The organism is Streptomyces sp. CAI-85 (assembly GCF_013363615.1).
In the GTDB taxonomy this organism is placed as follows: Bacteria; Actinomycetota; Actinomycetes; order Streptomycetales; family Streptomycetaceae; genus Streptomyces; species Streptomyces antibioticus_B.
Map to the genome: position 1 here is coordinate 57,317 of NZ_JAANNX010000020.1, position 56,682 is coordinate 113,998.

The following is a 56,682-nucleotide window of genomic DNA, read 5'->3' on the forward strand; positions in this document are numbered from 1 at the left end:
TGTTCTCGACCTGGGTGGGGCGGCCCTCGGCGCCCAGCATGCGCGGCACGCTGTGGCCGTAGATGTCGGCGTCGACCACACCGACCTTGAGGCCGTCGGCGGCCATCGCCGCCGCCAGGTTGACCGTCACCGAGGACTTGCCGACGCCGCCCTTGCCGGAGGCGACCGCGTAGACCCGGGTGAGGCTGCCGGGCTTGGCGAAGGGGACCTCGCGCTCGGTCTGGCCGCCGCGCAGGGCGCTCGCCAGCTCCTTGCGCTGCTCGTCGCTCATCACGTCCAGCGTGACGTCGACCCGGGTGACGCCCTCGACCGCCGTGACCGCGTCGGTCACCCGCTGCGTGATCGTCTCGCGCATCGGGCAGCCGGAGACCGTCAGGTACACGGTGACCGCGACCGCTCCGTCCGCCCCGATCTCCACCGACTTGACCATCCCGAGTTCGGTGATCGGTCGGTTGATCTCGGGGTCGTTCACCGTCGCCAGTGCCTCGCGCACCGCGTCTTCGCTAGCCATAAGGACGATGGTACGGCGCCCACGGGGGCAACCGGCCAGCCCCTCAGCGGTCGTCTGTGTCACGTCCCGGCGACCGATCTGCCGGGAATACCCCGGGACCGCCGTGACCACCGTGACCGCTGTGACTTCCGTGACCGTCGCGCCGGTCCTCCAGCTCCTTGAGCACGTCCTGGAGCTCGGAGCGGATCCAGTCGCGGGTGGCGACCTCGCCCAGGCCCATGCGCAGGGCGGCGATCTCCCGGGTGAGGTACTCGGTGTCCGCGATCGACCGCTCGTTCTGCTTGCGGTCCTGTTCGAGGTTGACGCGGTCCCGGTCGTCCTGCCGGTTCTGCGCGAGCAGGATCAGGGGGGCCGCGTAGGACGCCTGGAGGGACAGCATCAGGGTCAGGAAGATGAAGGGGTAGTTGTCGAAGCGCAGGTCGGAGGGGGCGGAGACGTTCCACACGACCCACAGGATGATGACGATCGTCATCCAGACGATGAACCGCCCGGTGCCCAGGAACCGCGCGATGCGCTCCGACAGCCGGCCGAACGCCTCCGGGTCCCACTCCGGCAGCAGCCGGCGGCGCGGCGCGCGCGGCTGGTCGAGCCGGGCCCGGGTGCGGGTGGAGGCGGTCGCGCCGGAGGGCGTCCGCTCGCGGGTGGCGTCACGCTCAGGAACCATGCGGGGCCACCCCCTCGTCCTCGTCGGCCGGCTCCGCCGTCTCGTCGTCCAGGTGGAACTCCGTCTCCCGCCAGTCCTCGGGCAGCATGTGGTCGAGGACGTCGTCCACGGTGACCGCGCCGAGCAGCGACCCGGCCTCGTCGACCACGGGCGCCGCGACCATGTCGTAGGTGGCGAAGAACCCGGCGACGACCGGCAGCTCGGCCTCCGGGTCGAGCGCCTGGAGGTCGTCGTCGAGGACCGCGCTGACCAGCGTGTACGGCGGTTCGCGCAGCAGCCGCTGGAAGTGCACGGTGCCCAGGTACTTCCCGGTGGGTGTCTCGTCGGGCGGGCGGCAGACGTAGACCTGGGCGGCGAGCGCGGGGGACAGATCGGGGTTGCGCACGCGCGCGAGGGCGTCGGCGACGGTGGCGTCCGGGCGCAGCACGATCGGTTCGGTCGTCATCAGACCGCCGGCCGTGTGCTCCTCGTAGGACATCAGGCGCCGCATGTCGGCCGCGTCGGCGGGCTCCATCAGGCTCAGCAGCCGTTCCTGGTCGGCCGTGGGCAGTTCGGCGAGCAGGTCGGCCGCGTCGTCGGGGTCCATGGCCTCCAGGACGTCCGCGGCGCGCTCCTCCTTCAGCTTGCCGAGGATCTCGATCTGGTCGTCCTCGGGCAGCTCCTCCAGGACGTCGGCCAGCCGGTCGTCGTCGAGGGCGGCGGCGACCTCGGCCCGGCGTTTCGCCGAGAGATGGTGCAGCACGTTGGCGAGGTCGGCCGGGCGCAGTTGCTCGAAGGTGGCGAGCAGGCTCTCGGCGCCCTGTCCGTGCTCCTCCAGGGAGAACCCGGTGACCGCCGACCACTCGACGGTCAGCGTCTCGCCCTTGGCCCGGCGGAAGGCGCCGCCCTTCTTCCCCTTGCGCACGAAGACCCGGTCGATCTCCCAGTCCCGGCGGGCCGGCAACTGCTGCACCGACACGTCGAGCACGGTGACCTCCTCGCCGGTCTCGCCGAGCGTGACCCGCCGGTCGAGGAGTTCGCCGAAGACCAGCCGCTCGGTGGGCCGCTGCTCGAAGCGCCGGACGTTGAGCACCCCGGTGGTGATGACCTGTCCCGACTCGATGCTCGTCACCCGGGTCATGGGCAGGAAGATGCGGCGGCGCGTGGCGAGTTCGACCACGAGGCCGAGCAGCCGGGGCGGCCGGCGGCCGACGCGCAGCATGACGATCAGGTCCCGCACCCGGCCCACCTGGTCGCCGTTCGGATCGAAGACGGGGACGCCGGAGAGGTGCGAGACGAAGATCCGGGGGACACCGGCTGCCATGGCTGTGGTTCCCTGCTTCCTTTTGCTTACGGCGGTACCGCTGGGTTCCTTATCCGGATTGCCCGCTCCTGCGGGCTTCAGGCTAGCCCGTCCCGATCCAATACGCCCTGGTGAGCGGTCCGGACGGACTGGCTCCGTTCGCGCTCCGGGACCCCGGTACGCTGCCGTACGCCGCTCAGCACATCCCCGCAGAAAGGCAGCCTTCTCTGTGACTGCGATTCCCCAGAGCCGTACCCGCCGGGCCGCGCTGGTGAGCGCCGTGTGCGCACTGGCCGTGGGTCTGGGAGCGACGGGATGCAGCGAGGATCCGGACGCGGGCACGAACGGCGTCGGCAAGCTGCCCGCGAAGGAGATCCAGGCCCGCACCCAGAAGGCCGCCGGGTCCGTGGACACGGTCCGGCTGTCGGGGACCGTGGTCACCAGCGGGAAGACGTACAAGCTCGACATGCGGCTGAAGGCCGACGGCGGCAGCGGCTCGGTGACCGCCGAGGGCAGCACCTTCCATCTGCTGAAGGTCGACGACCAGCTCTTCCTGAAGGCCGACGCCGCGTTCTGGAAGCACGAGGACGGCAAGCCCGGCGCCGCGGACAAGGCGGCCGCCGACAAGCTCGACGGCAAGTACGTGAAGGTGCCGACGGGGGACCCCTCGTACAAGAAGTTCAGCGGCTTCACGGACAAGGACCTCCTCCTGGACGGTCTGCTGACCCTGCACGGTGCGGTGCGCACGGACGGGCACCACGAGCAGTCCGGGGTGCGCACCATCCGCATCACCGGCGACGGCGGCGACGGCGGCACCCTGGACGTCTCGCTGGAGGGCGAGCCCTATCCGTTGCGCCTGGTGCGCGGCGGCGGTGCCGGCACCCTGAGCTTCTCCTCCTGGGGCGAGGACTTCGCCCTGCGCGAGCCGGCGGAGGACGACACGGTCGACTACGGCAAGCAGTTGCCGTCGTCCTGACGGGCCCCCGCCTACCGGGGCCGCCGTTTCCGCAGCAGCAGCTTCGGCAGTCCCGCGGGCATCTCCTGACGGGTCGTGGCCGGTGACGGCACGGGGCGGGCCGCCAGATCGCCGTCGGGCGGCGGCAGCAGCCGCCCGGTGGGCTCCAGGCGCAGCACCCGGCACTCGCGCGCCCACCGCCCGGTCATCGCCTCGCCGTCGGGCGCGTTGAGCCGCTTGCCCTTCAGCTCGGCGACGGCCGCCTCCCACCCGGGGGAGCCGGGTTCGAGCGCGACGACCCGGGCGGTCCAGGAGACCAGCCGGCCGCCCTTGTCCTTGCTGCGCACGGTGACCTCGGCCGAGCCGCCGTCCGCCAGACCGGTCAGCGGCTGCTCGCCGGGGCCGTCGCCGACGACACAGGCCGCGCCCTCGTGCCACACGTGCCACAGCGCACGCGCCGCCGGGGAGCCTGCGCCCCGCACCCAGACGAGGCCGGACTTCTTGGTGGCCTCCTCGACGAGCGCCTGGTCGAGGAGGGCCGGGTCGAGCGGCTCGCTTGTCATGGCGTCCAGCCTATCCACGGCCCTCAGAGCCAGCCGTTGCGCTTGAGCGTGCGGTGGATGCCCACACACAGGCCCACCATCACCGACATCACCACGGGGTAGCCGAACTTCCAGTGCAGCTCGGGCATGTAGTCGAAGTTCATGCCGTACACCCCGCACACCATCGTCGGTACGGCGATGATGGCCGCCCAGGAGGTGATCTTGCGCATGTCCTCGTTCTGCGCGACGGACGCCTGCGCGAGGTTGGCCTGGAGGATCGAGTTGAGCAGCTCGTCGAAGCCGATGACCTGCTCCTGGACACGCGCGACATGGTCGGCGACGTCCCGGAAGTACTTCTGGATGTCGGGGTCGATCAGCCGCATCGGCCGCTCGCTCAGCAGTTGCATGGGGCGCAGCAGCGGGGAGACGGCCCGCTTGAACTCCAGCACCTCACGCTTGAGCTGGTAGATCCGGCCGGCGTCGGTACCGCGCGGGGTGCCCTTGCGGCCGGGCGAGAACACCTCGGTCTCGACCTCGTCGATGTCGTCCTGCACGGCGTCGGCGACCGCGAGATAGCCGTCGACGACATGGTCGGCGATGGCGTGCAGCACGGCCGAGGGACCCTTGGCGAGCAGCTCGGGGTCGTCCTGGAGGCGGTGGCGCAGGGCGCGCAGCGAGCCCTGGCCGCCGTGCCGGACGGTGATGAAGAAGTCCTTGCCGGTGAAGCACATGACCTCACCGGTCTCCACGACCTCGCTGTTGGCGGTGAGCCGGTCGTGCTCGACGTAGTGGATCGTCTTGAACACGGTGAACAACGAGTCGTCGTAGCGCTCCAGCTTGGGGCGCTGATGGGCCTGGACCGCGTCCTCCACGGCCAGCGGGTGCAGCCCGAACTCGCCCGCGATGCCCGAGAACTCACTCTCCGTCGGCTCGTGCAGCCCGATCCATACGAAGCCGCCGTCGCGCCGCACCTGGCGCATGGCCTCCTGCGGGGTGAGCGGCTGCGCGGACGCCACGCGCGCGCCGTGCCGGTAGACGGCGCAGTCGACGACGGCCGACGGCGTCGCGGGATCGCGCGTGCTGTCGTACGGGCCGCTGTCCACGCGGACACCGCCCGCGGACGGGCGGGCGGGACGGACCACGGCTCGCAGGTCGCGGATCATCGACATGGCAGGGTCCTTCGCTTCGGGCAACGAAAGGCCGCTGTGACGGGTGGAACCACCCGGAATGAGGACGTTCTGACCGCAGGTGTTTGGCACGTCCACAAAGCGGGGAGCACCGCTTCGTCGCGGTGGCGGACTTCGCTGCTGATTCAGATCAGACAGATCAGGCAAAACGAGACGAAGTGCTCTTCCGCGTCCGACGCGTCCGAAGGAAGACGTGCGCGAGAGGTGGCGACCAGCCGGAGAGATACCGGGGTGTCAGCGGCGGGAAGAGCGAGTGGTACTGCCCGGGTGACTTCGATCCATGACAGCCCCACCTCCTCCAGCCGGTCCCTCGTAAGGGAGTCCCATCGGCGCCGGGGCGAGATCACCGCGCCGTGTTCCGCGCTGCCCCGAACGACCGGGCAAGAGTATCAGCCGACTGAAGTGTCAAGGCGCTGCTTTGCCCGGTGCTGACGAGTTCTATGCTCGCCGCATGGCTGATGTTCTTCCTCTCGTCGAGGCCCGGCTGCGTACCGCGCTGGGTGAGCCGAACGCCCGCGCCGCGGTCACCTTCCTGGGCACGGACCGCATCGAGGTGCTCCGCTTCCAGGAGGGCGACATCGTCCGCTACGCCACGCTCGGCATGTCCGCGCAGCCCATGGCGGACCCCACCGCGATGCTCGCCGACCCCGAACGCGGGCCGCGCGCGGAGCTGGTGCTCTCCGTCCGCGGCGGCCGTGCCGAGACCGGCAAGGTGCTCCGCCCGCTCGCCGTGCTCGCCGCGTCCCCGCAGGTCGAGGGGGTGGTGGTGGCCCCCGGCGCCTCCCTCGACGTCGGTGAACCCCTGTGGCCCGGCGCCCCGTTCAGCTCGGTGCTGGTCGCCGAGCCGGGCGGTCTGGTGGAGGACCTGGAGCTGGACGCCCCGCTCGACCCGGTCCGCTTCCTGCCGCTGCTCCCCATGACCCCGAACGAGGCCGCCTGGAAGCGGGTGCACGGCGCCCAGGCGCTCCAGGAGCGGTGGCTGACGCGCGGGACGGATCTGCGCGACCCGTCCCGCAAGTCCGTCCCGCTGGACTGACGTCCCGGCGTCCGTGGAGTGACTGACGTCACCAACTCGCCCTCGGCGGGCGTCAGTCGGCGAAGACCGCCACCCCGTCCTCGGCCGCGTGCCGCGGCTCCAGCTCCTGAACCTCGTGCACAAGTGCCCCGCGCCGTACGGCGACCACGGCCGCGCCGGCGACCGCGGTGACCGCCGCGACGGCGAACGGCACGTGCACATCGGTCCATTCCTCGATCCGCGGCGCGAAGAAGGGTGCGGCGGCCGCGGCGAACCAGCGCACGAAGTTGTAGCCGGCGCTGGCCACCGGACGCGGGGCGTCGGACACGCCGAGCGCCAACTCGGTGTAGACGGTGTTGTTCACGCCGATGAACGCGCCGGACAGGATCGTGCAGACGACCGCCGTGCCGCGGTCGCCGTAGCCGAGGACCAGGACGTCGGCCGCGAGCAGCAGCAGTGAGCCGCCGAGCACCTTCAGCGAGCCGAACCTCCGCTGGAGACGCGGTGCCACGACCACCGAGAACACCGCGAGCAGCACACCCCAGGCGAAGAACACGGCGCCCGACCGGTAGGGGGTCATGTCCAGCACGAACGGCGTGAAGGCCAGCACGGTGAAGAACGTGTAGTTGTAGAAGAACGCCGAGGCCGCGACCGAGGCGAGCCCGCCGTGGCCGAGCGCCTTGAGCGGGTCGAGCAGCGAGGTCCTGCGGGCCGGCCGCGGCTGTTCCTTGAGGAACGCCGTGATGCACAGGAAGCCGACCGCCATCAGGGCCGCGGTGCCGAAGAACGGATAGCGCCAGCTCGCGTCGCCGAGCAGCGCGCCCAGCAGGGGTCCGCACGCCATGCCGAGGCCGAGGGCGGACTCGTAGAGCAGGATGGCGGCCGCGCTGCCGCCGGCCGCCGCGCCGACGATGACGGCGAGCGCGGTCGACACGAACAGGGCGTTGCCGAGGCCCCAGCCCGCGCGGAAGCCGACGAGTTCGGCGACGGAGTCCGAGGTGCCCGACAGGCCCGCGAAGACCACCACCAGGGCGAGGCCGAGCAGCAGGGTGCGGCGGCCGCCGATGCGGCTGGAGACCCAGCCGGTCACCAGCATGGCGAACGCGGTGATCAGGAAGTACGAGGTGAAGAGCAGGGAGACCTGGCCGGGTGTGGCGCTGAGTCCCCGCGCGATCGACGGCAGGATCGGGTCGACCAGTCCGATGCCCATGAAGGCGACGACGGAGGCTCCGGCCGTCGCCCACACCGCCTTGGGCTGCCGCAGCAGGCTGCCCGCTCCGGTGTCGAGGGGGTCCGTGCGTTGCATGCGTACTCCGGTCCTCGAGAGAAGGTTGGTATATACACACGATAAGTTAGATCGGCTAATTAATGCAAGCTACATCTAAATCGGTGGGGTGGCCGGAAGGGAACCTCTTCCGTCCGGACGGGTGATCGTCCTTGACGTGAGCGGGCTCGGGTAGGACCGTGGGGCTCTATGAGGGGCGAACCCAGTTGCCCGAAGTGTGGTGGCCGGGTCAGGGCTCCCGGACTCTTCTCCGACTCCTGGCAGTGCGATGTGCACGGGACGGTGCATCCACTCCAGCCCGTGATCCCGCCCAGCGTCGAGGCCCTCAGCGTCGTGGTGCACCGCACCCAGGTGCCCGTGTGGATGCCCTGGCCGCTGCCGGTGGGCTGGCTCTTCACGGGCGTCACCTATGCCGGTGACGACCGCAGCGGCGGCCGCGCCACCGCCGTGGCCTGTTCCGGACCCGGACCGCTCGGCGGCATGGGCGAGCTGATCCTCGTCGCCGAGGAACTGGGCGTCGGCCTCGGCGCCTGGTACGCGGGCGTCGACGGCCCGGACCCGGGTCCCTACATGAGCGTCGAGAAACCGCCGCAGGCCAAGGTGCTCGCCGCCGGCCGGCCCACCCCGCTGTGGCACGTCTCCGCGACACCGGACGACCGCGCCGTCTTCGCCGGCGAGGCCCGCGGGCTGTGGCTGTGGGCGGTGGTCTGGCCCGAGCAGTCCGGACTGCTGATGTACGACGAGCTGGTGCTCACCGATCTGCGGGACGCGGGCGCGGAGGTCGACCTGGTGCCCTGCGGGGCGCTGTCGCCCCGGCTGCTCAAGCCGTAGCGGACCGCTGCGCGGGGCGGGCGTGTGTAGGGGGTGACCCCGGGTTTCGGGTGTGACATCCGGCGTCCGGATTGCCGTTATGCTGAATCGTCCCCCCGTCCCGTCCCCGCTGGGAGCCCGCGTGCGCATCGATCTGCACTGCCACTCCACGGCCTCCGACGGCACGGACACCCCGGCCGAGCTGGTGCGTCACGCGTCCGCCGCCGGACTCGACGTGGTGGCGCTGACCGATCACGACACCACCCGCGGGTACGCGCAGGCGATCGCCGCGCTCCCCGCCGGACTGACCCTGGTCACCGGGGCCGAGCTGTCCTGCCGGATCGACGGCGTCTCGATGCACATGCTGGCCTACCTCTTCGACCCCGAGGAGCCCGCGCTGCTCGCCGAGCGGGAGCTGGTGCGCGACGACCGGGTGCCGCGCGCCCAGGGCATGGTCGCCCGGCTCCAGGAGCTGGGCGTGCCGGTCACCTGGGAGCAGGTGGCGCGGATCGCGGGGGAGGGGTCCGTCGGGCGGCCGCACGTCGCCACCGCGCTGGTCGAGCTGGGTGTGGTGCCGACCGTGAGCGACGCGTTCACCGAGCACTGGCTCGCCGACGGCGGCCGGGCCTATGTGCCCAAGCACGAGACCGACCCGTTCGAGGCGATCCGGCTGGTCAAGGGCGCGGGCGGGGTCACCGTCTTCGCGCACCCGGGCGCGAGCAAGCGCGGCCGCACGGTGCCCGAGCCGGCGATCGCCGAGCTGGCCGCCGCCGGGCTCGACGGCATCGAGGTCGACCACATGGACCACGACGACGCCACGCGCGCCCGGCTGCGGGGGCTGGCCGCCGATCTGGGGCTGCTGGTCACCGGCTCCTCGGACTACCACGGCAGCCGCAAGACCTGTGTGCTCGGCGAGTACACCACCGACCCCGAGGTGTACGGGGAGATCACCCGGCGCGCGACCGGGGCGTTCCCGGTGCCCGGGACCGGCGGAGCCTGAGCCTCACCACCTCGGCGTCCCCCTTCACCCTCTTTCCGCAAGGCTCTAGTACTGATGTTCGACGTCGCCGTCTTCGGCTCCCTCTTCCTGACCCTCTTCGTCATCATGGATCCCCCCGGGATCACCCCGATCTTCCTCGCGCTGACCTCCGGGCGCCCCGTCAAGGTGCAGAAGCGGATGGCCTTCCAGGCCGTGTGCGTGGCCGGCGGTGTCATCGCCGTCTTCGGGCTCCTGGGCCACCAGATCCTGGACTATCTGCATGTCTCCGTGCCCGCGCTGATGATCGCGGGCGGGCTGCTGCTCCTGCTGATCGCGCTCGATCTGCTCACCGGCAAGACCGACGAGCCGAAGCAGACCAAGGACGTGAACGTGGCGCTCGTCCCGCTGGGCATGCCCCTGCTGGCCGGTCCCGGTGCGATCGTGTCCGTCATCCTGGCCGTGCAGAAGGCCGACAGCGTCGCCGCGCAGGTGTCGGTGTGGGCGGCGATCCTCGCCATCCATGTCGTGCTGTGGCTGGTGATGCGCTACTCGCTGCTGATCATCCGCGTCATCAAGGACGGCGGCGTGGTCCTGGTGACCCGGCTCGCGGGCATGATGCTCTCCGCGATCGCCGTGCAGCAGATCATCAACGGCGTCACGCAGGTGATCCAGGGGAGCTGACCGGCGGCCCCGGCATGCGCAGAGCCCCGCACGGCGACGGTCGCCGTGCGGGGCTCTGAAGTGTGATGTGCCGACGGGCCCGTGACTACGAGACCGTGGAGTCGGCCGGACGGATCCACAGCCGCTGCCCGACGGCGGCGGCCTGCTGAACGATCCGGTTGACGGAGGCGGCGTCCACGACAGTGCTGTCCACGGGCGTGCCGTCGACATCGTCGAGTCGCATGATCTCGAAGCGCATATGGCTTCTCCCTTCGTCTGGTCATCCTCCCCGGAGGATTACTCGCTGCATACGTTGCTACAAGGGAGTCAACGGGGTGCGTGTTACAAACATTCCCTACGCTAAAGAAATTTTTCGAACGACTAATTACTGACCAGTAAGGGATGACATCCGGAGACTGAATGGGATCGGTTGTGTTCATTGCGTGACCGCCGAGACAATGGACGCGATGAACGACGACCACGCAGCCCTCGCCGCGCGCATCGACCGCACGAACGAACTCCTCCAGCGCATGCTCGCCGAGGTGGCCAAGACGCCCTCGACGCACGCGATCTTCGTCGACGCGGGATACCTCTACGCGGCCGCCGGGCGGCTGATCGCCGGCACCGAGGACCGCAGGGCGTTCGACCTCGACGCCGAGGGGCTCATCGAGGCGCTCATCGACCGCGCCCGCACGATCTTCGCGGACAGCAGACTGCTGCGCGTCTACTGGTACGACGGCGCCCGCCGCCGCATCCACACCGCCGAGCAGCAGTCCATCGCCGAACTGCCCGACGTGAAGGTCCGGTTGGGCAATCTCAACGCCAACAACCAGCAGAAGGGCGTCGATTCGCTGATCCGCACCGACCTGGAGTCCCTCGCCCGGCACCGCGCCATCAGCGACGCGGCGCTCCTCGGCGGCGACGAGGACCTCGTCTCGGCCGTGGAGGCCGCCCAGGGGTACGGGGCCCGCGTCCACCTCTGGGGCATCGAGGCCCCCGAGGGCCGCAACCAGGCCGAACCCCTGCTCTGGGAGGTCGACAGCCAGCGCACCCTCGACCTCGACTTCTTCAAGCCGTACGTCTCCCGCCGCACCGCCCAGCCCTACGACTCCGGCGGCGGCACCCGGCCCAGCCGCGAGGACGTCCGGTTCGTCGGCGCGCAGATCGCCGCGAAGTGGCTCGCGGCGCGCGGCCGTGAGGCCCTCGTCGAACTGCTGCCGGGCCACCCCTATCTGCCCGGCTCCGTCGACCAGGACCTCCTGGTGGAGGCCGAGGGGCTGCTCCAGTACTCCCTGCGCGGCCAGGCCGACCTGCGCCGCGCCCTGAGGGACGGCTTCTGGGAGCACGTGCAGACGCAGTACTAGGGCGTGTTCCCGGGCAGGCGGTCCCAGAAGTCGGCGAGGGCGGACGCCGTCGGCTCGGGGCGGTCCAGGTTCGGCGAGTGCTCGGCACCCGGGATCACACTGCGGTGCGCGCCCAGCCGTACGGCCATCTCGTCCAGCACGGTCACCGGCCAGGTGTCGTCGCTGGCACCCGACAGCACATGGAACGGCAGCGGTACGGCGGCCAGTTCCGCCACCCGGTCCGGCTCCGCGCACAACTCGCGTCCGGTGGCGAGCAGTTGGGCGGGCTTGTGGTTCAGCCAGCGCAGCCGCATCTGCTCCAGGCTGCCGAAGCCGCGGGCCGGGCCGCCGACCTCCTCGGGCGGGCCCATCGCCAGGATCGCCTCCCACACCTGCGGCATCGACATCCCCGCGAGCGCGTCGTGCAGCAGCTTCACGCGCAGCTTCTGGGACTCGGAGATCTCGGCCGGGCCCGAGGCGAGGAGCGTGAACGACACGAAGGGGGAGTGGTCGAGCAGGACCGCGGCCCGCGCGATCTGACCGCCGAGCGAATGCCCGACCAGATGCAGCGGGGTGCCGAGGGCGGCCGCCTGGGCGAGCACGTCCCGCGCCAACTCCGCGCGGGCGTACGGGGACTGGTCCTCGGCCGGACCGTCGCTCTCGTTCTGCCCGCGCCCGTCCACGGCGACGACCCGGTAGCCGCGCGCGGCCAGCGGCCCGTGCAGGAGGTGGAAGTCCTCCTTGCTGCCGGTGAACCCGGGCAGCAGCAGCGCGACCCCCCGCGGCTCGACACCGGCGGCCGCGGGCGAGTCCACGACGGCGAACGCGCCCCGCGCGGTCGACAGCGCGTACGCGCGGGCACCGGGGGGCGGCGGGAACGGGGAGGAGGCGGCGGAGGTGCTGGTCGGCCTGGTCACGTGCCGAGGCTACCGGGCGCCGGGGCGGAGGTGGGGTGCGGGTGCGGTGCGTGTGGGTGCGGACGCCGAAGGCCCGGCTCCTCCGGGGGGAGGGGCCGGGCCTTCGGCGGTACTGCGGGCCGGTCAGCCGTCCGTGGGCTCCGCGGCGGCCGTCGCCTTACGGGTGCGGCGCACCCTCGGCTTGGGCTCCGCCGCGGCCTCGGTCGCCTCGGCCGGCGCCGTGGCGGCGGCCTTGCGGGTGCGGCGCGGCTTGGGCTCCGCCTCCGCCTCCTGCGTGGCCTGGGCCGGGATCTCGGCGGTGGCCGTGGCCGTGGTGGCGGCCGCGGTCTTGCGGGTCCGGCGGGGCTTGGCCACCGGCTCCGTGCCGTCCGCGGCCTCGACGGCGGCAGCCGTCTTGCGGGTGCGGCGCGGCTTGGCCGCGGGCTCCGCGCCCTCGGCGGTGTCGACCGCGGCCGTGGCCGCCGTCTTGCGCGTCCGACGCGGCTTGGCCTCGGTCGCCTCGACGGTGTCGACGACGGCCTCGGCGGCAGCGGGAGCGGCCGCGGTCTTGCGGGTGCGCCGGGGCTTGGCCTCGGTCACCTCGGCGGGGGCCTCCGCGGGGGCGGCGGCCGCCTTGCGGGTGCGGCGCGGCTTGGGCTCCGCCTCCGCGTCCTGCGTGCTCTGCGCCGGGATCTCCGCCGTCTCCGGGGCCGCGGCGGCCTTACGGGTGGTGCGGCGGCGCGGCTTGGCCTCGGTGGCCTCGACGGTGTCGAGAACCGCCTCGGCCGGCGCCGTGGCGGCGGCCTTACGGGTGCGACGCGGCTTGGGCTCCGCGGTGGCCTCGACGGTCTCGGCGGCCTGCGGGGCCTCCACGACCGTCGCGGCCTCGGCCGGAGCCGTCGCCTTGCGGGTGCGGCGGCGCGGCGCGGCCGTGACGGCCTCCGGCGCGGCGACCGTGTCGACGGCCGTCTCGGCGGCGGTCGGCTCGGTGACGACCGTTTCGGTGACGACGGCCTCGGTGGTGACCGGCTCGGTGGTGCCCGGCTGCTCCGCCGGTGCGCTGTCCGCGCTCCTGCGGGTGCGGCGGCGACGCGGCTTCGCCGGTGCCTCGGCGGTCTGCGGGGCGGCCTCCGGGGTGTCGAGGGCGGGGCCCTCCGCCGTCGCCACGGCGGCTTCGGCGGCCTCGGGCGCGGCCGTCACCGCGACGGCGGCCTCGGAGCCCGCTCCGCCCCGGGTACGGCGCCGGCGGCGCGGGGTGCGCGGACCGGCCTCCTCCGCCACGGGTGCCGGATCGGCGGCGGGCGCCGGGGAGTTGACCTGCTCCGGCGTGCCGTCCAGGACCGCTCCGCCGCGCGTACGACGACGCCGTCGCGGGGTGTGGGCCGGGCGCTCACGGTCCTCGGAGCGCTCGGCGGGACGGGACTCGCCCCGGCCGCCGCGCTCGCTCCGGCCACCGCGGCCGCCGCGCGCACCGCGTCCGCCCGGCTCGCCGAGGTCCTCCAGCTCCTCCGCGTCGAGCCCGGCGCGTGTGCGCTCCGAGCGCGGCAGGACACCCTTGGTGCCCGCGGGGATGTTCATCTCCGCGTAGAAGTGCGGAGAGGTGGAGTACGTCTCCGGCGGGTCGTTGAAGGACAGTTCCAGCGCCTTGTTGATGAGCTGCCAGCGCGGGATGTCGTCCCAGTCGACCAGGGTGATCGCGATGCCCTTCGCACCCGCGCGGCCGGTACGGCCGATGCGGTGCAGGTACGTCTTCTCGTCCTCGGGCGTCTGGTAGTTGACGACGTGGGTGACACCCTCGACGTCGATACCGCGCGCGGCGACGTCGGTGCAGACGAGGACGTCCACCTTGCCGTTGCGGAAGGCGCGCAGGGCCTGCTCGCGGGCGCCCTGGCCGAGGTCGCCGTGGACCGCGCCGGAGGCGAAGCCGCGCTGCTTGAGCTGGTCGGCGAGGTCGGCCGCGGTGCGCTTGGTGCGGCAGAAGATCATGGCGAGGCCACGGCCCTCCGACTGGAGGATGCGCGCGACCATCTCGGGCTTGTCCATGTTGTGCGCGCGGTACACGTGCTGCGAGGTGTTCGCGACGGTCGCGCCCTCGTCGTCCGGCGCGGTGGCGCGGATGTGCGTGGGCTGCGACATGTAGCGGCGGGCGAGACCGATGACGGCGCCCGGCATGGTCGCCGAGAACAGCATGGTCTGGCGGCGGGCCGGCAGCAGGTTGATGATCTTCTCGACGTCGGGCAGGAAGCCCAGGTCGAGCATCTCGTCGGCCTCGTCGAGGACGAGCGAGCGGATGTGCTTGAGGTCGAGCTTCTTCTGGCCCGCGAGGTCCAGCAGCCGGCCGGGGGTGCCGACGACGACGTCGACGCCCTTCTTCAGGGCCTCGACCTGGGGCTCGTAGGCGCGGCCGCCGTAGATGGCCAGCACGCGTACGTTACGGACCTTGCCGGCGGTCAGCAGGTCGTTGGTGACCTGGGTGCACAGCTCGCGCGTGGGGACGACGACGAGCGCCTGCGGGGCGTCGGTGAGGTCCTCGGGCTTCGCGCGGCCGGCCTCGACGTCGGCGGGGACGGTCACCCGCTCCAGGAGCGGCAGGCCGAAGCCGAGCGTCTTGCCGGTGCCGGTCTTGGCCTGGCCGATGACGTCCGTGCCCGACAGGGCCACGGGGAGCGTCATCTCCTGGATGGGGAAGGGGGTGGTGATGCCGACGGCCTCCAGGGCCTCGGCGGTCTCGGGAAGGATTCCGAGCTCTCGGAACGTCGTAGTCAGGGTGCTGCCTCTTCTGTGTACGCGGTGCGAGGCGAGCGCGGGGGTCGTGTGACGGACCGTGCCGGGGACGTCGGCCGCCGTACGGGCGTGCCGTGAGGGCAAGCCGTATGGACACGGGACCACTGCCGACGCTCTAGCTCTCGTACCGCTGAGGGGTTCCCTCCGGTGGTCGTACGCGATGTGCCGTACGGTCGGGGAGGGCTGTCGGGTCGGAGCCGATCGGGCCACCGACCGGGCATCCTCATACGTGCGGCCCGTCGAATATTCGGCAGGCGCATTACCACCATACCCCGGATTCGCGCACACGCGATGGCCGATTCGGTCACGTTGTGGTTGTCACAGTGTCGGGACCGGTCGGTCGCGTCGTCCTGGCCACGCGGATTGACCAGGGACTTCCGCTGTGCGACGGGCGGGCTATTGTGCGCTTCATGACGACCCCTGACAAGCCTGACCACGTGTCCGACGAGCCCGCCGCGCCCACGGGCATCGCCGCCCAGGACTGGGCGCGGGCGTCCGCCGACCCGCAGTACCGGGCCGCGGTCGTGGATCTGCTCGGCGCCCTCGCGTACGGCGAGCTGGCGGCGTTCGAGCGGCTCGCGGAGGACGCCAAGCTGGCGCCCACGCTGGAGGACAAGGCCGAGCTGGCGAAGATGGCGTCGGCCGAGTTCCACCACTTCGAGCGGCTGCGCGACCGGCTCACCGAGATCGGCGAGCAGCCGACCCTCGCGATGGAGCCGTTCGTGGCCGCGCTCGACGGCTTCCACAAGCAGACGGCCCCCTCGGACTGGCTGGAGGGCCTGGTCAAGGCGTACGTCGGCGACTCGATCGCCAGCGACTTCTACCGTGAGGTCGCGGTGCGTCTGGACACCGACAGCCGCGCCCTGGTCCTCGCCGTGCTCGACGACACCGGGCACGCGGGCTTCGCCGTGGACCGGGTGCGTGCCGCGATCGACGCCGACCCGCGGGTGGGCGGCCGGCTCGCGCTGTGGGCGCGGCGGCTGATGGGCGAGGCGCTGTCGCAGTCGCAGCGCGTGGTCGCGGACCGGGACGCGCTGTCGACGATGCTCGTGGGCGGTGTCGCGGACGGCTTCGACCTCGCCGAGGTCGGCCGGATGTTCTCGCGGATCACCGACGCGCACACCAAGCGGATGGCGGCGCTGGGGCTGGCGGCCTGAGCGGTTCCGGGCCGGTCCGTCCGCGGCTCTGCGGCCCGCCGGGGGCGTCAGACCCGCGCGGGGGCTGATCGCCGGCGGAAGTGTCCGGCCGGGCGCACCAGCAGGGACAGGGACGCGGCGGAGACGACCGCCGCTCCCACCAGGCTCACGAGGACGGTGCCGGGGCCCAGCGCGCTGTGGGTGACGAAGTCACCGAACAGGGCTCCGGCGACGCCCGTGGCTAGGACGAGGGCGCGCAGCGGCAGTCGGTGCGACAGGCGGTGCAGCGCCGCCCAGGCGAGGGCGAGACCGAGCACAGCGGAGCCGAGCGCTTCCAAGATCATGTGGGGGTCCCTCCAGGACAGCGGGGCCGTGCACCAAGGTCGTAGCCCGTCATACCCGTGACCTGCGGAATGCAATCCTCCCCGGTGGAGAACCTGTGCGCCGTGTGTGGTCCATCGGTGTTCCGGTTGTGATCCTGGTGTGAACACGACGGAGGGGCCCGGTGGTCGTCGCGACCACCGGGCCCCTCCGCGCGCGAGATGCGCGACACGTGTGTCTACAGCGCGCCGAAGCCCACCTTGCGGGGGGCGGGCTCGCCCAGCTCGACGTAGGCCAGACGGTCGGCCGGCACCAGGACCTTGCGGCCGTGCTGGTCCACGAGGCTGAGGAGCTGCGACTTGCCGGCCAGTGCCTCGGCCACCACGCGCTCGACCTCCTCGGGAGTCTGACCGCTCTCCAGAACGATCTCGCGGGGCGCGTGCTGCACGCCGATCTTGACCTCCACGGCTATGTCCCTCCGACGGTCACTGAGTGCGCGGGCGTCCGCGCCGTACGCTGCACACATTAGCCCGGTGAGGGGACGGATACCGTGCGGCCGTCCACGCCAGGAGCGAACAGCGGACGGGAACGGACCGCCGCGGTCAGTGCTGTTCGATGCCGTGCAGCGGGAATCCGGCGATGCCCCGCCAGGCCAGCGAGGCGAGGAGCTGCACCGCCTGGTCGCGCGGGACACTGCGGTCGCTGTGCAGCCAGGAGCGGGCCACGACCTGCGCCAGACCGCCCAGACCCGAGGCGAGCAGCATCGACTCCGCGCGCGAGAGGCCGGTGTCCTCGGCGATCACGTCACAGATCGCCTCGGCGCACTCGTTGGTGACCTTGTCGACGCGCTCGCGCACCGCGGGCTCGTTGGTGAGGTCCGACTCGAACACCAGCCGGAAGGCGCCGCCGTCGTCCTCGACGTACGCGAAGTAGGCGTCCATGGTCGCGCGGACGCGCTGCTTGTTGTCCGTCGTCGAGGCGAGCGCCCCGCGCACGGCCTGGATGAGTGACTCGCAGTGCTGGTCCAGCAGGGCCAGATAGAGGTCGAGCTTGCCCGGGAAGTGCTGGTACAGCACGGGCTTGCTGACCCCGGCCCGCTCGGCGATGTCGTCCATGGCGGCGGAGTGGTAGCCCTGAGCCACGAAGACCTCCTGGGCGGCGCCCAGAAGCTGGTTCCGTCGGGCACGGCGCGGCAGGCGCGTGCCTCGCGGGCGTGCCGCCTCGGTCTGCTCGATGGCTGTCACGCCGCCTCCCAAAGTCGTCCTCTTGCGGTGTGCACCGCGTGCGGTGTGCGCCGCGCGGCCATCGTACTTTTCGGTAACCCTGGTGTGCGCGGTGCGAGCGCAGAATTTCACGGACCGGACGATCGCAAAAGTGGTGCACAAGGTTTGATTCAGGTCGGTCCGGGCAAAATACGGCCCCACTCCTGTTCGACGCGCCGCTCCTGTGTTCGATCGATGTGGCGGCGCGGTGGCGCGGTGGCGCGTCGCCGTGCTCGGCCGCGGTGACCGGTCAGCGGTAGTCGTCCTCGTCGAGCGAGACGACGCGCGCCTGCTCGGCGAGATCGGCCTCGTTCGCCCGCGCGGGGTCCACATCCTCCAAGGGGTCGTCACGCTCTGGGGTGACATCCGCGTACTGCTCCGCGGCGTCGTTCTCCGGCGCCTCGACGTCGATCTCCCCGAAGTCGTCGTCTTCCTCGAACGTCCCGGGGTCGGTGGGGTCGACGGTCATGCTGGGCTCCCTTCCTACGAACGTCCCTGGACCATGCAGGGGCCACAAGCGGGTGCCCTCGCTACGAGCCTAGGAGACACCCGTTTCGGACGCTATGCGATGTGCGCCTGAATCGCGCCGGTACCTCGCTCCGGCCGCCGCACACATGTGACGCCGAACACACAAGACCGCGCGTGATCGTCTCGTAACATTGCCCGCATGTCTTCGACCGAGCTGCCCTCCGTGCCGCCGACCAGTGTGCTGCCGAAGGCCGCCGCCGTCCGGGTCGCCGAGGGCGAGCGGCTGCGGTCGGTCGGGCTGCCCGGCGTCACGCTGACGATCCGCTCCCGGCCGCCCGCGCGCGAGGGGCTCCCGCCCGCGCTGTTCGTGCACGGCCTCGGCGGTTCCTCGCAGAACTGGTCCGCGCTCATGGCGCTGCTCGACGGCGCGGTGGCGAGCGAGGCCGTCGACCTGCCCGGCTTCGGCGACTCCCCGCCACCGGACGACGGCAACTACTCCATCACGGCACACGCGCGTGCCGTGATCCGCTACCTCGACGCCACCGGACACGGTCCCGTCCATCTCTTCGGGAACTCGCTCGGCGGCGCCGTCTCGACCCGGGTCGCCGCCGTACGGCCCGACCTGGTGCGGACCCTGACGCTCGTCTCGCCCGCGCTGCCCGAACTGCGCGTCCAGCGCACCGCGGTGCCCACCGGCCTGGTCGGCCTGCCCGGCGTGGCCGCGCTCTTCAGCCGGCTCACCCGCGAATGGACGGCCGAACAGCGCGTCCGCGGCGTCCTCGGGCTCTGCTACGGCGATCCCGGCCGGGTCAGCCCGGAGGCGTTCCGGTACGCGGTGGAGGAACTGGAGCGGCGCCTGACGCTGCCGTACTTCTGGGACGCGCTCTCGCGCTCCACGCGCGGGCTGCTCAGTGCCTACACGCTCGGCGGACAGCACAGCCTGTGGCGCCAGGCCGAACGGGTCCTCGCCCCGACCCTCCTCGTCTACGGCGGCCGTGACCAGCTCGTCGGCTTCCGGATGGCCCAGCGCTCCGCCCGCGCCTTCCGGGACTCCCGGCTGCTGACCCTGCCCGACGCCGGGCACGTGGCGATGATGGAGTATCCCGACACGGTCGCCCTGGCCTTCCGCGACCTGCTCGCCGATACCGCGTCCGCGACGCCGGAAGGCTGAGGCAGCGGTGGGACGCCACAGTCGACGCGGGCCGGCGCCCAAGGGTGCGTCGAAGAAGGGTTCCGACGGGGTCGGTGGGCCTGGTTCCGGTTCCGGCGGTGCCGCTGGTGACGCCGGTGCTGCTTCCCGGGGCCGGCCCGCGGGCGCGCCGCCCGGCCCGTACGACGGCACGCCCGCGCGCGGTGTGCCCCGTCTGCCCGACGGAACCCCCGCCCACGGGGTGCCCCGGTACCCGGACGGCACCCCGGCCCACGGCGTCCCGCGTGTGCGCGGCGGGCATCCCGAGCAGCGTGAGGCCGGGGGCGGCTGGGGCGAGTTGAGGGGCGGGCCGGGCGGGGGTGCCGGGCAGCCGGTGATACCGCGTCAGCGGCCCGCACCGCCGCAGTCGCCGGGGCCCACGCCGTCGCAGGGGCCGCGCCAGGACTATCTCGACGCCTTCGACGACGCCGCCGACGACGACGTCTTCACGCGCGCGGGACGGCCGTACGCGGCGATGCGCGCGGGTGACGGCTACGGGCGTGCGGGCGACGGGTACGGGGGTGACGCGTACGGCTCACCGCGCGGTACGGCTCCCCGTGGCTTCGGAAGCGTGGCGGGGCCGTACACCCCCGCCCCCGGTGCCGGCAGCGCCGGCGGTATCGGAGGTGTCGGCACCGGCCTGGACGAGTACGCGGACCCGGTCGCCCCCGGGGGCCCCGGTGGGCCGGGTGACGGCGCGTCGTCCGGCGGGGAGCCCGCGCCCGAGAAGGGCGCCAAGAGCCGTACGTTCACCGGTATCGCGGCCGCCGCCGTCACCACCGTCCTGGCCGTCGTCGTGGCCGGGCAGGTCGCCGACACCCGGGGCGACGACGCGGCCCGCTCACAGGCCGCCGCCGGACGGGCCGACGACCGGGCCGGCCAGGTCGCCCAGGGCGCGCAGGAGGCCCTGGAGTCCGGCGCCCCGGGCCCCTCCGCATCCCCCGTCCCGGTGACGCTGACCTACGACCAGAAGATGGACGCCACCTACAAACTCAGCGCGAAGCTCGACGGGTCCGGGAAGTTCGACGCCGTCCCCGGCATCGACAAGGCGCCCGGCAAGGGCCAGAAGTTCACCTACCGCGTGGACGTGGAGCGCGGACTCGGCCTGGACGGCGTGCTGTTCGCGCAGGCCGTGCACAAGACGCTGAACGACAACCGCAGTTGGGCCCACAACGGCGCCCGCACCTTCGAGCGGATCCACTCCGGCGAGCCCGACTTCGTCATCACCCTCGCCAGCCCCGGCACCACCGCCGAGTGGTGCGCCAAGTCCGGTCTGGACACCACCGAGGACAACGTCTCCTGCGACTCGGCCGCCACCGAGCGCGTCATGATCAACGCCTATCGCTGGGCCCAGGGTTCACCGACCTACGGCGACGCCATCCACGCGTACCGCCAGATGCTGATCAACCACGAGGTCGGTCACCGGCTCGGCTACTCCCATGTGACCTGCGACGAGGACGGCGATCTCGCGCCCGTGATGCAGCAGCAGACCAAGTTCCTCGACCACGGCGACGTCCACTGTCTGCCCAACCCGTGGGCGTACCCGAAGAGTTGATCGTCAGGCACTGGCGCCGCCCCGCCATGGTGACGTTTCGTGCCCGAGCGATCTCCTAGCGCGACGGAACGCCCTCCGCGTCGGAAAGTTACGAGCGTTCACCCCTTCCGGTGGTGCGACGGACAACCGTCCGTCGCACCACCCTCTTGTCCGCATACGTTCTTCCCGCTGCGAGCCGCCGGGTCAACGGCGGCTCCCCAAACGGGAGATCGGGGGTGCGTGCGTGCGCATCGGACTGCTGACAGAGGGTGGCTATCCGTTTGTGCGTGGTGACGCCGGACTCTGGTGCGACCGGCTCGTGCGCGGGCTCGGGCAGCACGAGTTCGAGGTCTACGCGCTCAGCGGCGGCCCGCGGCACGAGGAAGCCGGCCTGGTCGCACTGCCGCCGCAGGTCAGCGGCGTCCGCACGGCACCGCTGTGGACGGCCGTGGACGACGGGGTCGCGTACGGCAGGCGCGCACGCCGGCGCTTCACCGAGTGCTACGAGGAACTGGCGGCGGTTCTCTGCGAGGACCGCGCGGAGGGCCGGGTGGCGGACCGTGCGGAGGGCCGGGCGAGGGGCGGTCCGGAGGGTGGTCTGGAGGGTGGTCCGCAGGGTCCCGTCGAGCGCCCCGCTTCCCGTGCCGATGCCCAGGCGGACCGTTTCGCCAACGCGTTGTACGGGCTCGCCGCGCTGGCCCGGGACGAAGGTGGGCTGGTGGGAGCGCTCCGCTCGGAGGGCGCCGTGCGCGCCCTGGAACGCGCCTGCCGCGCCCCTGGCGCCCGGCGCACGGCGCGCGAGGCGCGCGTCACCGATCTGCTCGCCGTCGCCGCCCACCTCGAACGCGCCCTGCGCCCCCTGTCGCTCGACTGGTACGAGCCCGACGGCGGTACCGGCACGGGCGCGCCCGGCACACGGGGGCTCGGCTCGGTCGACCTCTGCCACGCCGCGTCCGGCGGTGTCGCGGCGCTGCCCGGGCTGCTGGCCCGCCACCACTTCGACGTACCGCTGCTCGTCACCGAGTACGGCGTACGGCTGCGCACGCACTACCTCAGCTCCCAGGCGCCCGGCACGCCCGCCGACGAGGCCGCGCCCGCCGTACGCGCCCTGCTCGCCGCGTTCCACGGGCGGCTCGCCGCCGAGGTCTACCGGCAGGCCGCGGTCATCACCCCCGGCAACGCGCACACCCGCCGCTGGCAGGAGCGCTGCGGCGCCGACCGCGACAAGCTGCGCACGGTCCACCCGGGCATCGCCGCCGACGGGTTCGCCGAGGTCGGCGACGGCCCGGACGGCGCCGACCCGCGCACCCTGGTCTGGGTCGGCCGGGTCGAGCCCGCCAAGGACCTGGTCTCCCTGCTGCACGCCTTCGCCGAGATCCACCGGGCGGAACCGGGGACCCGGCTGCGGATCATCGGCACGCCGGCCGGACCTGAGGGCCACGCCTACCTCGGCCACTGCCGGATGCTGGCCGCGCAGCTCTTCCCCGACGAGGCGGACGGGCCGCACGCCGTCGGCTGCAACCCCGTCACCTTCGAGGAGATCGGCGGCCCGGAGGCGCCCACGCTCGCCGAGGCGTACGCGGCCGGAGCCGTCGTCGTCCTGTCCAGCGTGGTGGAGGGGTTCCCGGCCGGACTGGTCGAGGCCATGTTCTGCGGGCGGGCCACCGTGTCCACGGACGTCGGCGCGGTCGTCGAGGTCATCGGCGGTACCGGGCTCGTCGTCCCGCCCCGCAATCCGCGGGCGCTCGCCGAGGCGTGCACGGCACTGCTGCGCGACCCCGAGCGCCGTGCGCGCCTCGGCGCGGCCGCCCGCGCACGCGCCCAGGAACTGTTCTCGGTCGAGCAGAACATCGAGGCGTTCCACGGTCTGTATCTGGAGATCGTGGCGCGGAGCCCGGTCCGCCGGTCCGCGCTCGACGCCGCAGGCGACCCGCTGCCCTTCGCCGTCCCGGCCGAGGCCCGGCTGCCCGGCCGGTGGACCGGCCCCGGAACGGTCGGCACCGCCGCCCGGCGCGTGCCCGGATGGGCTGCGGGAGCCCCGGTACGGGGCACCGCCGCTCCGGGCGCTCCGCGCTCCACGGTCCCGGCGGCGGAGGGAGCCCGATGAGCGGCAGCGGCGTCGGCGAGGAACTGGCCGTGGCGGAGGGGAGCGGCCGGCAGGGCGTGCACGCGGGTGCGCGCGCTGGTGACGGCGTGCGCGCCGGTGGGGCCGGTGGGGCCGGTGGGGCGGCCCCGTCGCCCGTCGCCTCCCGGCGCGGTGCCGTGGACCCGGTGAAGGCCCTGATGCACCGTCACCGTGACCTGTGCGAAAGCGCCGTCGACCCGCTGGAGATCGCCGCCGGTCTCGAGGCGCACGGCGTCACCGACCGCACCGCCGCCCGCTTCCGGCACCGGGACGTCTTCTCCCTCGCCGAGGAGATGTACGCCCGCGTCCCCCGCGACGCCGACCCGCCCGCACGCCCCGCGCCCGACACACCCCCCGCGTCCCCGGCGCCCCGGCGCACCTGGGCGCTGCTCACCCCGCTGCCCGGCGTCCTGGGCGCCGCGACGGTCACCGGTCTGCGCCTCACCCACGGCAGGACCCGCCTCCTGCTCGTCGCCGTGGGAGCGCTTGCCGTCGTCCTCGCCCTGCGCGCGGCCCTGCGCCGAGGTCCGCTGGGGCCCCGCGTGGGCATCCGCGCCGGCGCCCACCGCAGCGGCACCTGGACCTGCTGGCTGCTCGTCTACGCGGCCCTCGGCGACGGCCTGCTGCGCGCCGCCGTCACCGGTGGCCCCGACGGCCTGCCCGCCGGTCCGGGGGACGGCGCCTGGCCCGTCGCCCTCGCGCCGGTCCTCACCCTGCTCCTGTCCTGCGTGCCCGCCGCCTGGTGCGCCCACCTCCTCTCCGTCCGCGCCCGCCGCCGGCTGGACACCAGCCACGGCCTGGAGGAGTTCGCCGCCTCCGTACGGCCCCTGCTGCTCGGCACGTTCGCCCTGTACCTGGGCGCGCTCGCCGCGCTGACCGCCCTCTGCGCGGCCGTCCTCGGCGAACCCGCCGGCTACGCCACCACCCTCACCCTGGGCACGCTCCTCCTGGCCGCCCGCCTCTTGCACGCCCACGGCTTCCCCCACGCCCCGGCGGCCGCCCTCGCGGGCGCCGCGGCGGCCGAGGCGCTCGCCGTCGCCACCGTCTTCGCGGGACGCCTCCCCGGGTGCGGCTTCCTCGCCGTCCCCGTGGACACCCTGGTGTCCGCCCGGGGCCCGGCCGCCGTCGCCGCCCTGGTGTGCGGCACGGCGGCGCTGGCCCTGCTCGTGCCCGCCGCCCGCACCCTGACCAGGGCCTCGGCCCACGCCCGAACGGCCACGCCGTGCTGACGCCCGGTCACGCCCCCGCACCCCCGGGCCCGGCACCACCCCCGCCCGGGCCCCGATCCACGCACCACGCACGCGCTCCGCACCCCAGCCGCAGACCGGCGCACCACCCGCTCGACACCACCCCCTCAAGGAGAGACCCGATGACCACCTCCCGATCCGGAGCGACCGGAGCCACCGGGGCGCCCGGTGCCCCCGCGGTCGCGGGAGCCCCCGCGGTCACAGGAGCCGCCGCACCACCGAGACCGGCCACGCCGCACACCCGGAGGGCCGCACGATGAGGGTCCTGCTGATCGGAGCCAACGGCTATCTCGGCCGCTTCGTCGCCGACCGTCTGCTCGCCGACCCGGCCGTCCAGCTCACCGCGCTCGGCCGCGGCGACGACGCGGACGTCCGCTTCGACCTCGCGACCGGCAGCCCCGGCGCGCTGACCCGGTTCCTCGACGCCGTCCACCCGCAGGTCGTCGTCAACTGCGCGGGCGCCACCCGCGGCGGCGCCCGCGACCTCACCCGGCACAACACCGTCGCCGTCGCCACCGTCTGCGAGGCGCTGCGCCGCAGCGGCTGCGGCGCCCGGCTGGTACAGCTCGGCTGCGGCGCCGAGTACGGCCCGAGCCAGCCCGGCTCCTCCACCGCCGAGGACGCCGTACCGCGTCCCGGCGGCCCGTACGGCGTCAGCAAGCTCGCCGCCACCGAACTCGTCCTCGGCTCGGGCCTGGACGCCGTCGTGCTCCGCGTCTTCTCACCGGCCGGACCCGGCACCCCCGCCGGATCACCGCTGGGCCGGCTCGCCGAGGCCATGCGGCGCGCCATGCAGTCCGGCGACGGCGAACTCAAACTCGGCGGCCTCGGCGCCCAGCGGGACTTCGTCGACGTCCGCGACGTCGCCCGCGCCGTCCACGCCGCCTCGCTCTCCGCGGCGCAGGGCGTCATCAACATCGGCTCCGGCCGCGCCGTCCGGCTCCGCGACGCCGCCGCGATCCTGGCGCGCGTCGCCGGATACGGCGGTGCCCTCCACGAACTCGACGGACCGCCCGGCGGCCACCTCCGGGCCACCATCGGGCACCCCCGCTCCGACCCCGACCACGCCGCACCGGTCGCGTACCCGTACCCGGACGGCTGCGGAAGCTGGCAGCAGGCCGATGTGCGCACCGCCCGCGACCGGCTGGGCTGGCGCCCCCGGATCAACCTGGAGGAGTCCCTCGCCGACATCTGGATGGAGGCGGCATGTCGTATCTGACGGGCACTCCGGCGGGCCTCGCCGGGGCCGGCACCACCGACGTCCGCACCGGCATCGGCGTCCCCGGCATCGCCCACCCCCTCCTCGCGCCCGCCGAGTGGGGCGACCTCGCCCGCCCCGGCCCGCCCCTGCACTGGGTGGTCCTGGACGTCGCCGGCGGCCCCGGGGCGCGCCCCGACCCGCACTGCCTCGCCGCGGCGGGCCGGCTGCGCAACGCGGGCGTCCGCGTCCTCGGCCGGGTCGACACCGCCCACGGCTTCCGCGCCTTCGCCGAGCGGATCGCCGACGCGCGGCGCTACCTCGACTGGTACCAGGTCGACGGCTTCCTCCTGGACCGCTGCCCGAGCGACCGCGCCACGCTCCCCGAGATCCGCCGCACCGTCACCACGCTCCGCACGCTGCGTGACACGCCCCACATCGTCTTCGGGCACGGTGTCCATCCGCACCCCGGCTACGCCGAGCTGGCCGACCAGCTCGTCACCTTCTCCGGAGCCTGGAGCGACTACCGCTGGTCCCAGGTGGCCGAGTGGACCGCGGACCATCCGCCCGAGCGCTTCTGCCACTTCGTGCACGGGGTGCCCCGCGGTCATCTCGACGAAGCGCTGCGCATCGCCCGCTGGCAGGGCGCGGGGACGATCTGGTTCACCGACCGGCACGACCAGGGTGGCCGGTGCGACCCCTGGGAGACCATGCCCGGCTACTGGGACGATCTCGTCTCGCGGATCGGAACAGGTGTCTCGGAATGAAGAAGCGCGTGGCAGTGTTACGGGGAGAACAAACGTAGTGATCGACCGACCAACGGAGTCCCCGTGTCGCTGCCACCCCTGGTCGAGCCAGCCTCCGAACTCACCGTAGACGAGGTTCGCCGGTACTCCCGCCACCTGATCATCCCGGACGTCGGGATGGACGGGCAGAAGCGGCTGAAGAACGCCAAGGTGCTCTGTGTGGGCGCCGGCGGCCTGGGCTCGCCGGCGCTGATGTACCTGGCGGCGGCGGGCGTGGGCACGCTCGGCATCGTGGAGTTCGACGAGGTCGACGAGTCCAACCTCCAGCGTCAGATCATCCACAGCCAGGCCGACATCGGCCGCTCCAAGGCCGAGTCCGCGCGCGACTCCGTCAAGGGCATCAACCCGTACGTGAACGTGATCCTCCACGAAGAGCGGCTCGAGGCCGAGAACGTGCTGGACATCTTCAGCCAGTACGACCTGATCGTCGACGGCACGGACAACTTCGCGACCCGCTACCTGGTCAACGACGCGTGCGTGCTGCTGAACAAGCCGTACGTATGGGGCTCGATCTACCGCTTCGACGGCCAGGCGTCCGTCTTCTGGTCCGAGCACGGCCCCTGCTACCGGTGCCTGTACCCGGAGCCCCCGCCGCCGGGCATGGTCCCCTCCTGCGCCGAGGGCGGTGTCCTCGGTGTGCTGTGCGCGTCCATCGGCTCCATCCAGGTCACCGAGGCGATCAAGGTCCTCACCGGCACTGGCGAGCCCCTGGTCGGCCGCCTGATGATCTACGACGCCCTGGAGATGCAGTACCGCCAGGTCAAGGTCCGCAAGGACCCGAACTGCGCGGTCTGCGGCGACAACCCGACCGTCACCGAGCTCATCGACTACGAGGCCTTCTGCGGCGTCGTCTCCGAGGAGGCCCAGGAGGCGGCCGCCGGTTCGACGATCACTCCCAAGCAGCTCAAGGAGTGGATCGACGACGGCGAGAACATCGAGATCATCGACGTCCGCGAGCCGAACGAGTACGAGATCGTCTCCATCCCGGGCGCCAAGCTGATCCCGAAGAACGAGTTCCTGCTCGGCACCGCCCTGGAGGGCCTGCCCCAGGACCGCAAGATCGTCCTGCACTGCAAGACGGGTGTCCGCAGTGCGGAAGTCCTCGCGGTGCTGAAGTCCGCGGGCTTCGCGGACGCCGTGCACGTCGGCGGCGGTGTGATCGGCTGGGTCAACCAGATCGAGCCGAGCAAGCCGGTCTACTGACCCGGCACGAACGGCCCTGACGGCCTCACCGGCCGAGCGGCGGGGGCTTCGGACACCACGGGTGCCCGGAGCCCCCGCCGTCGTCATGAGCAGACCGTGCCGTCCTTCGGCACCGTGCCCTTGAGCAGATACGCGTCCACCGCGGCGTCGACACAGTCGCTCCCGCTGCCGTACGCACCGTGCCCCTCGCCCTTCCAGGTGAGCAGCACCCCGACCCCCTCGCCCAGCTCGTCGGCCATCGCGCGAGCGCCCTCGTACGGGGTCGCCGGGTCGCCGGTGTTGCCCACCAGCAGGATCGGCGCGGCGCCCGGCGCGCTCACCTCCGGGGTGTCGAACTGCCCCGCCACCGGCCAGTCGTGGCACCAGCCGGCCGTGTCCCAGCCGAGGAAGTCGCCGAACACGGGCGAGATCTTCTCGAACTCCGGCAGCAGTCGCTTCGTTTCCTCGGCGGTCGGCCGCTGCTTGTCGTCCAAGCATGATATGACGCGCTGGGAGTGGGTCGTCGTGCCGTAGTTCCCCGACGGGTCGCGCTCGTTGTAGCTGTCGGCGAGCGACAGCAGCTCGGAGCCGTCACCGCGCTCGGCCGCCTCCAGCGCGCTGGTCAGGGCCGGCCAGCTCTGCTCGCTGTAGAGCGGCAGGACGACGCCGATGACGGCGAGGGACTGGGTCAGCTCACGGCCGTCCGAGGTCGGCAGCGGGTCGCCGTCGATCCGGTCGAGCAGATCCGCGATCTTCGCGCTGCCCCGCTTCGGGTCCTGGCCGGTGGACTTGAGGTAGTCCTCCAGCGCGCGCTGGAAGCCCCGGGCCTGGTTCTTGGCGTGGCCGACGGTGTCGGCGCCGGGGTCGACGACCGCGTCCAGGATCAGCCGCCCCACGTTCCTCGGGAACAAGTGGGCGTACACGCCGCCCAGTTCGGTGCCGTAGGAGATGCCGAAGTAGTGCATCCGGGTGTCGCCGAGGACCTGGCGCATCAGGTCCATGTCGCGGGCGGTGTCCGTGGTGGAGACGTGCGCCAGCAGGGAGCCGGCGCTCTTCTCGCAGCCCTTGCCGAAGTCCTTGGCGTCCTGGAAGTAGGCCCGCTCCTCCGCCGGGGTGTCCGGGGTGGAGTCGAGGGACTCGGCGGCCTGGATCTCCTTGTCGCCGCGGCAGCGGACGCCCTCGCTCCGGCTCACCCCGCGCGGGTCCCAGCTCACCAGGTCGTAGCTGTCGCGGAGGGTGGAGAACGCGGAGCCGTAGGAGGGGAGCGTGGACACGCCGGAGCCGCCGGGGCCGCCGAAGTTGAACAGCAGCGAGCCGACCCGCTTGTCGCCCTTGGCACGGGATTCGGCGCGGACCAGCGCGAGGTCGATGGTCTTGCCCTCCGGCTTCGACCAGTCCAGCGGCACCTTCAGCGACGCGCACCGCCACTCCCCACCGGGCGCCGAGTCGCCTGCGGTGGACCTGCACCGGCCCCAGTCGAGCTTCTGCCCGGTCAGGGAGGCGGGCAGCGCCGCCGCGGCCGGGGAGCCGTCCGACGGTCGCGCGCCGGCCGAGGCCCCCTTGTCGTCGCCTCCGTCGTCCGACGAGCCGCCGCTACAGCCGGTCGCCAGCAGTGCGGCGGTGGCGCCGAGCGCCGCCCACCGTAGGAATCGCGCCATGTGCACTTCCCCCCTCGCGGACCGTCCGGGCCGGGTGGCGGGACGGCAGTCCTGCCATGGTAGGCGGAGTGGGACCCTCCTGGATGAGCCTGTGGATAACCTTTTGACCTGCGGTTTTGTTAGATCCCCGGGGATTTCGAGGTCTCGGGGTGAGGTCAGGAGCAGACGGTGCCCGCCGCCGGCACCGTGCCGTCGAGGAGGTAGCCGTTCACCGCCGACTGGACGCACTCGTTCTTGCTGTCGTAGGCGCCGTGCCCCTGCCCCCGGTAGGTCAGTTCGACGCCGACGCCCTCGCCGAGCGCGTCCACCATCCGCCCCGCCCCCTCGTACGGGGTCGCCGGGTCGCCGGTGTTGCCGACGACGAGGATCGGCGCCGCGCCGGGCGCGCTGACGTCGGGGTGGTCGGCGGCGCCCGGCACCGGCCAGTCGGTGCAGGTGACCATGGACCAGGCCAGGAAGTCCCCGAACAGCGGGGAGGCGGCACGGAACTCCGGCAGCTTCGCCTCGACGTCGGCGACGGAGTAGCGCGGCTTGTCGTCGGCGCAGTTGATGGAGACGTTGGCGGCCGCGATGTTGCTGTACTCGCCGTTCTCGCTGCGGCCGTTCATCGAGTCGGACAGCAGCATCAGGATCCTGCCGTCCCCGTCGTACGCCTGCTCCAGCCCCTCGGTGAGGTACGGCCAGAAGTCCTTGGAGTACAGGGCCTGGGCGATGCCGTTGGTCGCGGCGCTCTGGGTCAGCTCGCGTGGGAAGACGCCCGGGATCGGCTTGTCGTCGAGGCTCTTCAGCAGGTCGGCGATCCGGTTCTTCACGTCCTCGGCGGTGTCGCCGACCGGGCAGTCCTCCACCTGGGACGTGCAGTCCTCGGCGTAGTTGTCGAGGGCCCGCTGAAAGCCCCTGGCCTGGCCGAGCGCGCCCTGCTCGGAGGTCTGCGTCGGGTCGACGACCGCGTCGAACACGGCCCGCCCCACGTTCTCCGGGAACAGATGGGCGTACACGCCGCCCAGTTCGGTGCCGTAGGAGATACCGAAGTAGTACAGCTTGCGGTCGCCCAGCACCTGGCGCATCAGGTCCATGTCACGGGCCGCGTCGGTGGTGCGCACGTGCGGCAGCGTCTTCCCGGAGTTGCGTTCGCAGGCCGCGTTGAACTCCTTGGTGTTGTCCAGCAGCGTGCCGCGCTCGGCGGCGTCGTCGGGGGTCGTGTCCTGCTGGAAGTACGCGTCGAGCTGCCGGTCGTTCTCGCAGCGCACCCCGGCGCTCCGGCCCACCCCGCGCGGGTCGAAGCTGACCAGGTCGTAGCGGGTGCGCAGCTTCTCGTAGTCCTCGCCGAACGCGGGCAGGGTGCTGACGCCCGAGCCGCCGGGGCCGCCGAAGTTGAAGATCAGGGAGCCGATCCGCCGGTCGGCGGGGCCGCTCGTCCGGGCCCGGATCAATGCGATCCCGATGGTGTCGCCCTTCGGGTCGTCCCAGTCCAGGGGCGCCTTCATGGTGGCGCACTGCCATCGGTCGCCGTTCGGCAGCGGGGAGGGGGCGCTGCCGCCGCCCTCCGCCTGCGACGGGGCCGGACAGTCCTCCCAGTCCAGCTTCTGGGCCGTCAGGTCCTCGTCCCCGGCGTCCTCGCCGCACCCGGCCACCAGGCACGACAGCAGAAGGGCGGTCACGGCGGCGCGCAGGCGGGAGGGGTTCGGCATGCCCCCATCCTGCGGTCGGCGGAGCCCCCGCGCGCGGGGCACGGGCCGTACGAGGTACGGCCCGGGAGCGCCTAGAGCGCGCCCTTGCGGGTGAGGTGGTTGAAGGCCAGCCAGCCCGGCAGCACCGGGATCCACAGCGTCAGCAGCCGGAACAGCAGCACCGCCGGGGCGGCGACCTCCTTGGGCAGCCCGACCGCGATCAGACCGACCGTCAGGGTCGCCTCGACGGCACCGACACCGCCCGGGGTGGGGGCGGCGGAGCCGAGCGCGTTGCCCGCGAGGAAGACGACGGCGACGCTGGCGATGCTGATCGAGGTCGTCTCGTCGCCGAACGCGCGGATCGACGCGTCCAGGCACATCACGAAGCAGGCCGTCAGCAGCAGCATGCCGCCGATGCCGGTGACCAGCTTCTGCGGCCGCTGGAGCACGTCCAGCATGCGCGGCACGACACCCGCGAACAGCGACCGCACGCGCGTGACGACGAACTTCCGCAGGAACGGCACCGACGTCACCACGAGCACCAGGACCGCCACCGTCAGCAGCCCGGCGATGACCGTACGGGACGGCGACAGCGACGGCGTCTTCTCGGTGCCGGTCAGATAGCCGAAGGACAGCAGCATCAGGATGTGGCAGCCCAGCCCGAACAGCTGCGAGGCGCCGACGCTGGCCACCGCGAGCCCCGGCCGCACCCCCGCCCGCTGGAGGAACCGGGTGTTGAGGGCGACGCCGCCGACCGCCGCCGGGGCCACGATCTTCACGAACGACCCGGCGACCTGCGCGGCCACCGTCCGCACGAACGGCACCCGCTCCGGCACGAACCCCAGCAGGCTCATCGCCGCGGCGAGATAGCTCAGCGCCGAGAACAGCACCGCCGCGGCCACCCAGCCCCACTCGGCGTTGGCGACCAGCGGCCCGAACTCGATGTGGGTGAGCTGCGTCAGCAGGAAGTACGCGCCGATGGCGCCGGCGATGAAGCTGATCAGGGTGCGCGGCCGCACCCGCTCCAGCCGGGCCGGCTCGACCGGGGCCTGCGGGCGGATCAGCAGCACCTCGTGCCGGATCTGGGTCAGCAGATCCTCCTCGCGGGCCTCCTCCAGCGCCTCGTCGATGGCCCGCTTCTCGGCCCGCTGCTCCGCGCGTACGGCCTTCTTGTCGGCCTTGCGGTCAGCCTTCCTGTCGGCCTTCTCCAGGTCCACCGGCTCGTCGTGCCCGTCGCCCGGCCTGGCCTGCTTGGCCTGCCGGGACGCCTCCAGGACCGCCTCGCGCTCGCGCTGGGCGCGCTCGCGGGCGAGGCGGCGCAGCGTCGCGCGCGTGGAGCGGCTGAGGGCGATCGGCTGGAGCATCGGCAGACAGTCGGCGACGGTGTCCGGGCCGAGCAGGCTCACCGCCGAGGCGACCGCCCGGTCGGCGCCGACCCGCAGGCCGAGCGTCACCAGCAACTGGGAGACGTCCATGCGCAGCAGCAGGTTGTTCGCCGCGATCTCACCGACGCGCAGATCGGTGAGGATGACCGTGCCGGAACGATCCACCAGAATCGCGTCCCCCACCAGCCTGCGGTGCGCGATGCGCCGCGACTGGAGGGCCCGCACCTGGTGCCAGGTGTCCCGCAGCAGCTCGTCGGTGATCTCCTCGTCGGCCAGCGAGTCGAGCGTGCGCCCGCCGGTGTGCTCGTAGACGAGCATCACGGCGTCCGGGCCGAGTTCCGAGGTCGCGATCAGCTTCGGCGCGTTCGCGCCCGCGGCGATCGCCGCGTAGGCGAGCAGCGCCTCCTGTTCGAGGGCCTGGCGCAGCGACTGGAGGCTGCTGCGGGTGGCGAAGCCCCGCAGCGTCAGATTGCGCCACGCGCGGTAGAAGAAGCCCTGCGCCTGCTGTTCACGGTCGACGACCGTGACGTCCAGCGGTGGACCGTCCTCCAGGGTGACGAAGTAGCGCCGGCCGCGGTCGCCGGTCTCGGCGGCGTCCGGCGCCTCCTCACGAGCCGCGCTCACCGGGTGGAAGCCGACGTGCCGCAGGCCCGCCATCAGCGTGCGCCCGGTGGGCCGAACGTTCGGCGAGCCGACCGCGTACAGCGTGCCGTACGCGACCGTCCAGCCGATCAGGACCGTCAGGATGATCGAGAACGGGGTGGTGTAGCCGGTGACGAGCATCGAGAACGCGTCGAGGAGCAGCACGATCCACAGCACCGACCGCCAGCGCGGCCGGCGGGACATGCCGACGGCCGTCATGTACGCGATGACGGGCGCGAGATAGCCGTGCACCGGGTCGGTGAGGGCGTGGATGTCACCGGGGGAGGGCTGGGTCAGCGCCTCCTGGATCGAGCCAGGGGCGGCCTTCGCCACCCAGAGGTCGGTGGCGAGGGTCACACCGTGGGCGAGGACGGCCGCGAGCACACCGTCGGCGATGCGCAGCCCGTCCCGTTTGATGAGGCGTTCGATCGCGAATGCGACGGGCACCAGCAGGATCGCGATGCTGGACGCCAGTCCGGCGATCTTGATGAGCAGGTCGGGCGCCTGTCCGGTGCCCTTGTTGATGTCCTGTTCGAGGCCCGAGGTCGTGCCGTGGGCGAAGGCGGCGATGCCCAGGAGCACGGCGATCGCGAGGACACCGACCAGCAGGCGCATCAGGTCGGAAGGGCGGTGCACACGCGCGGGGAGCAGCGGTTCGTCGCCTTCCACCTCGTCGATGTGCACCTCCTCCCGCCGGTCGTCGGCGGCCTCCGGGCGCGACCCGGCGTCAGAGGTGCCCTCGGCGTCCTCGGGGTGCACACCCTGCTGCTTCATCGTCTCTTCTTGATCTCGTATCACCGGTCACCGCCCGCACGATGGTGGCATGCCGCACCGACACACGGGGGCATCAGGGTGCAAACGCGGGGGCGCACAGTCTGCCCGAAGGCCGTTCCCGGGGCGAGGGTCACGCACGGTGGCGGGCCCGTCGCATTGTCGGTGCGGTGCGGCAGGATGGGACGGATGAGCGAGCAGAGCCTTCCGGACGACGCCCGCCCGGAGTACCCGGACGCCCTCCCCGAGTACGCCGAGCGGGTCCTCGGCGTCGCGGAGCTGATCCCGCCCGGCCGCGTCATGACCTACGGCGACGTCGCCGAGTGGCTCGACGAGGGCGGCCCCCGGCAGGTCGGCCGGGTGATGGCCCTCTACGGCGCAGCGGTGCCCTGGTGGCGCGTGGTGCGCGCGGACGGCCGTCTGCTGCCCGGGCACGAACTGCGCGCCCTGGAGAACTACCGCGCCGAAGGCACCCCGCTGAAGGAGGCGAGCAGGGCCGCCGAGGGCCATCTGCCGCGCCTCGACATGAGACGCGCGCGATGGGACGGCGGCGGACACGCGGAAGCTCACACCTGACAGCTTCCGCCATCGGAGGGTGCCGAGGGCAGCCCGTACTCCGTCCGGGGGAACCGGGAGGAACCGGGGACGTCCGTGGCATGGCGTACGTTCGAGGGGCAGGTGGCGCGCGTGGCGCGCCGACGGTGACCAACAGCACACCCACCAGGACCGGCGAACCACGTGAGCTCCTCTTTCTCCACCAGGCACCTGTCGCACTCCCAGGGGCGACAGGGGAACCGTGGCGCTTACCGACTGGTCCGTTCCCGGCCGGCCCAGACGGATCCCCCTCCCCTGGACGCCGCACAGCGCTCCGTGGTTCAGCACACCGGGGGACCGCTGCTCGTCCTCGCCGGACCCGGCACCGGCAAGACCACCACCCTCGTCGAGTCCGTCGCGGCCCGGATCGCCCGCGGCGGCGACCCCGCGCGCGTGCTCGTGCTCACCTTCAGCCGCAAGGCCGCCGTCGAACTGCGCGACCGGATGGCGCTGCGCATGGGCGCCGCCCGCGCACCCCAGGCGACCACCTTCCACTCGTACTGCTACGCCCTGGTCCGCGCCCACCAGGACTCCGAGCTGTTCGTGGAGCCCCTGCGGCTGCTGTCCGGACCCGAGCAGGACGTGGCGGTGCGCAGCCTGCTCGCCGGCCAGATCGACCTGCAACGCCTCGGCCTCGCGCATGTGCGCTGGCCCGACGAACTGCGCGCCTGCCTCACCACCCGCGGCTTCGCCGACGAGGTCCGCGCGGTGCTCGCCCGCAGCCGTGAACTGGGCCTCGGCCCGGAGGCGCTGGACGCCTTCGCCGCCCGCATCGGCCGCCCCGACTGGCGGGCCGCGGCCGCCTTCCTCGCCGAGTACCTCGACGTCCTCGACCTGCACGGCGTGATCGACTACGCCGAACTCGTCCACCGCGCGGTCCTCCTCGCCCACCGCGAGGAGATCGCCGAGCGCCTGGCCGCCCGGTACGACGCCGTCTATGTCGACGAGTACCAGGACACCGACCCCGCGCAGGTACGGCTGCTGCGCGCCCTGGCCGGCGGCGGCCGCACCCTCGTCGCCTTCGGCGACCCCGACCAGTCGATCTACACCTTCCGCGGCGCCGATGTGAACGGCATCCTGGACTTCCCCGAAGCCTTCCCCCGCCGGGACGGCCGCCCGGCCCCCGTGGAGGTCCTGCGGACCTCCCGCCGCTCCGGCGCGACCCTGCTGACCGCCACCCGGCTGCTGACCCAGCGCATGCCGCTCACCCGTCTCCCGGCGCAGAAGGTCCGCGCCCACCGCGAACTGTCCGCCGCGCGCGACGGGGGCCGCGTCGAGGTCTACACGTATCCGACCCCCGGCACCGAGCTGGACAACGTCGCCGACATCCTGCGCCGCGCGCATCTGGAGGACGGCGTCCCCTGGGGCGAGATGGCCGTCCTGGTCCGCGCCGGCTCCCGCACCATCCCCACGGTCCGCCGCGCCCTCACGGCGGCCGGCGTCCCCCTCGACATCGACGGCGACGACCTGCCGTTGCGCCACGAACCGGCGGTGGCCCCCCTGCTGACGGCCCTGCGGGCGGTGGCCACGGCGGAGGCGTCGTCGGGGGAGGGCGCGGGCGCTCCCGCAGCGCGGGAGACCCCCGGCGAGCCCGGTGCCTGCTGGCTGGACACCGAGACCGCGCTCACCCTCCTCACCTCCCCCCTCGCCGGCATGGACGCCGCCGACCTGCGCCGTCTGGGGCGCGCCCTGCGCGAGGAGGAGCGCGCCGCCGGCACCCCCCTGCCGCCGCCCTCCGACGAACTGCTCGCGCGCGCCCTGGCCGAGCCCGAACGGCTCGTCACCCACGACCCCACCTACGCGCGCGGGGCGCAGCGGCTCGGCGCGCTGCTCGCCACGGCCCGTGCACGCCTCGCGCGCGGCGGCACCGCCGAGGAGGCGCTCTGGGACCTGTGGGAGGGCACCCCGTGGCCCACCCGCCTGGAGCGGGCGGCCCGGCGCGGCGGCGCGGCCGGCCGCAACGCCGACCGCGACCTGGACGCCGTATGCGCCCTGTTCGCCACCGCCGCGCGCGCGGAGGAGCGCACCGGCGGCCGCGGCGCCCTGAACTTCCTGGCCGAGACCGAGGCCGAGGACATCGCCGCCGACACCCTCACCCGCCGCGCCGTCCGCCCCGACGCCGTCCGCCTGATGACCGCGCACCGCGCCAAGGGCCTGGAATGGAGCCTGGTCGTCGTCGCCGGGGTGCAGGAGGGACTCTGGCCCGACCTGCGCCGCCGCGGCTCGCTCCTGGAGGCCGACCGCATCGGCCGCGACGGACTCGCCGAACCGCTCACCCCGGGCGCGCTGCTCGCCGAGGAGCGCCGCCTCTTCTACGTCGCCGCCACCCGCGCGCGTGACCGCCTCGTCGTGACCGCCGTCAAGGCGCCCGCCGACGACGGCGACCAGCCGTCCCGCTTCCTCACCGAACTGGGCGTCGAACCCAGGGACGTCACCGGCCGCCCGCGACGGCCGCTGTCCGTCGCCGCGCTCGTCGCCGAACTGCGCTCCACGACCGTCGACCCGCGCGTGTCCGCCGCCCTCCGCGAGGCGGCCGCCCACCGGCTCGCCCGGCTCGCCGCGCTCGCCGACGAGGACGGCCGGCCGCTGGTGCCGTCCGCGCACCCCTACCGCTGGTGGGGCATGTTCGAACCGACCGAGAGCAAGGTGCCGCTGCGCGACCGCGACCAGCCCGTCGTGCTCTCCGGCAGCGCCCTCGACCAGCTCGCCAACACCTGCGCCCTCCAGTGGTTCCTGGGCCGCGAGGTCAAGGCCGACGCCCCCGCCACCGTCGCCCAGGGGTTCGGCAACGTCGTGCACGTCCTCGCCGACGAGGTCGCCTCCGGACACACCCCGGCCGACCTGGCCGTCCTCATGGAGCGCCTCGACTCCGTGTGGAACGCGCTCGCCTTCGACGCGCCCTGGAAGTCCGCGCAGGAGAAAGAGCACGCGCGGGTGGCGCTCGAACGCTTCCTGAAGTGGCACGTCATGGACCGCACCGGGCGCACACCCGTGGCGAGCGAACACGACTTCGACGTCACCCTCGAAGCGGGCGACTACGAGGTCCGCATCCGCGGCCAGATGGACCGCGTCGAGGCGGACGGCGAAGGCCGCGCCTATGTCGTCGACTTCAAGACCGGTAAGCAGGCTCCGACCGCCCGCGAGGTCGCGCACCACCCCCAGCTCGCCGTCTACCAGCTCGCCGTGCGTGAGGGCGCCGTCGACGACGCCTTCGACGGCGTGCGCCCGCTGCCGGGCGGCGCCGAACTCGTCCAGTTGCGGCAGGGCGCCGCCCAGCGGGACGGCGGCGAGACCCTGCCCAAGGTGCAGGCGCAGGAGCCGCTGGAGGGGGAGTGGGTCGGCGACCTGCTCGCCACGGCCGCCGGAAAGGTCCTCGACGAGCGGTTCAGCCCGAGCACCGGACAGCACTGCACGCACTGCGCCTTCCGCGCGTCGTGCAGCGCCCGGCCCGAGGGCCGCCATGTCGTCGAGTGAGACCGGCGGGGCCGGGACCGCACCCGTGTGACGGACCGCACCACGGGCGCTGACCTGCGCTTATCCCGTCCCGTCGGGGTGATTTGTCATCGACTGTCAGTGGTCGCCGCTAGCCTTCGCCCCATGCCCGCCCGTATCACCGATCCCGAGCAGCTCAAGGAGCTCCTCGGGATCCCCTTCACCCCGGAGCAGACGGCCTGCATCACCGCGCCGCCCGCCCCGCAGGTGATCGTGGCCGGAGCCGGCTCGGGCAAGACGACGGTGATGGCCGCGCGCGTGGTCTGGCTGGTCGGCACCGGCCAGGTCGCCCCCGAGCAGGTCCTCGGCCTCACCTTCACCAACAAGGCCGCGGGCGAACTCGCCGAACGTGTCCGCACCGCACTGGTCCGGGCCGGTGTCACCGACCCCGACGTGATCGACCCGGACAACCCGCCCGGCGAGCCGGTCATCTCGACCTACCACGCCTTCGCGGGCCGGCTGCTGACCGACCACGGGCTGCGCATCGGCCTGGAGCCGACCGCCCGGCTCCTCGCCGACGCCACCCGCTACCAGCTCGCCGCGCGCGTGCTGCGCGAGGCCCCCGGCCCCTACCCCTCGCTCACCCGCTCCTTCGCCGACCTGGTCAGCGACCTCCTGGCGCTCGACGCCGAACTCGCCGAACACCTCGTGCGGCCCGAGGACCTGCGCACCTGGGACGCCGGGCTGCTCACCACCCTCGAAGGCGCCAAGCTCACCAACGCCGACCTGCGCAAGGTCCCCGAGACGGCCGCCGCCCGCCGGGAACTCGCCGACCTGGTGCTGCGCTACCGCGCCGCCAAGCGCGAGCGCGACCTGCTCGACTTCGGCGACCAGATCGCCCTGGCCGCACAGCTCGGCCAGATCCCGGAGGCCGGGCGGATCCTGCGCGACGAGTTCCGGGTCGTCCTGCTCGACGAGTACCAGGACACCTCGGTGGCCCAGCGCATCCTGCTCGCCGGTCTGTTCGGCGGCGGCACCGGTCACCCCGTGACCGCCGTCGGCGACCCCTGCCAGGCCATCTACGGCTGGCGCGGCGCCTCCGTCGCCAACCTCGACGACTTCCCCGACCACTTCGCCCACGCCGACGGCACCCCCGCCGCCCGACAGGCGCTCAGCGAGAACCGCCGCAGCGGCGGCCGCCTCCTCGACCTCGCCAACGGCCTCGCCGAACCGCTGCGCGCCATGCACGCGGGCGTGGAGGCGCTCCGCCCGGCCCCCGGCGCCGAACGCGACGGCCTGGTCCGCTGTGCCCTCCTGCCCACCCACGCCGAGGAGATCGACTGGATCGCCGACTCCGTCGCCCACCTCGTCGCCACCGGCACGGCCCCCGGCGAGATCGCCGTGCTGTGCCGCACCGCCACCGACTTCGCGGAGATCCAGGGCGCCCTGGTCGCCCGGGACGTGCCCGTCGAGGTGGTCGGCCTCTCCGGACTGCTGCACCTGCCCGAGGTCGCCGACCTGGTCGCCGTCTGCGAGGTCCTCCAGGACCCCGGCGCCAACGCCTCCCTGGTCCGGCTGCTGACCGGCCCGCGCTGGCGGATCGGCCCCCGCGACCTCGCCCTCCTCGGACGGCGGGCCCGGCTGCTCGTCTCCCACGCGCGCGGGGACGACGACGGCGACCCCGACCGCCGTCTCGCCGAGGCCGTCGAGGGGGTCGACCCCTCCGAGGTGATATCGCTCGCGGACGCCCTCGACACCTTCCTGGAGACACCGCTGGAGGGCGCGCGCGACGACGGACTGCCCTTCTCGCCGGACGCGCGCGTGCGCTTCGCCCGGCTCGCCGCCGAACTGCGTGACCTGCGCCGCTCCCTGTCCGACCCGCTGATGGACGTCCTGCACCGCGTCCTCGCCGTCACCGGCCTGGAGGTCGAACTGTCGGCGTCCCCGCACGCGCTGGCCGCCCGCCGCCGGGAGACGCTCTCCAACTTCCTCGACGTCGCCGCATCCTTCGCCGCCGCCGAGAGCGAGGCGAGCCTGCTCGCCTTCCTGGGCTTCCTGCGCACCGCCGCCCAGTACGAGAAGGGCCTCGACAACGCCCTGCCCGGCGGCGAGAACACCGTCAAGGTGCTCACCGCCCACAAGTCCAAGGGCCTCGAATGGGACGTCGTCGCCGTCCCCGGCCTGGTCAGCGGCACCTTCCCCAGCGGTCAGGGCCGCGAGAAGTGGACCGCACAGGCCAAGGTGCTGCCGCACGCGCTGCGCGGCGACGCCGACACCCTGCCCGACATCGACGCCTGGGACTCCCGGGGCATGAAGTCCTTCCACGAGGCCATGAAGGACCACCAGCACACCGAGGAACTCCGCCTCGGCTACGTCACGTTCACCCGCCCCCGCTCCCTCCTCCTCGGCTCCGGCCACTGGTGGGGCCCCACCCAGAAGAAACCGCGCGGCCCCTCCGACTTCCTGCACGCGCTGTACGAGCACTGCGCGGCCGGACACGGCGAGATCGAGGCATGGGCGGACGAACCGGCGGAGGACGAGGAGAACCCCACCCTGCACGCGGCACGCGCCGACCAGGTCTGGCCGCTCCCGCTGGACGACGCCGCGCTCGCCCGCCGCCGCGCCGCCGCCGAGACGGTCCTCGCCCACCTGGACGCCCTCGCCGCACACGCGTCCGACGACCCCGCCGCGACCACCCCCGTCACCGCCACCCACGACCCGGACGCGTACGACGACCCGGACTGGCCGCCACCGCCCGACGAGGACGACGGGCACGACGGCTACGACGAGTACGACGAGCACGACGGGTCCGGGGCGTACGACGAGGAGGACCCGTTCGGAGACGACCCGTTCGAAGACGGTCCCTTCGCGGACGACCCGTACGACGACACCACCCGGGCCACCGTCCCCCACCAGGCCACGCCCCCCGAGCCCCCCGTCACCACCCCTACCCCTGCCCCCACCCCCGATCCTGGCCCCCGCCGTCCCCGTCTCACCCCCGAGGAGGCCCGTACCGTCGGCTCCTGGGACCGTGACCTCGACGCGCTCTCCGGGGAGCTGCTGCGCGCCCGCCGCGGCGTCACCGACGTCCCCCTGCCGACGACCCTGAGCGCCTCCCAGGTCCTGCGGCTGGCCACCGACCCCGACGGGCTCGCGCAGGAACTCGCGCGCCCCATGCCGCGCCCGCCGCAACCCGCCGCGCGCCGGGGCACCCGATTCCACGCCTGGGTGGAGGCCCGCTTCGAGGAACTGACGCTTCCGCTGCTCGAACCGGACGAACTGCCCGGCGCCGACGCGGAGATCGCCGACGAACACGACCTGGAGGCGCTCAAGGAGGCGTTCGAGCGCACCGACTACGCCCGCCGCACCCCCTACCGTGTCGAGGCCCCCTTCCAGCTCGCCCTCGCCGGACGCGTCGTACGGGGCCGGATCGACGCCGTCTACAAGGAGGGCGACGGCGCCTCGGCGACGTACGAGATCGTCGACTGGAAGACCAACCGGCTGCGCACCGCCGACCCGCTCCAGCTCGCCCTCTACCGGCTGGCCTGGGCCGAGCAGCAGGGCGTCCCCGTGGAATCCGTCACAGCGGCCTTCCTCTATGTGCGCACCGGGGAGGTCGTCCGGCCGGCCGGACTGCCCGACCGTGCGGCCCTGGAGCGCCTGTTGACGGGCGAAGAGGCCGTTTCCGCCGACCGGGAAGGGCCGGCCGGGCAGTCGGACCGCGCCCGTCCGCCCGGCGAGGATGTCGGCGCGGGCCGATAGGCTCGTGACCATGAGCCATCCCGTTGACACCGACGTCAGCGCCGTCCGCACATTCATCGGGCAGCACCGCGCCGCCTTCCTCGACGACCTCGCCGAGTGGCTGCGCATCCCCTCGGTGTCGGCGCAGCCCGACCACGCCCCCGATGTGCGCCGCAGCGCGGACTGGCTCGCCGCGAAACTCCAGGAGACCGGCTTCCCGGTCGTCGAGGTCTGGCCGACCGCGGGCGCGCCCGCCGTCTACGCGGAGTGGCCCTCCGACGACCCCGAGGCGCCGACCGTCCTGGTCTACGGCCACCACGACGTGCAGCCCGCCGCCGTCGAGGACGGCTGGGACAGCGACCCCTTCGAGCCCGTCGTCCGCGGAAACCGCCTCTACGCGCGCGGGGCCGCCGACGACAAGGGGCAGGTCTTCTTCCACACCCTCGGGGTCCGCGCGCACCTCGCCGCCACCGGCCGCACCGCCCCCGCCGTCCACCTCAAGCTGCTGATCGAGGGCGAGGAGGAGTCCAGCTCCCCGCACTTCCGCGCGCTGGTCGAGGCGCACGCCGAGCGGCTCGCCGCCGACGCCGTGATCGTCTCCGACACCGGCATGTGGTCCGAGGACACCCCCACGGTGTGCACCGGCATGCGCGGTCTCGCCGAGTGCGAGATCCGGCTGTCCGGCCCCGACCAGGACATCCACTCCGGGTCCTTCGGCGGCGCCGTGCCCAATCCGGCGACGGTGGCCGCCCGCCTGGTCGCCGCCCTGCACGACGAGCACGCGCGGGTGGCCGTCCCCGGCTTCTACGACGGCGTCGTGGAACTGACCGACCGCGAGCGCGAACTCTTCGCCGAACTGCCCTTCGACGAGGAGCGGTGGCTGCGCACCGCCCGCTCGCACGCCGCGTACGGCGAGGCCGGGCACACCACCCTGGAGCGCGTGTGGGCCCGCCCCACCGCTGAGGTCAACGGCATCGGCGGCGGCTACCAGGGCCCCGGCAGCAAGACGATCGTCCCGGCCACGGCCTTCGTGAAGCTGTCCTTCCGGCTGGTCGCCGGGCAGGACCCGGACCAGGTGGAGAAGGCGGTCCGCGCCTGGGCCGCCGACCAGGTGCCCGCCGGGATCCGGTACGAGATCGCGTTCAGCCCCGCCACGCGCCCGTGCCTGACCCCGCTGGACCACCCCGCCCTCCAGTCCGTCGTGCGCGCCATGGGCCGCGCCTTCGAGGGACCCGTCCGCTTCACCCGCGAGGGAGGCTCGGGACCGGCCGCCGACCTCCAGGAGGTCCTCGGCGCCCCCGTGCTCTTCCTCGGCATCTCGGTCCCCTCGGACGGCTGGCACGCGCCGAACGAGAAGGTCGAGCTGGACCTCCTCCTCAAGGGCGTCGAGACCACCGCGTACCTCTGGGGCGACCTCGCCGAGAACTGGCGCCGTGCGCCCTGACGGCACCGCGTACCGCCCCTCCCGCACCTGCCGCTGAACCACCCGCCGAATCAACCGTTCCACCGGGGGAGTTGGAAGCACCCGTGACCACCTGGACCGACCAGAACGCCGAACCGCCCATCTCGCTCACCGCGCCCAGCGGCATCGACCGCGCCGCGCACCACCGGCTCGACGAGGCGTGGCTCGCCGCGGCGTGGAGCCACCCCAGCACGCGCTGTTTCGTCGTCTCCGGTGGCCAGGTCCTGATCGACGAGACGCCCGACGGCCGGACCGAACTGGTCATGACCCCGTCCTTCGAGGCCCCCCTCACCGAGGCGCACCGCTACTTCCTGGGCACCGACGAGGACGGCGTCAGCTACTTCGCCCTCCAGAAGGACGCCCTGCCCGGCCGCATCGACCAGTCCGCGCGCCCCGCCGGGCTGCGCGAGGCCGGACTGCTGCTGTCGGCACGCGACGTGGGCCTGATGGTGCACGCGGTCGGCCTGGAGAACTGGCAGCGCACCCACCGCTTCTGCTCCCGCTGCGGCGAACGCACGGTGATCGCCGCCGCCGGCCACATCCGCCGCTGCCCGGCCTGCGGCGCCGAGCACTACCCGCGCACCGACCCCGCGGTGATCATGGCGGTCACCGACGAGGACGACCGCATCCTGCTCGGCCGCCAGGTGCACTGGCCCGAGGGCCGCTTCTCGACCCTCGCCGGCTTCGTGGAGCCCGGCGAGTCCATCGAGCAGACCGTGCGCCGGGAGTGCTTCGAGGAGGTCGGCGTCACCGTCGACCGCGTCGAGTACGTCGCCAGCCAGCCCTGGCCCTTCCCGTCCAGCCTCATGCTGGGCTTCGTGGCCCGCGCCACCTCCACCGAGATCGACGTCGACGGCGACGAGATCCACGAGGCCCGCTGGTTCTCCCGCGACGAACTGGGCGCCGCCTTCGAGTCCGGCGAGGTCCTGCCCCCGTACGGCATCTCGATCGCGGCCCGCCTGATCGAACTCTGGTACGGCAAGCCCCTCCCGACCCGCACCTTCATCTGACCCGCACGGCTTCATCCGACCGCACAGCACGCCGAAGGGCGGCCCCCGGAACTTGGGGAGCCGCCCTTCGACACCGGCGGATCTACGCGCCGACCTTCTGCTTCACCTGCGCCAGAGACGGGTTCGTCAGCGTCGAGCCGTCCTCGAACAGCAAGGTCGGGACTGTCTGATTCCCGCCGTTCGCCTTCTCCACGAACGCCGCGGACGCCGGGTCCTGCTCGATGTTGATCTCGGTGTACGCGATGCCCTCGCGGTCGAGCTGCTTCTTCAGCCGCTGGCAGTAGCCGCACCACGTGGTGCTGTACATCGTCACAGTGCCCAGCATGTCTCTCGTGCTCCTTCGGCGGGTCGGGGAGAGCGGTCGCAGGGAGAAGAACGTACTTGAAAGCGCAGGCATTCCCGGACCGCGCCGAAGGACGTGACGTCCGCCGCATCGAGCCGCATTAGTACGACCGCAGGGCCCCACCTGTGGACAACCGGCTCGCCCGTCTCCGCCGACCTGGCAGCATGGCCATGTGACAGCAGCAACGCACTCCCCCCTCTTCCCGCGGGTACCGGACTCGGCCGACGCGGTGCTCGAAGGGCTCGACCCCGAGCAGCGCGAGGTGGCCACCGCCCTGCACGGTCCGGTGTGCGTGCTGGCCGGAGCCGGTACGGGCAAGACCCGGGCGATCACCCACCGCATCGCCTACGGGGTGCGCGCCGGCATCCTCCAGCCCTCCAGCGTGCTCGCCGTCACCTTCACCAACCGTGCCGCCGGCGAGATGCGCGGCCGGCTGCGCCAGCTCGGCGCCCAGGGCGTGCAGGCCCGCACCTTCCACTCCGCGGCCCTGCGCCAGCTCCAGTACTTCTGGCCGAAAGCCATCGGTGGCTCGCTGCCCCGGCTCGTCGACCGGAAGATCCAGCTCGTCGCCGACGCGGCCGCCGCCTGCCGCATCCGCCTCGACCGCGGGGAGCTGCGGGACGCCACCGCGGAGATCGAGTGGTGCAAGGTCACCCAGACCGTCCCCGCCGACTACGCCGCCGCCGCGGCCGAGGCGGGCCGGGATGCCCCGCGCGACCCCGCCGAGATCGCCCAGCTCTACGCCGCCTACGAGAACCTCAAGCGCGACCGCGCGGTCATCGACTTCGAGGACGTCCTGCTGCTGACCGTCGCCGTCCTCCAGGACCGGCGCGACATCGCCGAACAGGTCCGGGCCCAGTACCAGCACTTCGTGGTCGACGAGTACCAGGACGTCAGCCCGCTCCAGCAGCGCCTGCTGGAGCTGTGGCTCGGAGAGCGCGACTCCCTGTGCGTCGTCGGCGACGCCAGCCAGACGATCTACTCCTTCACCGGCGCCACCCCCGATCACCTCCTCGACTTCCGCACCCGCCACCCCGGCGCGACCGTCGTCAAGCTGGTCCGCGACTACCGCTCCACCCCCCAGGTCGTCCACCTGGCCAACGGTCTGCTCTCCCAGGCCCGCGGCCGGGCCGCCGACCACCGCCTGGAGCTGATCTCCCAGCGCGGCCCCGGACCCGACCCCGCCTACACCGAGTACACCGACGAGCCCGCCGAGGCCGAGGGCGCCGCCCGCCGGATCCGGGAGCTGCTGGCCGCCGGCGTCCCGGCCGCCGAGATCGCGATCCTGGTCCGCACCAACGCCCAGTCCGAGACCTACGAACAGGCCCTCGCCGACGCCGGCATCCCCTACCAGCTCCGCGGCGCCGAGCGGTTCTTCGACCGCCCCGAGGTCCGCAAGGCCGTCGTGGCCCTGCGCGGCACGGCCCGCTTCAGCGCCAACGACACCCTCCTGGAGGACACCGTCGACCTGCCCTCCCAGGTGCGTGCCGTCCTCTCCGGCGAGGGCTGGACCCCACAGCCGCCGGCCGGCTCCGGAGCCGTCAGAGAACGCTGGGAGTCCCTGGCCGCACTGGTGAACCTCGCCCAGGACTTCGCCGCCGCAGGCCCCGGCGCCACCCTCGCCGACCTGGTCGCCGAACTCGACGAGCGGGCGAACGCCCAGCACGCCCCGACCGTCCAGGGCGTCACCCTCGCCTCCCTGCACTCCGCCAAGGGCCTGGAGTGGGACGTCGTCTTCCTGGTGGGCGTCGCCGAGGGCATGATGCCGATCACCTACGCCAGGACCGACGAGCAGATCGAGGAGGAGCGCCGTCTCCTCTATGTCGGGGTGACCCGGGCCCGGGAGCGCCTCCATGTCTCCTGGGCGGTCTCCCGAGCGCCCGGCGGGCGCCCGAACCGCCGTCCCAGCCGCTTCCTCGACGGACTGCGCCCCGGCTCGGGGACGGCGGCGGGCCGCACCGGCTCCCTCGCCTCCGGAGGTATCGAGCGCGGCTTCTCCGGCGCCGTCGTGGGCACGCCCGACGTGCCGCGCCGCAGACAGCGCACCCCGGCCCGCTGCCGGGTCTGCGGGCGCACCCTCACCGACGCCGGCGAGATGAAGCTGATGCGCTGCGACGGCTGCCCCTCCGACATGGACGAGGGGCTCTACGAACGGCTGCGGGAGTGGCGCGAGGTGCAGGCCCGGAACAACGGACAGCCCGCGTTCTGCGTCTTCACCGACAGGACCCTGATGGCCATCGCCGAGTCCGTCCCCGAGGAGGCGGGCGAGCTGGCGAGGATCCCCGGGGTCGGCGTGCGCAAGCTCAACCGTTACGGCGCCGAGGTGTTGGCCCTCTGCGCGGGCCGGCCCCTCGCCGAGGAAGAAGTCGGGGACTGATGCGAACTCGTCGAAAAAATAGTTTGCGCATGCCCCGGCAATCCCCATAGGTTCTTAGACACGGGAACGGCGGCCTTCTCGGAGGCCCTGATTCCGTGTTCTACTTTCATATCCGCAGGATCGGGCTCACCCCTGGTCCCCCTAGACGCCGAGAGGAGGCGATTCCAGTGATCATCATCAACAGCAGCAGCTTCGTCAGCTCCGCCAAAGTGACCGATCGTCCGGTCGTCTCCACGTGCATGCTCGGCGTCTCGAACCTGGGCACCGGTGTGTCCGGCATTCGTGCCGACCTGCCGGCGTCCTCCTTCGCCGCCCCCGCGGGTCTTCTCACCCGTGAGCGCGATGAGCGACCGACCGAGGCACTGGAAGCAGTAGAGGCACAGGCGCATGTCTATGCCTTCGCGGCGGCCGGTGCCGGATTCCGGAAGCAGACGACGCAGCACCACCTGATGTGGGCCTTCCGTGGGCCAGAACCCTGGAGTGATCCAGCCTGATCGTCGATCAGGCCGGCGCCTTCAGGGCCGCGGAACCCCACCCGGGATCCGCGGCCCTTCTGTTTGTCCCCGCACGGGGACGGACGGGCGAAGGGGCCTCGGGACAAGAAACGCCGACACCCGGCCCAACAGGGCCGGACCGACCAGACGAGGAAGACGAATCGTGCAACTCGAAGCGCACGCCCCGTCCGTACCGCCTTCCGAAACGATCCCCCCGCCCGGCCTCACGGAGGACTCCGCCTTGACCCCCCTCACCGCGCTCACCGCGCTCGACGACGCCATCGAGAACCTCGGCGTACCCGTCCCGTGCCGCTCCTACGACCCGGAGGTCTTCTTCGCCGAGTCGCCCGCGGACGTCGAGTACGCCAAGTCCCTCTGCCGCACCTGCCCGCTGATGGAGGCCTGCCTCGCCGGCGCCAAGGAGCGGCGTGAGCCCTGGGGCGTCTGGGGTGGCGAGCTGTTCGTCCAGGGTGTCGTCGTCGCCCGGAAGCGGCCGCGTGGCCGCCCGCGCAAGAACCCGGTCACAGCATGAACACCGCAGGAACGATCGACCGCCCCCTCACGCAAGACCCCAAGAAGCAGGCCCCGATGAAGCCGTTCACCAGCGAGCCCGAAGGCTCCGCAACCGAAGACGTCACCACCACCGGCGCGATCGACTCGCGTCAGAACAGGACCCGCGAGATGCAACTCATCCCAGAAGCCCTGGCTCGTGCGCATATGCACGACCGCCTGCACGAGGCCGAGCAGGAACGCCGGGCGCTGCGCCTGGCGACCGCTCGCCGGATGCAGCGCCGGGCGGAGCGCGCCTCGATGCGTGCCCGCCGGGCGCTCGCCATGGCCGTGATGCAGTAACGATCACACCGAAGAGCGGTGGCCTCCCCGAACCGGGGAGGCGGAAACTCACCTCGCGGGGGCCGGTCCGGCCGAACGGACCGGCCCCCGCGGCGTATCGTCGCGAGAGTGACGAGTCCATCCGGCGGCAGTGATCACGGCGGCTCCCCGAAGGAGCCCGGCGCGCTCCGCTGCGACCGCTGCGGCACCCGGGCCGGGGACCCGCCGCCCGTCACCTGGACCTGCTCGGTCGAGCACGGTGTCCGCCGCCACTACTGCGAGACCTGCTCCCGGGACAACCTCCGGGCGATCGAGGGCCGTCTCGACTCGGAGTGGTGGTGAGCCCGCGGAAGGCTCACGCCCCAGCCCCAGCCCCGGCTCACGCCCCAGCCCCGGCTCACGCGCCGGCCTCCGCGATCGACTCCTCCACCGCCGGATCCAGCTCGTCCGCCGGGACGAAACCGGGCAGCCACTCCTCCAGCTCGTCCCGCAGCCGGACCGTCGCGCCGAGCTGACACAGCACACCGATCGTGCTCAGCGTCACCCGGTGGATCAGCAGATAGGCCGGCGGCAGGTTGAGCTGCTTGCCCAACTGATGGGCGGGGGAGCGGGGATCCGCGATCCGGGTGGCCTGGCTGCGCATCCAGCCCCGGGTGAACGTGAACTCCCGCGCCCGGGCGGGTTCGATGATCGGCAGCAGATAGTCGAGGACCGCGTCCGGATCCAGCTCGATGGACTCCTTGACGAAGCCCTCCGTACGGAGCAGGTCGTAGACCCCGTCCGCATCGCCGTCGAGCGTCATGCGCAGGGACTCGCCGATCGGGACCGGCAGACCCCCCGAGAGCCGGTCGACCGTGCCGAAGTCCAGGACGCCCAGCCGCCAGTCGTCCTCGCCGCCCGGACCGCCGGGCAGCAGACGGAAGTTGCCCGGGTGCGGATCGGCGTGCAGCAGACCCGTGCGGGCCGGTCCCGAGAAGAGGAACCGGGACAGCAGTTGGCCGGCCCGGTCGCGCTGCTCCCGGGTGCCGTCGGTGATCACCTCCGACAGCGGGACGCCGTCCATCCACTCGGTGACCAGCACCTGGTCGCACTGGTGGACCACCGCCGGGACCAGCACATCGGGATCACCGGCGAACTCCCGCGCGTGGGCCCGCTGGGCCGCGGCCTCCAGGCCGTAGTCCAGTTCCTCGGAGACCCGGTCCCGCAACTCGGTGATCAGCGGCTTGACGTCCATGCCCGGGATCAGCGGACCCAACAGCCGGGCGAAGCGGCTGAGTTGGGTGAGGTCGGAGAGCAGGGCCTCGCCCGCGCCGGGGTACTGGACCTTGACCGCGACCTCGCGGCCGTCCCGCCACACCGCGCGGTGCACCTGCCCGATCGAGGCAGCCGCGGCCGGCTGGTCGTCGAACTCCGCGAACAACTCGGCCCAGTTGTCGCCGAGCCGCTCGGCGAGCACCGCGTGGACCGTGCGGGTCGGCATCGGCGGCGCCGCGTCCTGAAGCTTGGTCAGGGCCGCCCGGTAGGGTCCCGCGACCTCCTCGGGCAGGGCCGACTCGAAGACGGACAGGGCCTGCCCGAACTTCATCGCACCGCCCTTCAGCTCGCCCAGGACCTTGAACAACTGCTCCGCCGTGCGCTGTTGCAGCTCACGCCCGACGATCTCCGCGGACTCGCCCACGATCCGCTTGCCCAGGCCCCAGGTGGCCCGGCCGGCGAAGCCGAGCGGGAGCGCGGCGAGCTTGGCGGTCCGGGTGACCGCCTTCCGGGGAAGATCAGACATGCGCCCTCCAAGTCCCAGCCTGCCGCGCCGCCGTCGTCGTACGGCGTGATGCCTTCGAATGCCGTTGCCCCGCCATTGTGTCGTGCGGCTCCCCGTCGTCGGCGCTGTGTTCCCGCTCACCTCGCGCGGCGGCCCCGCACGAGCAGGCGGGGTGCGGCCACAACGGTCTCGCATGCCACTGGAGTGTGGGCAGGGACACCTCCCAGCGGGCGTCCGCGGCGGAGGGCCGCCCGCCGTCGAGGAAGGCGAGCGCGTGCGCGGCGGCCAGACCGGCGACCGTGGTGGCCAGGGACAGATCGCAGGCGCGGGCCGGACGCCGTCGGCCGGACCGCCACTGTGCGACCAGCCGCGGCCAGGCCGGGTCGCGGTCGGTGCGCTCCCGATGCAGACAGCCGGCACAGCCCGTCTCCCCGGGCAGTACGAGCGGTCCGACGACTCCTGTCGCCTCCACCACACCGGCGAACAGATGCGGGGTGCCCGAGGCGATCAGCGGCTCGGCCGCCGCCGGGTCGGGCGTGTGCACGGACACGTCGTCGCGCGGCGCGAGAACCACCAGGGAGAAGCCGTCCGTGCCCGGCCCCGCCGAGGGACCCGCGCTCCGCCGGGGCGCGGGCTCCGGGGCGGACCGGCGCACCGCCCGCCGAGCCGCCTCGTCCCGGCGTTCCCCGACCGCCTCCGCGGGCAGCCCGCCCGGTGCCACGTCCGCCGGGTCCACCCGGCCGCCGTCGCGGACGTCGACCTCGCCCACCCCCGCGCCCGCGAGCAGCGAGGCCACAACCGCGCCGACCCGGCCCGCGCCCCGCACCTGCACCCGGGCCCGGCGCCGCGCAGCCAGCCGGCCCATCGCCTCACCCGGCTCCGACGTGGTCAGCGACAGCGAGGCGAGATCGGGGCGCAGCCGGTCCAGGACGTCCCTCCGCTCCCGCAGCGCGTCCGCGTCCGGGCCGCCGCCGCGCGCGTCGTCCAGCAGACCGGCCGCGGCCAGCCCCGCCACCAGCCGGTCGACATGGCCGCCGGGCAGATCCATCCGGCGCCCCTCCTCGCGCAGCAGGGCGAGCCCGCGGGTGCCGTCCAGCAGGTCGAGGAAGCTGCCCGTCGCCGTGTCCACCGGACCGAGCGTGAGCGCGTGCGCCGGAGCCATACCGAACTGCACGGTGTTCAGGTCCCGCCAGCCGCGCCGCAGCGCGGGCTTCACCATCGGATGCATCGAAGAACCCCCGTACTCCACGCACTTCCCTCGGACACGCCCCGACGGCGCTCCCGAACGCCAGCATGCCCGGCCTCGCCGAGCCGTGCCGAAAGTTGTCCACAGGCAGGGGAGTTCGTCGTACAAATCCGTCGTACGAGGCACAACCGGGGCAGGGGCACGGAACCCGGCCGTCCCGGAGTCGGGACTTCCGCCGTGTGCAGCGGGTAACGTCGGGGCGTGCCCGCCGACCCACTGCACCGCGCCGCAGCGCCACAGCGCAGCACGACGAGCCCGCCGCCCGGCGGCTCCCGGACGAGCCCGATCGAGGTCCGCAGAAGCGCCCGTCGGCGTCGTACCGTCTCCGCGTACCGCGAGGGCGACCGCACCATCGTGCTCATCCCCGCCCGGATGTCCGAGGCCGAGGAGCAACGCTGGGTGAGCGTCATGCTCGACAAGCTCGCCGCGCAGGAGAGCCGCCGGGTGCCGGGCGACGCCGAACTGGCGGAGCGCGCGCAGCGGCTGTCGGAGCAGTGCTTCGGCGGCCGGGCCCGGCCCACCTCGGTCCGCTGGGTGACCAACCAGAACACCCGCTGGGGCTCCTGCACCCCCGCCGAGGGCAGCATCCGCCTGTCGCACCGCTTGCAGGGCATGCCGGAGTACGTCATCGACTACGTGCTCGCCCATGAGCTGGCGCATCTGCTGGTGCCGGGGCACGGCCCCGACTTCTGGCGGCTGCTGGAGGCGTATCCGCGCACCGAGCGGGCCCGCGGCTATCTGGAAGGGGTGGTGGCGGCCGAGCGGCTGCCCCATCTGCCGGGCGCGCGCGGAGAGTAGTCCCACCGCCACCCCGTGCGCCGGTTGTGTACCGGGTCTGTACCGACATCGTGCGTTGTCCGACTTTGCCGTTAGCCTGACGCGACGCACTCGCAATCGGGATGGGGGACGGTCGTTACGCATGCCCAGGGAATTCCAGCGCGGCCACAAGGCCAAGATCAGTGACCTCACCGCGGGCACCGATCTGTACGTAGGCGTGCAGATCACCGCTCCCGGGCTGAGCTTCGACATCAGTTGCTTCGGCCTGGACGCCGACGAGCGGCTCTCCGACGACCGGTACTTCGTCTTCTTCAACCAGCCGAAGTCCCCCGAGGAGTCCATCCAGCTCCTGGGTGCCCAGGCGGGCGACACCGAGTCCTTCCGCATCACCCTGGACCGGATCCCGTCGCAGATCCAGAAGCTGTCCTTCACCGCGACCATCGACGGCGCCGGACAGATGTCCCAGATCGGCCCCGGGTACCTCCGGATCGTCGCGGGCGGCGAGGAGGTCGCCCGGTACGCGTTCAGCGGCTCGGAGTTCACCACCGAGCGCGCCGTGATGCTGGGCGACTTCTACCTGAAGGACGTCTGGCGGTTCGCGGCCGTCGGCCAGGGCTTCGACGGCGGCCTGGAGGCGCTGCTGCGCAACTTCGGCGGCGAGGTCGCGGAGGAGGAGACGCCCGCGCCCGCGCCGGCGCCCCAGCCGCAGACCGGCGCCGCCCCCGGCTTCGCCCCGCCCGCGTTCGCCGCCCCCGCGGCCCCCGCCCCGGTGCCCGCCCAGGCCCCGGCTCCGGTGCCCGCACCGCAGCCCGCGCAGGGCTTCGCGCCGCCCCCGGCGGCGACCCCGCCGCCCGCCCCGGCGCCCGCGCCCTCGGTGCACGGCGCGCCGACCATCGTCGCGCCCATGACCCCGCCCGCCGGCGTCCCGGTGCCCCCGCCGGCCCCGGCCCCCGCGCCCTACGGCCAGCCGCAGCCGCCGTACGGACAGCCGCCCCAGCAGCAGCCCTACGGCCAGCCCGCCGCGCCGAGTGCCCCGATGCCGCCCGGCTACGGCCAGCCGCCGCAGGCCCCGCAGCCGCCGGGCGCCCCGATGCCGCCCGGCTACGGCCAGCAGCCCCCCTTCGGACAGGCCCCCGCCCAGCAGGCGTACGGCGTCCCGCAGGGCGCCCCCCAGGGTGGCGCCGGAGTGGCCGCGGCGCTCCAGCAGTTCAAGGAGACGCCCACCGGACAGCGCTGGACGCAGCAGAACAAGAAGCTCGTCCGCGTCGACCTCGGCATCGGCGGCCAGCCCGTGCTCGCCCGCCAGGGCAGCATGGTGCTCTACCAGGGCAAGGTCGACTTCAGCTACAAGGGCGCGGGCTTCGCCGGCCGGATCGTGGGCAACGCCACCGGCCAGGAGATGCAGCTCATGCGCTGCACCGGCCAGGGCCAGGTGTTCCTCGCCGAGAACTCCACGATGCTGCACCCCATCGAGCTCCAGGGCGACGGCATCTGCGTCTCCGCCGAGAACGTCCTCGCGTTCGACGAGAGCCTCCAGTACGAGGTCCGCCGCATCGAGGGGCACGGCATTCCCGGCGGCGCGCTGTTCACCATGCAGTTCACGGGCACCGGCACCATCGTCGTGAAGACACACGGCGTGCCCGTCGTCCTGCCGGTCACGCCCACCACCTTCGCCGACTGCAACGCCGTCGTCGCCTGGTCGGCCGCCTCCCAGGTGGTCGTCTCCAGCCAGGTGCGGATGCGCCGCAACGCCTACCCGGGCGACACCGGCGAGAGCGTCAACCTCCAGTTCCGGGGCGCCCCCGGCAACTTCATCGTCGTCCAGCCGTACGAGGTCTGAGGGAGCCCGTCATGAACCAGCCGTTTGCGGGATACGCTCCCGCACCCGTCACCGCCCGCATGGAGAACCACGGCAATCACATGCTGAAGGTCGCCATGCAGACCGGCAACGACCTCCTCGCGCGCGTGGGCTCGATGGTCGCCTACGAGGGCTTCGTGCAGTACGAGCCCAACCCGCCGGCCGTGCGCCAGATCGCCCGCGACTGGATGACCGGCGAGGGCGCGCCCCTGATGAAGTGCTCCGGCGACGGTCTGCTGTACCTCGCCGACTACGGCGCCAACGTCGTCGTGATCAACCTCAACGGCGACGGCATCTCCGTCAACGCGACCAATCTGCTCGCCTTCGACGCGCATCTCACCTGGGGCGTCGAGCGGGTCAAGGGCCTGGCGAAGTTCGCCGGCCAGGGCCTGTGGAACACCAAGATCTCCGGGCAGGGCTGGGTCGCGCTGACCTCCCGGGGCAAGCCGATCGTCGTCGACTGCGGCGGCGGCGAGGACGAGACGTACGTCGACCCGGACGCGCTCGTCGCCTGGTCCCCGAACCTCAAGGTGAAGGGCAAGCGCAGCTTCAAGGCGCAGTCCCTGATCGGCCGGGGCAGCGGCGAGGCGTTCCAGATGGCCTTCTCCGGCCAGGGCATCGTCGTCGTCCAGCCCAGTGAGGACAGCACCGACCGCCTCCGGATCCGGGGCTGAGGGGGAGCCAGAAAGCCATGCAGAGCCCGCTTTTCGCCTACAACGACCAGCAGTCCCAGGAGCGCTGGAGCCTCCAGAACAAGCAGATGCTCCGCGTCAACCTGGAGGGTCACGACGACATCCTCGCCCGCAAGGGCACGATGGTCGCCTACCAGGGCCTCGTCGAGTTCGACGCCGAGTACCAGGCCGCAGGCGCGGCACGCGCGCGTGCGCGGACCGGTGAGGGCCTGGACCTGATGCGCTGCCACGGACAGGGCACGGTCTACCTCGCCAACCTCAAGCAGCACGTCCACCTGGTGGACTGCGACCAGGACGGTCTGACCGTCGACAGCAGCTATGTCCTGGCCATGGACTCCTCGCTGCACCACGAGGTCATCGCCGTCGACAGCCTCTACGGCATCTCAGGCTCCGGGAAGTACCAGCTCAACATCACCGGCCGGGGCCGGGTCGCCCTGATGACCTCGGGCGCCCCGCTGATGCTCCAGGTCACGCCCGACAAGTACGTCAACTGCGACGCCGACGCCATCGTGGCCTGGTCCACCGGGCTGCGGGTGCAGATGCAGGCCCAGACGCACTCCTCCGGGGTGTGGCGCCGGCGCGGCAACACGGGCGAGGGCTGGGAGCTGAGCTTCATGGGCACCGGCTTCGCGCTGGTGCAGCCCAGTGAGCTGCTGCCGCCGCAGAACGCCCAGATCGGCTCCGGTCTGGCCGCCCAGTACGGGATGGGCCAGCAGGGCGCCCGGGGGCAGAACCAGGGCAACGTCTGGAGCTGACCGACGGCGCGGTAAGGGGCGACCGCCTTGGTGGTCGCCCCTTACTCACAGCCGCGCGCGCGTGTCTTCCAGCAGGCGTACGACGGAGTCGTCGGCCACCGACGCCACCTCGTCGTAGGGGAACCAGCGCAGGTCGAGCGACTCGTCGCTGATCGCCTGGGTCGCCCCGGCGGGCGCCAGGACCGCGTACTGGACGTCGAAGTGCCAATGGCAGGGCGCCGGGATCGCGTGCCGGTCGAGGCGCACCGGGCCGCCCGGCAGCAGGGTGAGACCCGCGATGCCCGACTCCTCCGTGGCCTCGCGCAGCGCCGCCGCCTCCAGGGAGGTGTCCTGCGGCTCGCAGTGGCCGCCCATCTGGAGCCACATCCGCAGCTTGCGGTGCAGGGTCAGCAGGACCCGGCCCCGCTCGGGGTCGATCACCAGGGCGCTGGCCGTGACATGGCCGTCGCCGCAGGACTTCCACATGCCGTCCGGGTGCGTGTCGAGGTGGTCCAGATAGCTCTGGCGCAGCTCGTCCTGGCCCTCGTGGCTCTTGAGCACGAGGACCGCGTCGTCATGGAGGCTCACTCGGTGTCGTCGCCCTTGCCGTCGGCCTCGCCCTTGCCGCCCTGATCGCCCTGGTCAGCCTTGTCGTCCTTGGTCAGGTCCGGCTTCCGCTCCCCGGAGCCGGACGCGCCGCCCGCCTCGCCGAGCATCTTCTCCAGCTCGGAGAAGTCCATGTGCTCGCGGTGCACGAAGCCGTCCGGGTCGTCCAGGTCGGAGGCCGTGGGCAGCATGTCCGGGTGGGCCCACAGGGCGTCCCGGCCGTCCACCCCGCGTGCGTCCGTCAGCGACGCCCACAGCCGGGAGGCGTCGCGCAGCCGGCGAGGGCGCAGCTCCAGACCGATCAGCGTGGCGAACGTCTGCTCGGCGGGACCGCCGCTGGCGCGGCGCCGGCGCAGCGTCTCGCGCAGCGCGTCCGCGGACGTCAGACGCGGCTTCGCGGCCGCGTGCACCACCGCGTCCACCCAGCCCTCGACCAGGGCGAGCGCCGTCTCCAGCCGGGCCAGGGCCGCCTTCTGCTCCGGGGTGTCCTCCGGCTGGAACATGCCCTGCTGAAGGGCGTCCTGGAGCTGCTCGGGGTTCTGCGGGTCGAACTGGCCGACCACGTCCTCCAGCTTGGCGGTGTCGACCTTGATCCCGCGCGCGTAGCCGTCCACCGCGCCGAACAGGTGCGAGCGCAGCCACGGCACGTGCGTGAAGAGCCGCTGGTGGGCGGCCTCACGCAGCGCGAGGTACAGCCGCACCTCGTCCTTGGCCACGCCCAGGTCCTTGCCGAACGCCTCGATGTTCACCGGGAGCAGCGCCGCGCGGCCGGCCGGTCCGAGCGGCAGGCCGATGTCGGTCGAGCCGACGACCTCACCCGCCAGCACGCCGACGGCCTGGCCGATCTGGGAGCCGAACATCGCGCCGCCCATGGACCGCATCATGCCGATCAGCGGGCCCGCCATGGCCTGCATCTCCTCCGGCAGGACGTCCCCCATGGCCGCGCCGACGCGCTCGGCGACCGGGTCGACGAGTTCCTTCCACGCGGGCAGGGTCGCCTCGACCCACTCGGCGCGCGACCAGGCCACCGCCGAGCCGGCGCCGGACGGCAGCGAGGTCGCGTCGTCCAGCCACAGGTCGGCCAGGCGGACGGCCTCCTCGACCGCGGTGCGCTCGGCGGAGCCGACGCTCGCGTCCTTCACGCCGTCGGGAGTGCCCTGGGAGACCGTCTGGCGGGCGATCTGCTTGGCCATGTCCCAGTTCACCGGGCCGCCCTCGT

Annotated in this window: 49 protein-coding genes (1 of these 49 running past the window's edge); 28 read left to right on the plus strand and 21 right to left on the minus strand. The window is 72.9% G+C overall.

Annotated features, from left to right (window positions below; genetic code table 11):
- The 3 genes in view from G6W55_RS21990 to G6W55_RS22000 are tightly spaced (at most 43 nt apart) and all read right to left on the minus strand, a layout consistent with a single transcriptional unit that may run on beyond the window.
- On the minus strand, positions 1 to 511 hold the beginning of the coding sequence (locus G6W55_RS21990) for an Mrp/NBP35 family ATP-binding protein (protein WP_175522547.1). It extends 623 nt beyond the left edge of the window; the window shows 511 of its 1,134 coding nt (coding positions 1-511); its start codon is at positions 509 to 511; the stop codon falls past the left edge of the window.
- Positions 512 to 554: 43 nt separating this feature from the next.
- Positions 555 to 1,175, minus strand: coding sequence for a DUF1003 domain-containing protein (locus G6W55_RS21995; RefSeq protein ID WP_175522548.1), 621 nt, complete (start codon positions 1,173 to 1,175; stop codon positions 555 to 557).
- Positions 1,165 to 2,478, minus strand: coding sequence for a magnesium transporter MgtE N-terminal domain-containing protein (locus G6W55_RS22000; protein WP_175522549.1), 1,314 nt, complete (start codon positions 2,476 to 2,478; stop codon positions 1,165 to 1,167). The genes G6W55_RS21995 and G6W55_RS22000 overlap by 11 nt, the downstream gene beginning before the upstream one ends.
- A 208-nt stretch (positions 2,479 to 2,686) precedes the next feature.
- On the opposite strand from G6W55_RS22000, the gene G6W55_RS22005 reads away from it, so the two are divergent.
- Positions 2,687 to 3,433 carry a hypothetical protein gene (locus G6W55_RS22005; RefSeq protein WP_030783981.1) on the plus strand — a complete coding sequence of 249 codons (747 nt, stop codon included), beginning with the start codon at positions 2,687 to 2,689 and terminating at the stop codon, positions 3,431 to 3,433.
- An 11-nt stretch (positions 3,434 to 3,444) separates the two neighbouring features.
- On the opposite strand, the gene G6W55_RS22010 is transcribed toward G6W55_RS22005, so the two are convergent.
- Positions 3,445 to 3,975 (minus strand): hypothetical protein, encoded by a 531-nt coding sequence (locus G6W55_RS22010; RefSeq protein WP_175522550.1) that lies wholly within the window; start codon positions 3,973 to 3,975, stop codon positions 3,445 to 3,447.
- A gap of 23 nt (positions 3,976 to 3,998) precedes the next feature.
- Positions 3,999 to 5,123: a magnesium and cobalt transport protein CorA gene (locus tag G6W55_RS22015; RefSeq protein WP_175522551.1), complete on the minus strand. Its 1,125-nt coding sequence runs from the start codon at positions 5,121 to 5,123 to the stop codon at positions 3,999 to 4,001.
- Between the two features lie 469 nt (positions 5,124 to 5,592).
- On the opposite strand from G6W55_RS22015, the gene G6W55_RS22020 reads away from it, so the two are divergent.
- Positions 5,593 to 6,177 (plus strand): suppressor of fused domain protein, encoded by a 585-nt coding sequence (locus G6W55_RS22020; RefSeq protein WP_175522552.1) that lies wholly within the window; start codon positions 5,593 to 5,595, stop codon positions 6,175 to 6,177.
- A gap of 52 nt (positions 6,178 to 6,229) precedes the next feature.
- Here G6W55_RS22020 and G6W55_RS22025 read toward each other — a convergent pair whose 3' ends face one another.
- Positions 6,230 to 7,462 carry an MFS transporter gene (locus G6W55_RS22025; RefSeq protein WP_175522553.1) on the minus strand — a complete coding sequence of 411 codons (1,233 nt, stop codon included), beginning with the start codon at positions 7,460 to 7,462 and terminating at the stop codon, positions 6,230 to 6,232.
- A gap of 168 nt (positions 7,463 to 7,630) precedes the next feature.
- Between G6W55_RS22025 and G6W55_RS22030 the strand changes: the two genes are divergently transcribed.
- From G6W55_RS22030 to G6W55_RS22040, 3 genes are all read left to right on the plus strand, one after another.
- Positions 7,631 to 8,272, plus strand: a complete 642-nt coding sequence (locus G6W55_RS22030; protein WP_037874931.1) for a DUF6758 family protein — start codon at positions 7,631 to 7,633, stop codon at positions 8,270 to 8,272.
- 121 nt (positions 8,273 to 8,393) lie between these two features.
- On the plus strand, positions 8,394 to 9,251 hold the full coding sequence (locus G6W55_RS22035; protein ID WP_175522554.1) for a PHP domain-containing protein: 858 nt from the start codon (positions 8,394 to 8,396) through the stop codon (positions 9,249 to 9,251).
- Between the two features lie 54 nt (positions 9,252 to 9,305).
- Complete coding sequence (locus tag G6W55_RS22040) at positions 9,306 to 9,911, plus strand: MarC family protein (protein ID WP_175522555.1); 606 nt, start codon at positions 9,306 to 9,308, stop codon at positions 9,909 to 9,911.
- Positions 9,912 to 9,996: 85 nt separating this feature from the next.
- Here G6W55_RS22040 and G6W55_RS22045 read toward each other — a convergent pair whose 3' ends face one another.
- Entirely contained in the window at positions 9,997 to 10,149 is a 153-nt protein-coding gene (locus G6W55_RS22045) for a hypothetical protein (RefSeq protein ID WP_175522556.1), read from the minus strand.
- 199 nt (positions 10,150 to 10,348) lie between these two features.
- Here G6W55_RS22045 and G6W55_RS22050 point away from each other — a divergent pair, with 199 nt between their 5' ends.
- The gene (locus G6W55_RS22050; protein ID WP_107429306.1) at positions 10,349 to 11,254 is read left to right on the plus strand and encodes an NYN domain-containing protein; all 906 of its coding nucleotides are present in this window, start codon (positions 10,349 to 10,351) and stop codon (positions 11,252 to 11,254) included.
- Here the strand turns inward: G6W55_RS22050 and G6W55_RS22055 are convergent.
- Together G6W55_RS22055 and G6W55_RS22060 are read right to left on the minus strand one after the other, a co-directional pair.
- Positions 11,251 to 12,150 carry an alpha/beta fold hydrolase gene (locus tag G6W55_RS22055; RefSeq protein ID WP_175522557.1) on the minus strand — a complete coding sequence of 300 codons (900 nt, stop codon included), beginning with the start codon at positions 12,148 to 12,150 and terminating at the stop codon, positions 11,251 to 11,253. The genes G6W55_RS22050 and G6W55_RS22055 overlap by 4 nt on opposite strands.
- 123 nt (positions 12,151 to 12,273) lie before the next feature.
- A complete protein-coding gene (locus G6W55_RS22060; RefSeq protein ID WP_175522590.1) occupies positions 12,274 to 14,802 on the minus strand; it encodes a DEAD/DEAH box helicase in 2,529 nt (842 codons plus the stop codon).
- A 512-nt stretch (positions 14,803 to 15,314) separates the two neighbouring features.
- On the opposite strand from G6W55_RS22060, the gene G6W55_RS22065 reads away from it, so the two are divergent.
- Positions 15,315 to 16,070, plus strand: a complete 756-nt coding sequence (locus G6W55_RS22065) for a ferritin-like fold-containing protein (protein ID WP_175522558.1) — start codon at positions 15,315 to 15,317, stop codon at positions 16,068 to 16,070.
- Between the two features lie 47 nt (positions 16,071 to 16,117).
- Here G6W55_RS22065 and G6W55_RS22070 read toward each other — a convergent pair whose 3' ends face one another.
- From G6W55_RS22070 to G6W55_RS22085, 4 genes are all read right to left on the minus strand, one after another.
- Positions 16,118 to 16,393 (minus strand): hypothetical protein, encoded by a 276-nt coding sequence (locus G6W55_RS22070; RefSeq protein WP_030784013.1) that lies wholly within the window; start codon positions 16,391 to 16,393, stop codon positions 16,118 to 16,120.
- Between the two features lie 215 nt (positions 16,394 to 16,608).
- The gene (locus tag G6W55_RS38820) at positions 16,609 to 16,836 is read right to left on the minus strand and encodes a DUF3107 domain-containing protein (RefSeq protein WP_030784015.1); all 228 of its coding nucleotides are present in this window, start codon (positions 16,834 to 16,836) and stop codon (positions 16,609 to 16,611) included.
- 136 nt (positions 16,837 to 16,972) lie between these two features.
- Positions 16,973 to 17,614, minus strand: coding sequence for a TetR/AcrR family transcriptional regulator (locus G6W55_RS22080; RefSeq protein ID WP_030784017.1), 642 nt, complete (start codon positions 17,612 to 17,614; stop codon positions 16,973 to 16,975).
- A gap of 268 nt (positions 17,615 to 17,882) precedes the next feature.
- Positions 17,883 to 18,101, minus strand: a complete 219-nt coding sequence (locus G6W55_RS22085; protein WP_175522559.1) for a hypothetical protein — start codon at positions 18,099 to 18,101, stop codon at positions 17,883 to 17,885.
- Between the two features lie 198 nt (positions 18,102 to 18,299).
- On the opposite strand from G6W55_RS22085, the gene G6W55_RS22090 reads away from it, so the two are divergent.
- From G6W55_RS22090 to moeZ, 7 genes are all read left to right on the plus strand, one after another.
- Entirely contained in the window at positions 18,300 to 19,271 is a 972-nt protein-coding gene (locus G6W55_RS22090) for an alpha/beta fold hydrolase (RefSeq protein WP_030784022.1), read from the plus strand.
- A gap of 7 nt (positions 19,272 to 19,278) precedes the next feature.
- A complete protein-coding gene (locus G6W55_RS22095; RefSeq protein ID WP_175522560.1) occupies positions 19,279 to 20,844 on the plus strand; it encodes a DUF3152 domain-containing protein in 1,566 nt (521 codons plus the stop codon).
- Between the two features lie 223 nt (positions 20,845 to 21,067).
- On the plus strand, positions 21,068 to 22,930 hold the full coding sequence (locus G6W55_RS22100) for a DUF3492 domain-containing protein (RefSeq protein WP_175522561.1): 1,863 nt from the start codon (positions 21,068 to 21,070) through the stop codon (positions 22,928 to 22,930).
- Positions 22,927 to 24,177: a hypothetical protein gene (locus tag G6W55_RS22105; protein WP_254876372.1), complete on the plus strand. Its 1,251-nt coding sequence runs from the start codon at positions 22,927 to 22,929 to the stop codon at positions 24,175 to 24,177. The genes G6W55_RS22100 and G6W55_RS22105 overlap by 4 nt, the downstream gene beginning before the upstream one ends.
- A gap of 274 nt (positions 24,178 to 24,451) precedes the next feature.
- Positions 24,452 to 25,414: an NAD(P)-dependent oxidoreductase gene (locus tag G6W55_RS22110; RefSeq protein ID WP_030784030.1), complete on the plus strand. Its 963-nt coding sequence runs from the start codon at positions 24,452 to 24,454 to the stop codon at positions 25,412 to 25,414.
- Positions 25,402 to 26,160, plus strand: coding sequence for a spherulation-specific family 4 protein (locus tag G6W55_RS22115; protein WP_175522562.1), 759 nt, complete (start codon positions 25,402 to 25,404; stop codon positions 26,158 to 26,160). Before G6W55_RS22110 ends, G6W55_RS22115 begins: the two co-directional genes overlap by 13 nt.
- A gap of 63 nt (positions 26,161 to 26,223) precedes the next feature.
- On the plus strand, positions 26,224 to 27,402 hold the full coding sequence (gene moeZ / locus G6W55_RS22120) for an adenylyltransferase/sulfurtransferase MoeZ (protein WP_175522563.1): 1,179 nt from the start codon (positions 26,224 to 26,226) through the stop codon (positions 27,400 to 27,402).
- 83 nt (positions 27,403 to 27,485) lie between these two features.
- On the opposite strand, the gene G6W55_RS22125 is transcribed toward moeZ, so the two are convergent.
- The 3 genes from G6W55_RS22125 to G6W55_RS22135 all read right to left on the minus strand — a co-directional run bounded on the left by G6W55_RS22125 (position 27,486) and on the right by G6W55_RS22135 (position 33,510).
- Positions 27,486 to 29,039 (minus strand): alpha/beta hydrolase, encoded by a 1,554-nt coding sequence (locus G6W55_RS22125; protein WP_175522564.1) that lies wholly within the window; start codon positions 29,037 to 29,039, stop codon positions 27,486 to 27,488.
- A 155-nt stretch (positions 29,040 to 29,194) separates the two neighbouring features.
- The gene (locus G6W55_RS22130) at positions 29,195 to 30,730 is read right to left on the minus strand and encodes an alpha/beta hydrolase (RefSeq protein WP_175522565.1); all 1,536 of its coding nucleotides are present in this window, start codon (positions 30,728 to 30,730) and stop codon (positions 29,195 to 29,197) included.
- A 71-nt stretch (positions 30,731 to 30,801) separates the two neighbouring features.
- Entirely contained in the window at positions 30,802 to 33,510 is a 2,709-nt protein-coding gene (locus tag G6W55_RS22135; protein ID WP_175522566.1) for a lysylphosphatidylglycerol synthase domain-containing protein, read from the minus strand.
- A gap of 186 nt (positions 33,511 to 33,696) precedes the next feature.
- Between G6W55_RS22135 and G6W55_RS22140 the strand changes: the two genes are divergently transcribed.
- The 5 genes from G6W55_RS22140 (at position 33,697) to nudC (ending at position 43,746) form a co-directional block, all read left to right on the plus strand.
- The gene (locus tag G6W55_RS22140) at positions 33,697 to 34,083 is read left to right on the plus strand and encodes an MGMT family protein (RefSeq protein ID WP_175522567.1); all 387 of its coding nucleotides are present in this window, start codon (positions 33,697 to 33,699) and stop codon (positions 34,081 to 34,083) included.
- A 162-nt stretch (positions 34,084 to 34,245) separates the two neighbouring features.
- Positions 34,246 to 37,575 (plus strand): ATP-dependent DNA helicase, encoded by a 3,330-nt coding sequence (locus G6W55_RS22145; RefSeq protein WP_175522568.1) that lies wholly within the window; start codon positions 34,246 to 34,248, stop codon positions 37,573 to 37,575.
- 123 nt (positions 37,576 to 37,698) lie between these two features.
- Positions 37,699 to 41,295 carry a UvrD-helicase domain-containing protein gene (locus G6W55_RS22150; RefSeq protein WP_175522569.1) on the plus strand — a complete coding sequence of 1,199 codons (3,597 nt, stop codon included), beginning with the start codon at positions 37,699 to 37,701 and terminating at the stop codon, positions 41,293 to 41,295.
- 10 nt (positions 41,296 to 41,305) lie between these two features.
- On the plus strand, positions 41,306 to 42,718 hold the full coding sequence (locus G6W55_RS22155; RefSeq protein ID WP_175522570.1) for a dipeptidase: 1,413 nt from the start codon (positions 41,306 to 41,308) through the stop codon (positions 42,716 to 42,718).
- A gap of 83 nt (positions 42,719 to 42,801) precedes the next feature.
- Positions 42,802 to 43,746, plus strand: a complete 945-nt coding sequence (gene nudC, locus G6W55_RS22160; RefSeq protein WP_175522571.1) for an NAD(+) diphosphatase — start codon at positions 42,802 to 42,804, stop codon at positions 43,744 to 43,746.
- An 82-nt stretch (positions 43,747 to 43,828) separates the two neighbouring features.
- Here the strand turns inward: nudC and G6W55_RS22165 are convergent, their stop codons facing one another.
- Positions 43,829 to 44,071 carry a mycoredoxin gene (locus tag G6W55_RS22165; RefSeq protein ID WP_175522572.1) on the minus strand — a complete coding sequence of 81 codons (243 nt, stop codon included), beginning with the start codon at positions 44,069 to 44,071 and terminating at the stop codon, positions 43,829 to 43,831.
- A 190-nt stretch (positions 44,072 to 44,261) separates the two neighbouring features.
- Here G6W55_RS22165 and G6W55_RS22170 point away from each other — a divergent pair, with 190 nt between their 5' ends.
- The 5 genes from G6W55_RS22170 to G6W55_RS22190 all read left to right on the plus strand — a co-directional run bounded on the left by G6W55_RS22170 (position 44,262) and on the right by G6W55_RS22190 (position 48,133).
- The gene (locus G6W55_RS22170; protein ID WP_175522573.1) at positions 44,262 to 46,466 is read left to right on the plus strand and encodes an ATP-dependent DNA helicase UvrD2; all 2,205 of its coding nucleotides are present in this window, start codon (positions 44,262 to 44,264) and stop codon (positions 46,464 to 46,466) included.
- 167 nt (positions 46,467 to 46,633) lie between these two features.
- A complete protein-coding gene (locus tag G6W55_RS22175; protein ID WP_175522574.1) occupies positions 46,634 to 46,960 on the plus strand; it encodes a hypothetical protein in 327 nt (108 codons plus the stop codon).
- Between the two features lie 163 nt (positions 46,961 to 47,123).
- A complete protein-coding gene (locus tag G6W55_RS22180) occupies positions 47,124 to 47,492 on the plus strand; it encodes a WhiB family transcriptional regulator (RefSeq protein WP_030784068.1) in 369 nt (122 codons plus the stop codon).
- Positions 47,489 to 47,812, plus strand: coding sequence for a hypothetical protein (locus G6W55_RS22185; protein ID WP_175522575.1), 324 nt, complete (start codon positions 47,489 to 47,491; stop codon positions 47,810 to 47,812). Before G6W55_RS22180 ends, G6W55_RS22185 begins: the two co-directional genes overlap by 4 nt.
- Before the next feature lie 108 nt (positions 47,813 to 47,920).
- On the plus strand, positions 47,921 to 48,133 hold the full coding sequence (locus G6W55_RS22190; RefSeq protein ID WP_175522576.1) for a hypothetical protein: 213 nt from the start codon (positions 47,921 to 47,923) through the stop codon (positions 48,131 to 48,133).
- Between the two features lie 55 nt (positions 48,134 to 48,188).
- Here the strand turns inward: G6W55_RS22190 and G6W55_RS22195 are convergent, their stop codons facing one another.
- Positions 48,189 to 49,571: an AarF/ABC1/UbiB kinase family protein gene (locus G6W55_RS22195; protein WP_175522577.1), complete on the minus strand. Its 1,383-nt coding sequence runs from the start codon at positions 49,569 to 49,571 to the stop codon at positions 48,189 to 48,191.
- On the minus strand, positions 49,564 to 50,778 hold the full coding sequence (locus tag G6W55_RS22200) for a TOMM precursor leader peptide-binding protein (protein ID WP_175522578.1): 1,215 nt from the start codon (positions 50,776 to 50,778) through the stop codon (positions 49,564 to 49,566). Before G6W55_RS22200 ends, G6W55_RS22195 begins: the two co-directional genes overlap by 8 nt.
- A gap of 219 nt (positions 50,779 to 50,997) precedes the next feature.
- Between G6W55_RS22200 and G6W55_RS22205 the strand changes: the two genes are divergently transcribed.
- The 4 genes from G6W55_RS22205 to G6W55_RS22220 all read left to right on the plus strand — a co-directional run bounded on the left by G6W55_RS22205 (position 50,998) and on the right by G6W55_RS22220 (position 54,878).
- Entirely contained in the window at positions 50,998 to 51,594 is a 597-nt protein-coding gene (locus tag G6W55_RS22205; protein WP_175522579.1) for a M48 family metallopeptidase, read from the plus strand.
- Positions 51,595 to 51,715: 121 nt separating this feature from the next.
- Positions 51,716 to 53,413 carry a TerD family protein gene (locus G6W55_RS22210; RefSeq protein ID WP_175522580.1) on the plus strand — a complete coding sequence of 566 codons (1,698 nt, stop codon included), beginning with the start codon at positions 51,716 to 51,718 and terminating at the stop codon, positions 53,411 to 53,413.
- Between the two features lie 11 nt (positions 53,414 to 53,424).
- The gene (locus G6W55_RS22215; protein ID WP_030784084.1) at positions 53,425 to 54,105 is read left to right on the plus strand and encodes an AIM24 family protein; all 681 of its coding nucleotides are present in this window, start codon (positions 53,425 to 53,427) and stop codon (positions 54,103 to 54,105) included.
- A 17-nt stretch (positions 54,106 to 54,122) separates the two neighbouring features.
- Positions 54,123 to 54,878 (plus strand): AIM24 family protein, encoded by a 756-nt coding sequence (locus G6W55_RS22220; RefSeq protein WP_175522581.1) that lies wholly within the window; start codon positions 54,123 to 54,125, stop codon positions 54,876 to 54,878.
- Between the two features lie 45 nt (positions 54,879 to 54,923).
- Here G6W55_RS22220 and G6W55_RS22225 read toward each other — a convergent pair whose 3' ends face one another.
- Both G6W55_RS22225 and G6W55_RS22230 read right to left on the minus strand, forming a co-directional pair.
- Positions 54,924 to 55,445: an NUDIX hydrolase gene (locus G6W55_RS22225; RefSeq protein WP_175522582.1), complete on the minus strand. Its 522-nt coding sequence runs from the start codon at positions 55,443 to 55,445 to the stop codon at positions 54,924 to 54,926.
- Positions 55,442 to 56,682 (minus strand): zinc-dependent metalloprotease (locus G6W55_RS22230; RefSeq protein ID WP_175522583.1); only part of this gene is annotated, 1,241 nt, incomplete at its 5' end. The genes G6W55_RS22230 and G6W55_RS22225, both read right to left, overlap by 4 nt.

Coding starts and splice junctions, on each gene's coding strand:
- G6W55_RS21995 (WP_175522548.1), bottom strand. CDS start 1,175: ATGGTTCCTGAGCGTGACGCCACCCGCGAGCGGACGCCCTCCGGCGCG.
- G6W55_RS22000 (WP_175522549.1), bottom strand. CDS start 2,478: ATGGCAGCCGGTGTCCCCCGGATCTTCGTCTCGCACCTCTCCGGCGTC.
- G6W55_RS22010 (WP_175522550.1), bottom strand. CDS start 3,975: ATGACAAGCGAGCCGCTCGACCCGGCCCTCCTCGACCAGGCGCTCGTC.
- G6W55_RS22015 (WP_175522551.1), bottom strand. CDS start 5,123: ATGTCGATGATCCGCGACCTGCGAGCCGTGGTCCGTCCCGCCCGCCCG.
- G6W55_RS22020 (WP_175522552.1), top strand. CDS start 5,593: ATGGCTGATGTTCTTCCTCTCGTCGAGGCCCGGCTGCGTACCGCGCTG.
- G6W55_RS22025 (WP_175522553.1), bottom strand. CDS start 7,462: ATGCAACGCACGGACCCCCTCGACACCGGAGCGGGCAGCCTGCTGCGG.
- G6W55_RS22030 (WP_037874931.1), top strand. CDS start 7,631: ATGAGGGGCGAACCCAGTTGCCCGAAGTGTGGTGGCCGGGTCAGGGCT.
- G6W55_RS22040 (WP_175522555.1), top strand. CDS start 9,306: ATGTTCGACGTCGCCGTCTTCGGCTCCCTCTTCCTGACCCTCTTCGTC.
- G6W55_RS22045 (WP_175522556.1), bottom strand. CDS start 10,149: ATGCGCTTCGAGATCATGCGACTCGACGATGTCGACGGCACGCCCGTG.
- G6W55_RS22050 (WP_107429306.1), top strand. CDS start 10,349: ATGGACGCGATGAACGACGACCACGCAGCCCTCGCCGCGCGCATCGAC.
- G6W55_RS22060 (WP_175522590.1), bottom strand. CDS start 14,802: ATGACGCTCCCCGTGGCCCTGTCGGGCACGGACGTCATCGGCCAGGCC.
- G6W55_RS22070 (WP_030784013.1), bottom strand. CDS start 16,393: ATGATCTTGGAAGCGCTCGGCTCCGCTGTGCTCGGTCTCGCCCTCGCC.
- G6W55_RS22085 (WP_175522559.1), bottom strand. CDS start 18,101: ATGACCGTCGACCCCACCGACCCCGGGACGTTCGAGGAAGACGACGAC.
- G6W55_RS22090 (WP_030784022.1), top strand. CDS start 18,300: ATGTCTTCGACCGAGCTGCCCTCCGTGCCGCCGACCAGTGTGCTGCCG.
- G6W55_RS22105 (WP_254876372.1), top strand. CDS start 22,927: ATGAGCGGCAGCGGCGTCGGCGAGGAACTGGCCGTGGCGGAGGGGAGC.
- G6W55_RS22110 (WP_030784030.1), top strand. CDS start 24,452: ATGAGGGTCCTGCTGATCGGAGCCAACGGCTATCTCGGCCGCTTCGTC.
- G6W55_RS22115 (WP_175522562.1), top strand. CDS start 25,402: ATGTCGTATCTGACGGGCACTCCGGCGGGCCTCGCCGGGGCCGGCACC.
- G6W55_RS22125 (WP_175522564.1), bottom strand. CDS start 29,039: ATGGCGCGATTCCTACGGTGGGCGGCGCTCGGCGCCACCGCCGCACTG.
- G6W55_RS22130 (WP_175522565.1), bottom strand. CDS start 30,730: ATGCCGAACCCCTCCCGCCTGCGCGCCGCCGTGACCGCCCTTCTGCTG.
- G6W55_RS22135 (WP_175522566.1), bottom strand. CDS start 33,510: ATGAAGCAGCAGGGTGTGCACCCCGAGGACGCCGAGGGCACCTCTGAC.
- G6W55_RS22140 (WP_175522567.1), top strand. CDS start 33,697: ATGAGCGAGCAGAGCCTTCCGGACGACGCCCGCCCGGAGTACCCGGAC.
- G6W55_RS22150 (WP_175522569.1), top strand. CDS start 37,699: ATGCCCGCCCGTATCACCGATCCCGAGCAGCTCAAGGAGCTCCTCGGG.
- G6W55_RS22155 (WP_175522570.1), top strand. CDS start 41,306: ATGAGCCATCCCGTTGACACCGACGTCAGCGCCGTCCGCACATTCATC.
- G6W55_RS22165 (WP_175522572.1), bottom strand. CDS start 44,071: ATGCTGGGCACTGTGACGATGTACAGCACCACGTGGTGCGGCTACTGC.
- G6W55_RS22185 (WP_175522575.1), top strand. CDS start 47,489: ATGAACACCGCAGGAACGATCGACCGCCCCCTCACGCAAGACCCCAAG.
- G6W55_RS22195 (WP_175522577.1), bottom strand. CDS start 49,571: ATGTCTGATCTTCCCCGGAAGGCGGTCACCCGGACCGCCAAGCTCGCC.
- G6W55_RS22200 (WP_175522578.1), bottom strand. CDS start 50,778: ATGCATCCGATGGTGAAGCCCGCGCTGCGGCGCGGCTGGCGGGACCTG.
- G6W55_RS22210 (WP_175522580.1), top strand. CDS start 51,716: ATGCCCAGGGAATTCCAGCGCGGCCACAAGGCCAAGATCAGTGACCTC.
- G6W55_RS22215 (WP_030784084.1), top strand. CDS start 53,425: ATGAACCAGCCGTTTGCGGGATACGCTCCCGCACCCGTCACCGCCCGC.
- G6W55_RS22220 (WP_175522581.1), top strand. CDS start 54,123: ATGCAGAGCCCGCTTTTCGCCTACAACGACCAGCAGTCCCAGGAGCGC.